Source organism: Flavobacterium sp. RSSB_23 (genome assembly GCF_051547145.1).
In the GTDB taxonomy this organism is placed as follows: Bacteria; Bacteroidota; Bacteroidia; order Flavobacteriales; family Flavobacteriaceae; genus Flavobacterium.
Window position 1 is genome coordinate 1 of the sequence record NZ_JBPTTO010000014.1, and the last position, 42,452, is coordinate 42,452.

Here is a 42,452-nt window from a genome sequence, read left to right on the forward strand (position 1 = left end):
TAAAAAAACCGCTTCAAAAAATTGAAGCGGTCTAGTCATTGCTAATAGAATAATTTACTCAACTACTTTTTCAAGTACTTCATAAAACTCTCTTGAACCAGAAGCAGGATTTATGTAACCATAAGATCTATAAATCTTATCTTTACCATTAACATCATCTTTAACAACAATATTTAATGGCCCTGTTACAGAACAAGCATTAGGCATATTCAAAGGAGTCTCCTCACAATTTATAACCCCTAAGCCATTTAATAATTGCGCAACACCTTGATAGACAACCGGTGTTCTAACTACAAGATTGGCATCGATTGTAAAATAATGAGTATTAGTTACACCCGCAAAAGGTCCAGCATAGCCAACATACTTGTATGTTGTAGCATCAACTGATTCTATAATACGTTCGTCACCATTCCAATCACCATTATCCACATTAATTCTCCAATAAGTACTTGCAATTACTTTGTATTTTCCAGCATAGCGTGTACCAACAGCAACTTTGGTCGTAGCGGCATTAACATTTTCTTTCCCTTTATTAGTATGCGCAACATACTTCAATGTCCAAGAATCACCAATATTTAACAAACCATCATTTGAAGAAATAGCAACTCCATCAACTTTCAAATCTTTAATAAGTTCGTTATAACTAAAATCAAAAGTAACATTTTGAACACCCATAGCTGTAGGCACATCAATTGTTTTCATTAAGATTTCGTTAGATGATTTACCAGCTATATTGGTAAACACCTTATAAACATCAATTTTAGTCGTAACATCTTCACTCTGATTCACACTAAAACTAGCTGAGTATTTGAAATCATTACCGTTACCAACAACATATCCAACCAGTTTAGAATTTACATCCACTAAACCACCTGTAACTGCATCACCAGTAAGCACATCACTATCTTCTTCACAAGAAATAATTCCTGCAACCACAATAAGTGACAATAAATATAATTTTATTTTTTTCATGTTTAAAATTTTAAAAATTTGTATTAGTTCATCCACCATAAAGGAGAAGTTAACTTATCACCACCCGTTAATGTTCCAACTGCAGCTTCATAATTCGCTTTATTTAAAGCTACCTCATTTGAATTATAATACAATCTTGTTGGTATTCTAGACTCTTTTGCATCAATTACTGGAGACAATGCAGGATATCCAGTTCTTCTCCACTCTGTCCAAGCTTCAAAACCTTGTCCAAATAATGAAATCCACATTTGCTCTCCAATACTAACCCTTGCTTGTGCTTGATTTGTGAAAACAATATTTGGTTGAGCTATATATGCTGCGCCTTCAGAAGAAATCCCATTGAAATCAAAACTTGCTTGAATTCCCTTGTTGTAATGAGCTAAAGCAGTAGCAACTCCTCCAGATATATAGCCTTCATTAGCCGCCTCTGCTAAGTAAAACTCAACTTGAGAATAAGACAAAATAACACCAGCCAAAGTAGGATTTAAATAAAAAGAACCCAATGCTGAAAAACCATTATAATTAGAAGTATTTTCCTCTCCTGGTTTATTACCTACATATAATCCTGCATTATTTTTAGCAGCTATCACAGCTAAACGAGGATCTGAATATGATTGCAATTTATTCACCAATACTGAACTAACCTTATACTCAGCTCTAGAACCGAAAACAATAGTCTCATAAATAGGATTAGCATCAGGCTGAGCAACTAAATATGTTAAATTTGCACTATCCGCATTTGAACTCATAAGATTACCAGAAGTAACCAAAGCAGCAACTTGTGAAGCCACATTAACCTTCTTAGAAATTCTCATTAATGCTTTAAGTTTTAACGAATTTGCCAATTTTCTCCATTTTGCAATGTTCCCACCATATATTAAATCTGAAGAAGCAGGAACAGCACCCTGTCCCTTAGCTAACAAAGCATCTGCTTTGGTCAACATATCCAGAATCCCAGTATATACAACTTCCTGACTATCATAAGCAGGTTTCAAAACTCCACTTTGAGCAGCTTCTGTAAAAGGAATTGGTCCAAACAAATCAGTTAAAATTTGAAAACCATTAGCCTGCATAATTAATGAAATTCCTTTGATACTTTCATTTCCTTCAGCATCTGCTAAAGTATACATAGATTTTGCGTCAGAAATAACTGAAGCATAAATATTATCCCAAATACCATCTATGGCAGCTCTTCTTGGAATATAACGCTCCTCATCATTGTATTGCACTTTAGACACATGTTGTCCCCAACACATTCCCATATCACCACCTTGTTGCATACCATATATCACATTTTGATTTACTCTAATAATGTTTCCTAACATTAAATGCGCAGGTACTTCTAGTGGATTATTTGGATCTGAATTTACTATTTCGAAATCTTTGTCACAACTTGCACTCAAAAGAGCCAAGGCAGCAACAAATAAAATTGATATTTTTTTCATAATTTTTTAATTATAATAATTAAAATTTAACATTTAAATTGAAACCAACATTACGTGTTGATGGAATCTGACCAAATTCTTGACCTTGCTCTCCATTATCACTACTAAATCCTGTTTCTGGATCAATATGTGGTGCTTTTTTATACAAAATTGCCAAATTAGTTGCAATTACAGAAAATTTGAAATCTTCAATTCCAGTACCTTTCAAGAATTTCTTTGGAAAACTATAGCCTAAAGAAATGTTTCTTAATTTTACGTAAGTAGCATCAAAAATAGCACTTTCTTCGATAGTGTTCCCAAATGAATTTTGATTAAATTCTTTTGCACTTACCACAACATCGTTTTTAACAAAACCACCATTACCATCAGATTTAACTCCGTTTCCAACAACACCTGATTCACGACCAATTAAAGTTTCTTCAAGTGTACCTGCATACCTACCCCAAGCATAAGTCATAGAATGAACATCACCCCCTACTTTTGCATCAATTAAAGCACTTAAATCAAAGTTTTTATATTTAAAACTAAAATTTGCTCCACCAGTCCAATCTGGAGTAATATTACCTAGAACTTTCTTTTCTGTCTCAATAACTGGCAAACCATTCTCATAAATAATATTACCTTTTGTGTCTTTTTCAAATCCTCTACCAACTAATGCACCATAAGGCAACCCTGGACGAGCTTCTAAAGTTACACCCCATTGACCCCCAAGAATATATGTATCTAGACCTCCCAATGATACAACTTCATTTTTATTTTTTGCAAAATTTAAATCTATATCAAAAGTAAAATCATCATTTTTAACTGCTGTTACTCCTAATTGTAGCTCTATACCTTTATTTGTCATCTCAGCCACATTATCCCATACACTAGTAAAACCTGTAGATGCAGAAACTTGAATTGGAATTAACAAATCAGAACTTGTTTTAGTATAATACGTTGCACCAAATCTTAGTCTATTATTAAAAGCAGTTAAATCAATACCACCCTCAATACCAACAACAGATTCTGGCTTAAGATTGGGATTAAACTGAGTAGCAGGTGTAGATGCCTGATTACCCCAACCATTATTATTTAAGTCATAAGTAGCATTCAAATTATATGCTGATAAAGCACCTGTTCCACCAACTTTTGACCATCCCCCTCTTACTTTTACATAATTTAAAGTAGATTCTTGTATTCCTAGTATTTCAGACAGAACTACAGAGGCTGATACCGCTGGATAGAAAAATGAATTATTTTCTTTTGGCAATACACTCGCCCAGTCATTTCTTCCAGAGAAATCGACAAACACAAAATCTTTATAAGAAACTTGACCGTATCCTAACACAGATCCGATTCTAACTTCATTATAATCATTACCATAAATAGGAGTAGAACCCGTTTTATTGTTAGATAAATTATACAAATTAGGTAATTCCAATGCAGCAATACTTCCAAAAGTTTGAGTTCTAGTTCTCTTCATTTTATTTCCAGCAACGTTAAATGAAAGATTAAAATCTTCACCAATCTGCTTTTTGTAACTCAATGTGGCTTCAGCATTTACTTCTGAATAACGCAACGTATTTTCATTATATGAACCATCACCAGCGCTATTTGTTCCTTTTGCCTGTCTTCCAGTTGTTCTTTGAGAGTAGTGATCTAACATAACTTTACCTGTAGCTGTCAAATCTTTTGTAATCTCATAGGTAGCAAAAGTAGACCCTGTTAATCTATCTCTATCATAAGTATTTATGTTAGTATCAAGTACCCAATACGGATTGTTTTGAAAATTATTATTCCAGTTTAATGGTGTACCAGCTGCAGCAGTTCCTGCAGGAGCTAAAGGTAAATTTCTCCAATCTTTTAAATCTCTAAAATTAACACTTCTTGCAGACCATATAAATTGTTGAGCAGCATTTTCATTATTATAACCTGCTGTTGGCAAGTTATTACTCTTATCATTAAAGAAAATCCCTGAAACACCTGCTGTTAATTTTTCACCAATTTTAATATTACCATTTAAACTAACATTAAACTTTTTAAAATCAGTATTATACAAAATACCTTTTTGATCTGTATTTCCTACAGACATTCTAAAACTTGATTCATCAGTACCTGCTGAAAAAGATATTGTATTAGAATTAGTATATCCAGTCTCATAAAAATCTTTTACATTATTTTTGTGAGAAACCCAAGGAGTCGCAGCCCCGCCATTCTTAAAAGAATCCCATTGTACAAAGCTTAAACCTTTATCTAAAGCTGGCCCCCAACTCTCATCTACACCATCATTAGTTCCTCCTCCAGCACCGTCAACAAACTCAAAAAAATCAGAAGTAGAACCTTGACCATATTTATTTTGAAAATTAGGAATAACTAATGCATTAGAAAATGTAAAGTTTGAATTAAAACTAACAGAACTTACACCTTTACCTTTTTTTCCAGATTTTGTTGTAATAATAATTACACCATTACTTGCTCTCAGACCATATAATGCAGCAGCATTTGGGCCTTTAAGAACAGTCATGCTCTCAATATCATCAGGATTAATACTAGCTGCACCGTTAGGTAAATCCCTTCCTCCTCCTGAACCAGCATTACCAGAAGATGAATTATCAAATGGCACACCATCAACAACAAACAAGGCTTGATTATTACCTGTAATTGATGAGTTACCCCTCAATACTATTCTAGATGAAGCTCCTACCGCACCTGAACTGTTAGTAACCTGAACTCCAGCAATTTTACCACTCATTGCATTAACCAAGTTACCCTCTCTAGCCTCTGTCAATTCGGCCCCTTTAATTGATTGAGCCGCATATCCAACAGCTTTTTCTTTTCGCTTTACTCCAAGAGCTCCAACTACAACTTCATTCAATGCTACACTACCATCTTTTAAAACTGCATTAAGTTCACTGGATGCCGTAACTTTTAATGTAACTTCATTCATTCCAACAAAAGAAAAAGTGATATTATCTCCAACACTAGCTTTAATTGAATATTTACCATCGAAATTAGTTTGAGTATTACTTTTACTTCCTTTAATCTGGACATTAACCCCTGGTATAGGGATGCCTGCATTATCAGTAACAGTACCTGAAACAGTCTTCTCTTGTGAGAAGACAAATTGCATTGACAAAGCCAATAGCAAAGAAAAAATCCATTTGAATTTTGATCTCATATTATATGTTTTGAATTAGTATTAACGCAAACATCTTAATATTTTACTAAAGAAACAAATTTATAGCAATATATTTTAACAATTTATTTACAATAAACACAACATAACAACATCTTTTAAAATGTTAAATTATTAACACAAATAAGATTTTTTAAACTATAAAAACTAAATAAACACAAAAAAACACGAAAAAACAACAAATTTAATTATAAATAGCATTTTTTTAACAATACAATACGACTACATTTTCATCCAAACTTTAACATTTAAAAAAACATAGTTAAACAAAACTAAAAAAAAACAGAAGCATATACAACGTAAAAAAACATCCATCAAATACAAATTATCCTTTAAAAACCACTCCTTTTTAGGGTGGTTTTTTTTATATCTTTGCGCTATGGAAAAAGAACATCAAATATTTGGGATAAGAGCCATCATTGAAGCGATTCAAGCAGGGGCAACAGTGGATAAAGTATATATTCAAAAGGAAGCTAGTGGCGAATTAATGAAAGATTTAATGAAGGTAATGAAAAGAGAAAACATTAATTTCTCTTATGTTCCTGTTGAGAAACTAAACCGACTCACACCTAATAATCACCAAGGTGCGGTAGCTACTATCTCTCCTATCTCCTTTTTTGATTTAGAATCTTTAATTGAAACAGTTCTTGAAAATGGTAAAAATCCATTATTCTTAGTATTGGATGGAATATCTGATGCTAGAAATTTTGGTGCTATTATTAGAACCGCTGAATGTACTGGCGTGAATGGAATAATCGTTCAAAAATCAGGTTCGGCGCCTGTAAATGGAGATACGGTAAAAACTTCTGCAGGGGCTGTTTTTAATATTCCGATTTGTAAAGTAGACCATATAAAAGATGCTATTTTCTTACTGCAAGCGAGTGGCATTACCACAGTAGCAGCTACTGAAAAAACAGAACAAAGTTTGTATGATGTAACACTTTCTGGCCCTACTGCTATTGTAATGGGAGCCGAAGACCGAGGTATTAATCCATCGGTTTTAAAAATCATTGACGAGAAAGCAAAATTGCCTATGTTTGGAACTATTGGTTCTCTAAACGTATCAGTTGCTTGTGGTGCTTTCCTATATGAAGCGGTGAGACAGCGTAGCTAGATTGTAGAAGTCAAATTTTAGAATACAGTTCGTGGTAGAAAATCACGAGTTGCTCAATATTAAAGGAATCAAGACTCTTGTTTTGGTTCCTTTTTTTGTGTGGGAACACAATCGTAATGAATAGGTAAATTGGAAGTAAAATACGCCATAATGGGGTCAACTTCCTCCTCTAACTCAGGTTTTGGCGGATTTACAAAATTGCCATTTTCGTCAAAACGTTGCATAAATTTATCTTGCGATGGGTCATAATCTGGGCGTTCCCATTCGTATTTATAGATTTTTTGATACTCTTCGGCTTTGAAAAAGATGGACAATAAAAACCCAGTGATAAAACCCGCCAAATGACCTTCCCAAGAAATGGTATTATCTACTTCAGGGAAGACATACCAAATCAAACCACCATAGACCAACACTACAGTTAAAGAGAGTGCTACTAAACGATAATATTGGGTTTGAATTCCTTTGAAGAAGATAAAACTCACTAAAACATAAATGAGTCCACTAGCACCAATATGATAATTAGGGCGACCAATAACCCAAGTAATAACACCAGACAAAACTATTCCGAAACAAAGAACAGCTAGCGTTTGCTTAGGATAAAAATAAGACAGGGCAGTCAACAAAACGAGTAATGGCAGGGAATTATTATACAGATGCAATAAATCGGAATGGATGAAAGGACTAAAAAGTACACCTTGTAAACCCGAGAAAGTACGTGGATAAATCCCATTTTTGTCAAAATCGAAATGGAAACGAACTTCGAGCCAGTAGACCAACCATATCGTCAATAAAAAAAGTAGCGGTAATAGGACTACGCGATTACGAAATTGAAAATGGGTTTCTTCCATAGGATAAATGCTATGCTATTGGTCTCTCAAAAATACATCCAAAATAGCGAAAATGCTAAATTGTCATACCTAATGTGTTGTGGTAGGGTTAGCCCAGATGGGAATGGAAAGCCCGGAGTGCCGCGCTCTACTTTTTTCTTGGCAGAAAAGAGCGACCAAAGGAAGCTCCTTTTATGCCTAGAAAAACAGAGCGCGGCGCGAGGACTTGTAATGTACAGCTGGATTGGCTCCTGAAAACTATAAAAAATGTTTATTTTTGTGGTATGGAAGCACCTTTAGCAGAACGCATTCGGCCACAAGCCTTGACGGATTATATTAGTCAAACGCATTTGGTGGGGCCTAACGGCTCGTTGACGCAACAAATTAAGAACGGAATCATCCCCTCACTGCTATTGTGGGGACCGCCGGGTACTGGAAAAACTACGTTGGCGCAGATTATTGCACAGGAATCTAAACGACCTTTTTATGAATTGAGTGCTATCAATTCTGGGGTGAAGGACATTCGGGATGTGATTGAAAAAGCCAAACAAAGTGGCGGATTATTTACAGCCAAAAATCCGATTTTGTTTATTGATGAGATTCATCGGTTTAGTAAATCGCAACAAGATTCACTTTTGGCGGCGGTGGAAAAAGGATGGATTACTTTGATTGGTGCTACGACTGAAAATCCAAGTTTTGAGGTGATTCCCGCTTTGTTATCGCGTTGTCAAGTGTATATTTTGAATGCTTTTACCAAACAAGATTTAGAATCTCTGCTGGAAAGAGCGATGCAAGCGGACGCCATTTTGGCCAGCAAAAAAATTGAGCTAAAAGAAACCGAAGCTTTGCTGCGATTATCTGGAGGCGATGGTAGAAAACTGCTTAATATTTTTGAATTGGTGGTCAATGCCTCGGCCTCGGAACCTATTATTATCACTAATGAACGGGTTTTGGAATTGGTGCAACAAAATACGGTTTTGTATGACAAGACGGGAGAGCAACATTATGACATTGTTTCCGCTTTTATAAAATCGATTCGAGGGAGTGACCCCAATGGAGCGGTATATTGGTTGGCACGAATGATTGAAGGCGGCGAAGATGTTAAATTCATTGCCAGACGGATGTTGATTTTGGCAAGTGAAGACATTGGTAATGCTAATCCGACGGCATTTATTATGGCTAATAATACTTTTCAGGCGGTGGCTACGATAGGCTATCCTGAGAGTCGCATTATTTTGAGTCAGTGTGCGGTATATTTGGCAACTTCCCCAAAAAGTAATGCTTCGTATATGGCCATTGGCACCGCTCAACAAATCGTAAAACAAACGGGAGATTTGCCTGTCCCGTTGCATTTAAGAAACGCTCCAACGAAATTAATGAAGGAGTTAGGCTATGGTGAAGAATACAAATATTCACACGATTACGCGAACAATTTTGCCGAACAAGAATTCCTTCCTGACGCGCTAAGCAACACGCCTATTTATGTTCCCGGTAATAATTCGAGAGAAAATAGTATTCGAGAATTTTTGAAGAATAGATGGAAGGAGAAGTATGGATACTGATAAAGTTAGAAATTAGAAGTTAGAGGTTAGAAGTAAATAAAATAAAAACGAGAATGCTTTGATTAATCAGCATTCTCGTTTTTTTATTTGTTCGGTTGGTATTCTAAACTAACTAAAACTTAATAGCTATTTTTTCAGACAGTAATTGCTCATTTTGATAATACTCAAAATACCACTCGTTGTCTTTTAAAAGTAAAGCTCCTTGAACGCCGTCTCTAACAGCCGTAAAGTAATCGCTTTTTGAGGTTTTGTATAATTTCATAACAACTTTTGGAGTCGTATCTACTAATTGATAGCCATTGGCTGTTGGCTGCGCATAATAAACGGTAGTATTGGCTGCGACATTAGTTGCTACTACAGTGCTAACAGGCGCACTAACATTGGATACAACTGGGACTGGTACAGCAACAGGCTTTGGTGTTGGAACTGCATTTGCATTTGCTGAAACTACAGGTGCTGCTCCCGGCGTATACTTATAATGCATCGCATTCAACGAATTAAAAGCCTCGTTTAAGGCTTCCGTGTATGCCAATTGATAGTCTTTTTCTTTGGTATAACCTGTAGTTGATTTAAAAATTTCTTTCCCGTTACAATCTTTCAATACAAAATACATCTTGGTGGCCAAAAAAGCTTTTACATTAATAACGTCAATATACAACAAACTGCATTTGTCGTAGGGATTAGGCTCTTCTGCATAAAACGCTTCAAAACCGGCTTTAGTCAAATTATACTTCGTTAGTGTAGAGACACGGTATTCATTTTGTTTTTTTTGAAAATCAAATTTCAATGGTACAATAACTGCTCGGAAATCATTGATTGATTGAGCAAATGAAAAACTAGTCAAAAGGGCGAAAAAGAATAAAAAACGTACTTTCATTATCATTATTTTTAAAGTAAAAAAACAGAGGAAAAAACCTTTTTCCAATTGGTTTAAAGTTACAAGAAATTTTGTAACTCTAATAAATGTTTCACTTGTTTGATTTCGGGGTCTACAGGAACCTGATTTGGATTGAAAAATATTGCTGATAAACCCGCATTTATGGCCCCTTTTACATCTGCATCGAGACAATCGCCAATCATTACACTCTGCTCCTTTTTGGTATTGGCCACTTCGAGTGCGTGCTCAAAAATAATGGGATTCGGCTTCTTAACCCCTGCCATTTCTGAATTGGTGATGGTTTTAAAATAAATTTCTAAATTAGAATTTCTAACTTTTTTATCTTGAACAGCAGCAAAACCGTTTGTAATGATGTGCAAAGTGTATTTCTTATGCAAGTATTCTAAAATATCAATAGTCCCTTCGAATAGAAAGTTATTTTCAGGCAACAAATCAATATAGTCAATTGCCATTTGATGAATTGCTGCGTCAGAAATAGCATATCCTAAGGCATCAAATGACAATTTCAAACGGTCATAACGCAATTGATTATGCGAAATTTGGTCATTTTGATATAATTTCCAACAAGCTTGATTAATTGGAATATATTTTTCTATAAATAAAGTTGTATCTACATCAGGATGATTTTTTTTGAAAATAGCATCAAAAGCCATCTCAGAATTTTTGTCAAAATCCCAAAGCGTGTGATCTAAATCAAAAAAGACATCGGTTATATTTTTTAAAAGCATACTATTATTTGAATATTCGTTTATCAAAAGGAAAATCAATCTGATCTGTAATTTGAATGTGTTTGAAATCCTGATGAAACGGATTAATTAAGAAATTAAAATCTCCTTTGACCACTGCTGAAGGTACTTTGAGTATCGCAAAATCATTTTGTTGAATAAAACGGTCTCCAATTACAGCTGTATGAAAAGAGGAAGGAAACACATTCCAATCCGATTGCAAATCAGCCATTTTGACTTCGCTAATTTCGATAGTGTCAGGAATAGCAATGGTTAGCATTACAAAATCACTTGGTAAAGTAGCTAATGACAAATGTACAACAACTTCCGCCATAGCAAGTGCTCTACTTTCTGCTGTGTAAATGATTTCTGTGCCTTTAGAATTCCATCTGGCACCACAAATTGAAGCGCCTTTACCTGACAACTCTATGGGATATTTCTTTCGGGCTAGTCGGAAAACTTCCATTACACAAAAATACCTTGATCGATTTTTACCATCTCTTGCAAGACCATTTCTTTACCGTAAGAATCTCGCAACAACTCAATTGGTTTTAGATTACCTAAAGCATATGAAGGAAGTGTTAGCCAGCTGTAAAACTGTTCCTCTGAATCAAAAATGGTCCTTCCAACACTAGTAACTTCTGCCAATTCTAATATTTTTTCGGATTGTAAGGGTTTAAAAACAAAACTATCCTTAGCACGACTACGCTGCAAAGATTTTGTAGATATTCCTAAGAAAAGAGCCCAATCTTCTTCATTAAAAGGTGTTTGTTCTTGAATCAATTTGAAAAAATCATAAGGAATCCCTTCGCGAATGGCGTGGACAATTAGCATTTTATTCTTTAAGAAATCGGCATACGTTAATTTTTTATTCAACACTTTGTAGCCACTACTTTGCTCCAATTTTGAAACAAACGAACGCACCATTGAATTGATAGCCGTTTGAGAATTTAATTTAATCGCTTCCATAAAAAAGACATTTGTCTGCAAATATAAGACAAATGTCCTTACTGATTGCAATTAATTATAATATTCCTTCATCAGCAAAGCTAAAATAACCGTGCTCAGTCACAATTATATGGTCTAAAACAGGAATATCCAACTGTAGACCTGCATTTTTAATTTTTTTAGTTACTTGAATATCGGCTCCACTGGCTTGCAGTTTACCTGACGGATGATTATGTGCCAAAACAATTGCAACTGCATTTTGCTCCAAAGCAATTTTAAATACCAAACGCACATCTACAATAGTACCAGTAATCCCGCCTTTGCTAAGTTGTGCTTTAAAAATAATCTTATTCGAATTATTAAGATAAACGACCCAAAATTCTTCGTGAGCTAACTCTCCTATTATTGGATACATTTCTTGATACATCACCTTACTCGAAGTTACTTTTACCAATTCGAGAGGATTTTCTTCTTTTCTTCGTCTTCCCAATTCTAAAGCGGCTGCAATTGTAATGGCTTTGGCTTCGCCTATCCCTTTAAACTCCATTAACTGAGCCAAAGATTGTTTCCCTAATGAAGATAAATTATTACTGACACTAGCCAAAATACGCTTACTCAGCGCCACTGCCGATTCACTTCTACTTCCAGAACCTATTAAAATGGCGACCAATTCGGCATCACTTAAAGCACTTTTGCCTTTGAGCATCATTTTTTCACGAGGTTTGTCATCTTCGGACCAATGTGTAATAGGAAAATTAGTTGCTTCCAAATGGTAAATAATTAAAATTGAACACTATACTAGTTTTGATAAAACATCGTTTTATAATAAAAGTAAAAAAATGAAAGCAATTTATTTAATTTTCCTACTAAATTATTTTTTCGCTACTACTACAAATCCAGCTTTTACATCAAATACAAAACCCTTTTCCCTACAACTTTCGGAAGCTGCGCTAGCAATTATAAATCCAAATGTAAAATATGACCCCACTTATTGCTCTATAAAATATCCAAATGGGGATGTTCCTAAAAACAAAGGCGTTTTTGTACCGATGTAGTAATAAGAGCCTATAGAAAACTCAATATTGATTTACAAAAAGAAGTACACGAGGATATGAAGGCAAATTTTTCAAAATATCCCAATCTCAAAAAATGGGGAATGAAGAAAACCGACACCAACATTGACCACAGAAGAGTTCCAAATTTGGAAGTTTTCTTTGAAAGAAAAGGCAAAAAACTATTAGTGTCAGATAACGCTCAGGATTACAAAACTGGAGATATTGTCACTTGGATAATTAACGGAAAACTTCCTCACATAGGAATTGTAACTCATAAGAAAACAAGTGATGGTTTACGTCCTTTGATTGTTCATAATGTAGGATACGGACAAGTCCTAGAAGATTGCTTATTCAAATACAAGATAGTAGGACACTTTCAATACCAGAAATAAAAAAAGGTGCCAAAAACTGACACCTTATTAATATTTCATGTATTCGACTCTACAACATTAAATTTTTAACTTCATCAAAATTCAAACCGCCGTAATTTCCAGAGCTCATTAGCAATAGTGCAGAATTCTCTAAATTTTGATTAAATAAAAAAGTCTTGAATTCGGCTGGATTAGTATAAATGATTAAGTCTTCTCTATTGAAAGCTTTGGCAATTTGCTCATACGTCACTTCCTCGAGTTGTTTAATTTTTACGGCATCTGGAGAATAGAATACCACGGCAACATCAGCATATTCAAGTGCTCCTTCATATTCTTTCAAGAATTCGGCATTCAAACTACTGTAAGTGTGTAATTCCAAACAAGCTACCAAAGTACGTTCAGGATATTGTTCTTTTACGGCTTTTGTAGTTGCAGCCACTTTACTTGGCGAATGCGCAAAATCTTTGTAAGCCACTTTCCCTTTACCTTCGGCAATTTTTTCCAATCGTTTTGAAGCTCCTTTAAAGCTAGCAATCGCTTCATAAAAATCCGCTTCATCTACACCCATATTTTGACAAATCCATTTGGCTCCAGCGAGATTGTTCAAATTATGTGCTCCAAAAACTTCAATTGGCATAGGACCTTCTGGTGTTTCTAAAAGTGTGACTCCATCTTTTACTTCGTAGTTTGGAGTAGTGTACGCCATTTTACGAATCGGATTTGTAGCTGCTTCGGCTACTCTTTTCACTTCTGAATCTTCAGCATTATAAACTAAAATACCGCCATTGGTGATTTTGTCAATAAAAATCTCGAATTGATTCACGTAATTTTCATAGGTCGGAAAAACATTGATATGGTCCCAAGCAATCCCAGAAATCAAAGCAATGTTCGGTTGGTACAAATGAAATTTTGGTCTTCTATCAATTGGTGAAGACAAATACTCATCCCCTTCCAAAACCATAAAATCATTTTCTTCTGTAAGATGCACCATAGTATCAAAGCCTTCCAATTGGGCGCCTACCATATAATCAACTTCTATGTTATGATAGTGCATCACGTGCAAAATCATAGAGGTAATAGTAGTTTTTCCGTGTGAACCTCCTATTACGACACGGGTTTTATTTTTGGATTGCTCGTATAAAAACTCAGGATAAGAATAAATTTTCAAACCTAATTCTTGAGCTTTTAATAATTCTGGATTATCGGCTTTTGCGTGCATTCCTAGAATTACCGCTTCAATATCAGCAGTGATTTTTTCGGGAAACCAACCCAACTCAGCAGGCAAAATTCCCTTTTTCTCCAAGCGAGATTTTGAAGGTTCGAAAATAGCATCGTCGCTACCTGTTACTTGATATCCTTTGTTGTGAAGAGCCAAGGCCAAATTGTGCATTGCACTTCCGCCAATAGCTATAAAATGAGTTTTCATAGTAAATTCTAGATTTATAGGTTCCAAATTCCAAATGAAATTTGATTAATTTTTTTCAAATTGCACTTTCAGTTCTTGCGCTTTCTTGGGGTTGTTTAATTTTTTCAAATATAATTGATATAATTTTTGAAAAGTAATTTTTGAATTGCCAATTTCGTGCGCTTTTTTGTATTGAATTTCAGCAGCCGAATAGCGGTCGAAATACTCCTCAATATGCCCACGTGACAAATAACCGTCAACAGGAGAAATTTTCAATAACTCATTAGAATACTGTATTGCTTTCGACTGACTACCACCAACTATTCCGGGCAATTGTAAATTAAGTTCAATAAGTGCCCATCTCGCATCAATGTGTTTAGGCTCGAGGGTTATGGCTTTTTCAAAAGAAGAACGAATGTCACCAATCATTCCCAAAGCCTTGAATTTATTCACCTCTTTGGCTTTCATACCCATAACTCCACCACATTTGTAATGATAATCGGCTTCATTGGGTTTTACTTTTTTCAACTTATTGTAGTAACCTAGCGCTTTATCCCATTGTTTTTGTTTTCCTGCGATATCGCCAAGATATTCTATCGCTTTCAAATCATTTGGATTTGTTTTCAAAACTGATTCAAACAAAGATGCTGCTTGTGTATACTTTCCGGCTTCAAATAACTTTTCGGCTGTTTCGAAATTAGATTGTGAAACCATAAAAAGAGGAAATAGAATAAAAAACAGTACTGATTTTTTCATTCTTCAAAAATAAGAAAATGCAGTAAGTTTCGTTTCACTTTAAATAAAAAATAGTAATTTGTACGAAATACTTTTAGTAATCTCCCAACCTTTTCAATCAAAAAACACTCTCTATATAAAAACACACTCATGAAAAACATATGTTATCTACTTTTATTTCTCTCAAGTACACTATTTGCACAAGATTATGATAAAAACTGGCAAAAAGTAATTCAATTTGAGAATCAAGGAAAATTGAAATCTGCAAATGCTATTGTCAACAAAATACATAAAAAAGCAATTTCTGAGAAAAACGAAGTACAAATCATTAAATGCTTTTTTTACGAATCCAAATATTTACAAGTAGTAGACGAAAATGCTCAAACAAAAATTATTCTCAATTTAAAAAAAGAAATCAATCAAGCTTCTACACCATCTAAAGCTATTTTGAATTGGATTTATGCTAAATGCTTAAAGACATACAAAAATCAAAATGGTTATTTGATTTACAATAGAACTAATACGGTTAGTCTAGATGATGATTTTCTTACTTGGACCAGTAAAGACTTCGAAAAAGAAATTGCTTCTTCAATAACAAAAACTTTAGCAGACGAAACTATTTTAAAAAAAATAACTTTAAAAAAGTATGAAGAACTATTTGATTTTGGGACATCAAAAGAACTCAATAATGAAACTCTCTTTGAATACCTACTAAATGAGAACATTGAATTTTACAAAAATGAAATTGGCAATTGGGTAAATCCAGATAATAAACTTACTCAGTTTGAAAAACAACTACTAGGAAAATCAGCTGATTTTGTTCTACTGAATTTTGAAACTCTAAAAGATGAAAAGTTAAAAAAATTATTGCATTTATTTCAAAAACAAGAACTTAACAACCCAAACATCAAAAACCAATTGGATAGGTTGCAATTTTGCAATACTACTTTATTAGATTCAAATGAGCTCTATTTGAAATCATTGAATGAGTTACAAAAGGAAACCAAGGATATTATTTTGATTCAAAAAATTCAATTAGAAAAAGCAATTGAACTTAACAAACATGCATCTAAAGAAATACATTCAAATTATAAGATACAAGCCATTTCAGTACTTGATAGCATTATAAAAGTTAACAACCGTTCTAATGCTTATAAATTAGCTTTACAAAAAAAACAAGAAATCAGTGAAAAATCACTAACTGTTCAACTCCAAAAATACAACTACAATGATGAAAACAGGAGAGCCTATATTAATTACAAAAATTTAAATCGCCTTTCGGTCTCTTTTTATAAAATTGACCAAAAAACGTTGCGAAATTATAAAGATCTTCCATACGGCAATGAGAGTTTAATCGCTGAGATAAAAGAAAAGAAGCCAATTATAAGTCAAAACTATGAATTAGAAAACAAGAATAATTACTTTGAATACACAACAGAAATTCTTTTACCCCAATTAAAAATAGGGCAATACTTAGTTTGCTTTGAAAGCGATGGATATAACGAGAATGGTAAGGCCAGCGCTTATGAAACAATTACTATCTCAAATATTGCTGTTCTAGCCTCTCAAAGAAACAACGCAGAATACTATCAAGTTTTAGATAGAAAAACGGGAATGCCATTGGAAGAGGTTACCATAAAATTGCTAAATCAAACCCTAAAAACAGATAAAAAAGGAATAGCTTTTTATACCAAAGAAAAAAACAATTACGATCATGAGTCGATAACATTCTCAACCAATAACGATACCCTTTTCATTCAAAAAAGATATATGTATAACAGTTATGACTACCAACAAATCGAAGATAAAAAACCTATCGGAAAAGTTGAATTTTACTTAGACAGAGCTATTTATCGTCCTGGTCAAACGGTATATTATAAAGGGATAGCATTCCAAAAAAGCAAAAATGAATCCCAAGTTGTACCCAACACGACATTTCATATACTTCTAAAAGATGCTAATTACAACACTTTCAAAGAGTTTGATGCTACTACTAATGAATTTGGTTCTTTTTTTGGAGAATTTGAACTACCAAAAACAGGACTAACAGGAAATTTTAGTATTGCTGCAGATGAACCAACTACTTATGAGAAAGATTTACTTTATATTAAAACAACTGAAGAGCACCCGTTTTGGGATAAGGTTGATTTTATAAATTCAACTCTTTCATTTACAGTAGAAGAATATAAACGTCCAAAATTCGAAGTCACTTTTGAACCTTTAAAGCAAGTATATCAAGTTAATCAAAATATAACTGTGACAGGAAAAGCAAAAGCTGTTGCTGGAAGTGCCATTTCAGACGCAAAAGTGCAATACGAAGTTACAAATAAACTCTACATTACAGGAAATGATTACTATTACAATCCAAATGGTAAATCCGAAAAAGTTATAATGGGCGAGACAAAAACTGATGCTTCGGGAAATTTCAAAATTAATTTTATTGCGAAACCTTATGGGGATTTTGCAAAAAAAAGATTAGATATAAATGAGTATCATATTTCAGCTACTGTGACTGACATTAATGGCGAAACACATAAGAGCAATACAACCGTTAGGGTTGGTTATCACTCACTAATGCTTTCAGCTACTGTCCCTCATCGTATTGAAACCAAAGACAAGAACGAAATTAAGTTAAACAGCACCAATCTTAACTTGGAATTTCAAGCTACCAAAGGAGAAGTTAAGCTCTATTTTATAAGTCCATTTTCTAAAAAACTCAAAGATAGAGTGTTCCAACAACCTGAAATCACTACTATTTCGGATGTAGATTTTGAAAAATTATTTCCTTATGAAGCAAATGAAAAACCAATAACAAAACCTACGGAAATAGTAGTCTTCTCCAAAAAAATTGACACTGAAAAAGATAAAAATTTGGTTTTAGATTTCATTTCAAATTATAAATCAGGAAATTACAAAGTAGTATTTTCAGCCATAGACAAATTTAATAATCCAATAGAAACGAGTGCAACTTTTCAAATCGTTCAAAGTAAAGACAAATTTGATCCTAGTAAATTATTCACTGCAAAGCAAATCAATGCAGACCCGAAAAGAGATGGCTTTGTTGAAGTAAGACTATCCTCGATTATTCCAGAACTTTTAATTAACACGACAGGGAATTATCAAAGCTATCTTTATTTTGAAGACACTTTTCATTTAGAAAATAATGAAACTATAATAAAGATTCCGCTAAAAAAGGAATTTGAAAAAGGAGTCACTTTAGGCTTTGAAAGTATTTTCGAAAACCAAACTTTTAGCGAACAATTAGAAATTAAGTTAGCAGAAATAAAACCAACATTAGATTTTTCTGTAGAAAGCTTTAGAAACAAAATTCAACCTGGAAGTAACGAAAATTGGTCTTTTCAATTAAAATCTACAAATACTAGCAAAGAATCCGAAATTTTAGCGGCTATGTACGATAGTTCGCTAGACCAATTCACAAAAAAAGATTGGTCAAGTTTAAATTTTAAAGATTACTATTATAATGCTATAAATCGTAAAACATTTTTAGGATTTGATACAACCTACAGTAGCCTCCAAAATCTAAATCCTTTTTTCAATCGCATTCAACTAGATGAAGAATCTACACATTTAATGTGGTTTGGGTTTGACTTTAATGATTCTTACACACCACAACAAATAGATTTATATCGAAAACAACTAAACAAAAAAAGTAAAAAACCGCTGAATGCTATACTAATTTCAGGAATTGTAACAGATGGAAAATTTCCTTTACCAGGAGTAAATATTTTCATTAAAGGCATAGAAAGAGGTACACAAACGGATTTTGATGGGTACTACCAAATTGAAGCTAGCATTGGGGAAGAACTTACTTTCTCTTATTTGGGATTCGAGACCAAAAAAACAACTATCAACAGTAAAGTTGTCAATATACAATTAGATTTATCCAGTGGAACTTTAAAAGAAGTTGTAGTCACCGGCTACGGAGTACAAAAAAGCAAAGCGGCTACAGGTGCAGTAGCAATAGTTGTTGAAGAGGACAACACAGTTTACAATACTGCTGGAATAGAAGAAAGATTACAGGGAAAAGTATCAGGAATTCTAATTAGAGGAGCTGCTTCTTTAACAGGAAATCAAATTACTCCACTAATTATCATCGATGGTGAAAATACTTCTGAAGAAACGTTTAAAAATTTAAATCCATCAGACATTATTTCCATAGATGTTTTAAAAAATGAAAAAGCTACGGCACTATACGGAAGCCAAGGCAAAAATGGAGTTATCGTCGTAATAACAAAAAAATCTCTTGAAGCCTTAACACAAGTAAAAGCTAGAAAAAATCTATCAGAGACCGCATTCTTTTTCCCCAATCTAAGAACAGACGACAAAGGCAAAGTGAGTGTCAATTTTACTTCCCCAGAAGCTTTGACCGCTTGGAAACTTCGTTTATTGGCGCACAACAAAGAAGCCGTTTCAGGATATTTAGAAAAAAGTGTGATTACCCAAAAAGAACTGATGGTTATACCTAATTTTCCTCGCTTCTTTAGAGAAAAAGATTCGATTGTCATTACTGCGAAAGTGAGCAATATGACTAATGAAACCAAAAATGGTATAGCCCTTTTACAGCTTTTTGATGCCACTACGATGCAACCTATTGATGCGAAAACAGCAAACACAAAAACGGTTAAAAGTTTCAAGATTGCTGCTTTTGGGAACAGCCTTGTGAGTTGGAAAATCTATATTCCTGAAGGGATGCAAGGTGTTCAATATAAAATCTTGGCCAAAGCAGGTAATTTCTCAGATGGAGAAGAAAATATCCTCCCTGTTTTGAGCAATTCAATGCTGGTAACCGAAAGCATCCCTATTTGGGTAAGAGAAAATTCAAAAAAAGAATACAGTTTTGAAAACCTAAAAAACAATACTTCGACTACTTTACGAAACCATCAATTTGTTTTAGAATATACCTCAAACCCTACTTGGCTAGCCATGCAATCCTTGCCGTATTTGATGGAATATGAACACGAATGTGCCGAACAAACTTTTGCACGTTTTTATTCTAATGCTTTGGCTTCAGCAATCATTTCTAGTAATCCCAAAATTGCGACTCTTTTTGAAACTTGGAGAAAAAACGGAAAGTTAAATTCAAAACTTGAAGAAAACGAAGAACTCAAATCGATGATTTTGGCCGAAACACCTTGGTTGAATGATGCTCAAAACGAAGAAGAAAAAAAGAAGCATCTCGCCTTGCTTTTCGATTTAGAAAAAATGAAGACCTCGCAAGAAACGACATTCAATAAACTAAAACAAAAACAGACCTCTTCAGGAGGATTTGCTTGGTTTGACGGTGGCAATGAAAGCGAATACATTACCCGACATATTTTGGCTGGCTTAGGACATTTATCGAAATTGACTAAAGAAAAGAGCAAGCCAGATAGAATCAACCAAATTGCTACAACTGGCATTCCTTTCTTGGATAGAAAATTTTTAGAACAACACAAAATTAGAACTCAAGATTTAAAAACAACCGATAAATTGATATGGCTTAATCCATATTCTGATTTGCATTATCTCTATACCCGCAGTTTTTATTTAAAAGATTATCCCCTTTCAGATACTTTAACAAAAACCACAAAAAGGTATCTTGAAACCGCCAAAACAGATTGGTTGGGTTACTCATTATACGAAAAAGGAGTAGCCGCCTTGGCTTTACACCGATTTGGAGAAAAAGAATCCGCTAAAAAAATTCTAGAAAATCTAAAAGAAACCGCTTCAAATAATGAAGATTGGGGAATGTATTGGATTGCTAACAAAGCAGGCTGGCATTGGTACCAAGCTCCTATAGAAACTCAGGCGCTATTGATTGAAGCCTTCACAGAAGTTTTAGACGATACAAAATCGGTGGATGCTATGAAAGTTTGGTTACTGAAAAATAAACAAACCAAAAACTGGCCCACAACAAAATCCACAACCGAAGCCATTTACGCCTTATTACTACAAGGAAACGATTGGTTAAGTGTTAAAGACAATACAATCTTAAAAATTGGAGAGGAAAAAATCCTTACCAAAAAATTATCCGAAAACGAAAAAGAAGCTGAAACTGGATATATCAAACTCAATTGGAAAGCCGATGAAATCAAGAAAGAAATGGCCAACATTACTATACAAAACAAATCAAAAGTTCCTGGATTTGGAGGTGTGTATTGGCAATACTTTGAGGATTTAGATAAAATTAAAACCAATTCAGGAACGGTTTTATCTATAGCTAAAGAATTGTATTTGAAGAAAAATAGTCTTTCAGGAGATGAATTACAAAAAGTTACGACTAAAAATAGTTTGAAAATCGGCGATTTAGTAACCATCAGATTAATCATATCTTCAAAAGAAGATATGGAATTTGTGCATTTAAAAGATATGCGCGCTGCTTGTTTTGAACCTGTAAATGTACTTTCGGAATACCAATACAAAGGCGGACTAGGTTATTATATGAGTACAAAAGACGCTGCTACCCACTTCTTTTTCGACTATATTAACAAAGGTACTTATGTCTTAGAATACGATATTCGAGTAAATAATCAAGGTGACTTCTCTAACGGAATCACCACTATTGAAAGTATGTATGCCCCAGAATTCAACAATCACACGAAAGGGATTCGAATAAACACTAAAGAATAACTAAACTACTTCATAACAGAAAGGTCTCAAAATGAGACCTTTTTTTATACACAAATAATACTAAAATCACATTCCCCTAACACTACTACCCTATTTTCGTAAAAACTTTATATGAAATCGATAATAACCAAAAGTTTGCCTAAGCAAACACCAAAGAGAAACAAATCGACCCGAGTGAAGCGAATTGGCGAAGCATACCATATGTGTCCATTAAAAATATAATCCACACATATGAAAAGTAAACGAAAAATTCCTCTAGTCGTAATTAGTGATGTGCATTTGGGCACGTATGGTTGCCAAGCCAAAGAATTACTACAATACCTCAAATCCATTCAACCGCAAATCTTAATTCTCAATGGTGACATTATCGATATGTGGAATTTCAGCAAAAGTTACTTTCCTGTGGCGCATATGAATGTTTTGAGACAAATCATAAAACTCTCCAATTTAGGCACAAGAGTCATTTACATCACCGGAAATCATGATGAAGCCCTTCGTAAATATTCAGATTTTGTTTTAGGAAATTTTGAGTTGGTCGACAAATTGATTTTAGAAATAGACGGTAAAAAAACGTGGTTCTTTCACGGCGATGTGTTTGATTCTTCCACCAGAGGCTATGCCAAAATCCTTGCTAAATTGGGTGGCAAAGGCTATGATTTACTGATTTTAATCAACAGTTGTATCAATTGGTTTCGCGAATTGTTCGGCAAAGAAAAAAGAAGCTACTCCAAAACCATCAAAGACAGTGTAAAAAAAGCAGTCGCTTTTATCAGCAATTTCGAAACCACTGCGGCCGAAATCGCCATAGAAAAAGGCTACAGTTACGTGGTTTGCGGGCATATCCATAAACCTCAAATGAAAACCATCGAAAACGAACACGGACAAGTCACTTATCTCAATAGTGGTGATTGGGTCGAGAATCTAACCGCTTTGGAATACAAAAAAGGAAAATGGAGCATCTACCAATACCTTAAAGAACATTACAAAGATGCCGACACTTCCGAAGAAAAAACAAAGAACGACATCGTGGTCAAAATCTTATCCTAATCCGTAAAATGAAAATATTCTACGCCATTCAAGCCACAGGAAACGGACACATTAGCAGAGCCATTCAACTCTACCCTTATCTGCAAAAGTATGGCGAAGTTGACTTTCTCTTAAGCGGCACTTATGCTTCCTTAAATCCAAGCATTCCGATTAAATACAGAAGCAACGGATTGAGCCTTCACTACAGTCAATGCGGCGGACTAGATTATTGGAATATTGCCAAAAAAGTAAAGCCTAACCAAATCTACAAAGACGCTCGCTCGCTACCATTAGACCAATACGATGTCATCATCAATGATTTTGATTCCATCACTTCATTGGCTTGTAAATTACAAAAAAAACATTCGGTATCTTTTGGTCATCAAGCCAGTTTCACCTCAAAACTAACCCCTCGACCCGAAAGAAAAGATGTAATCGGTGAATTAATTTTCAGACATTATGCGCCCGCTCCTCAAAATATTGGATTGCATTTTGAACGCTACGATGATTTCATTTTACCTCCCATCATCAAAGACGAAATCTTACACGCCGACCCAAAAAATGGCGGACACATTACCGTTTATCTTCCTTCTTTTCAAAAAGAGTGTCTAGAAAAAGCCTTCAATAAACTACCCAACGAGCACTTTCATTGGTTTTTGAGCGATGTCAAAACAAAGCATAGAGTCAAAAACATCACTTATTATCCTGTAGACCAAGCGCTGTTCAACAAAAGTGTAATCAAATGCCAAGGTATCATCACTGGTGGCGGATTTGAAACGCCTTCTGAGGCATTGTACCTTCGCAAAAAAATCCTTTCCATTCCCATTCGAAAACATTACGAGCAAGAATGTAACGCCGCCGCCCTGAAAAAAATGGGCATTCCCGTTATTTACGAAGTCGGTCAAGATTTCGATTTGATTATAGAAAATTGGCTCACCTTGCCTATGAATTACCCCAAAATCGAGGCCAATGTCATTCCACACACTTTAGACTTCTTGTTTGACACCTATCCCCAAAAACAAAACCGCCTCGAAACTAATCAAGACGGTCTTATCTATTAAAGTTTTTAGGAGCAGAAAAAATAGGCACTCTGGTTGTCATCGTCCCGCTATCCGCTACAATCTCTAGACTCGTTTGGTCACGAGTCTAGAGGATTTTCACTGCTATCGGGGCTAGAGAGCCACAACATTCTTTCTTGCCTTCAATTTTATTTTGAACTATTTAACGATAGTCATTTCATCAATAATATTTTGAGCTCCAGCATATTTGTCAATAATCCAAAGCACAAAACGAATATCTAAGTTGATGGTTCTTTGCAATTTTTTATCAAAAATAACATCACCTGCCATTGCTTCAATGTTACCATCAAAAGCAACACCAATCAATTCTCCTTTTCCGTTCAATACTGGAGAACCTGAATTTCCACCTGTAATATCGGTATCAGTTAGGAAGTTTACTGGCATGTACCCTGCTTTGTCAGCATACTGACCAAAATCTTTGGCTTTGTTCAACTCTAATAAACGAGCAGGCAAATCAAACTCAGCATCACCCGCTTTGTATTTGTTTACCATTCCTGTCATAGTGGTGTAATTATTAATTTTGGCGTCGTTACGTTTGTCAGCTGGCAAAGCACGAACTTTCCCGTAAGTCAAACGCAAAGTAGAATTCGCATCTGGATACTGAATCGTATTCAATTTTGATTCTCTCAAACCTTCAACCAATTTGCGGAAAGCGATAGCAAAATCATCATCAGCTTTGGCTTGTTCTGGAGATTTCGCTCTGATTTTGGTCATCAAATCATTAGAAATAACATACAAAGGGTCGTTAGTAATAGTTTCAACTTTAGGCTCTTTCAAAAACGCAAGCACAGCATCTTTTGAAGTAAAAATACTAGAAGTTACCGCCTTGTGTACATCATTGGTAAAATCACCATTATTCGCCGCTTTCATTTCAGCCACTTTTGGTGCCAAACCATATTCAGCCGCTTTTGCAGCATACAAATTCAATTGTGCTGTTAATACTTCTTTTTCAAGAGGTGCGTACAAACTTCCGTAAGCACCATCAATTGCTGAAGTTAATCTTGGCAACATTTCGGCTCTCTTTGCTTCGTTTTCTTTAGCATAAGCGATTAAACCATTTCCTAAACTAGCAGGCAAAGTTCCGTAAGTCGCGGTACGCAATAATTGTGTCAAATAGTTATCGTGACGCGCTTTTAAATTGGTTTGAGCGTAATAACTATTGATAGTTGTAATTACATCACCATATTTGGCTTTATTTTCAGCTTTGTTAGCCCAAGCGTTAAATTTAGCTTCTTCTTTTGTTTTGGTTTGAGCCGTTTTAGCTTTAGTCAAAGCATCAATCATTCCTTGACGGTTTTTCCAATAATTGGCAGTCGAAGCATATTTAGAAGCATATTGTAAATTTACGGTAGCATCTTTAGTCATAAACTTTTTCATATTGTCCATTCCTGTTTTGGCACCTTCTACCCAAGCAGGATAAGCATACTTCACGTTTTGCTCAATTCCATTAGCTGGCATCCATCTGTTGGTACGACCAGGATACCCTAATATCATTGCATAATCATTCTCTTGCACACCTTTTAAGCTTATTGGCAAATAATGTTTTGGTTGCAATGGCACATTCTCAGGAGAATATTCTGCTGGATTTCCGTCTTTGTCTGCATACACTCTAAACATAGAAAAATCGGCAGTGTGACGTGGCCATTCCCAGTTGTCTGTGTCTCCACCAAATTTTCCTAAACTCTCTGTTGGAGTTCCTACCAAACGAACGTCTTTGTAATCTTGGTACACAAAATAGTAGTACTCATTTCCTTGAAAAAACGGACGAACAGAAACAGTATATTTTCCGCCTTCATTGTTCTCTTTTTCAATCAAAGCAATCTCTTGTTGAATCGCTTTGTTGCGCTCAGCTTCTGTCATTTTATCATTTACTTTAGACAAAATACGTTTAGAAACATCATCCATACGCACAAAGAAACGAACGAACAACGACTTTGGTTTTAGTTCTTGACTTTTGTCTTTTGCCCAAAAACCATTTTTCAAATAGTTATTTTGTTCTGATGACAATTCTGCAATCGCGTCATAACCACAGTGGTGATTGGTTAAAACTAGACCTTGTTTTGAAACAATTTCGGCAGTACATCCGCCATTGAATTGTACAATCGCATCTTTCAAACTGTGGTGGTTGATACTGTAAATTTCTTCGGCTGTCAATTGCAAGCCCATTTTTTCCATATCTCTATGGTTTAATCTTTCGATAAACATCAAGAACCACATTCCTTCGTCTGCTTTTACAGGAAAAGCCATCAGGCATAAGGTCAAGAATAAGACAATCTTTTTCATATAGGTAAATATTTATTTTAGCATTGCGAATATAAGTCATTTTCGCATTTTAAACGACTATTCGTATTCAAAATCACATTTTACATTCTCTTTCTTAACTTAATTTTATGAATTTTATAAAACAAAAAAAGGTGCTCTTTTTCAAGAACACCTTTTATATTTGATTGAAAAGAAATTATTCGTTCAACATTTTCCATAATTTATCTTTCAATTCGGTCAAACCTTGTTGGGCAACCGATGAAATGAACATATAGGGAACGTCTTTGAACTTAACATCTAATTCGGCTTTTAGTTCTGCTTTTAATTCGTCGTCGAGCATATCAATTTTTGAAATGACCAACAAACGTTCTTTGTCTAACATTTCTGGATTGTATTTGGTCAATTCGTTAACCAAAATATCGTATTCCGCTTTGATGTCTGGCGTATCAACTGGAACCAAGAACAACAGCGTAGAATTTCTTTCGATGTGACGTAAGAAATAATGTCCTAAGCCTTTCCCTTCGGCTGCACCTTCAATAATTCCTGGAATATCAGCAATTACAAACGACTGATAATCACGATACGCTACAATTCCTAAATTAGGTTTCAAAGTCGTAAATGGATAATCAGCAATTTTGGGTTTTGCAGAAGTCAACACCGATAGCAAAGTCGATTTTCCAGCATTTGGGAAACCTACTAAACCAACATCAGCCAAAACTTTCAGCTCTAGAATCACATCCATTTCAACTCCAGGCAAACCAGGTTGTGCATACCTTGGCGTTTGGTTGGTCGAACTACGGAAATGCCAGTTACCTAATCCACCTTTTCCACCGCGGCATAAAACTTGTTTTTCTCCGTCTTCTGTGATTTCAAATAATGTTTCGCCTGTTTCTTTGTCTTTTACAACAGTTCCTAACGGCACCTCGATGAATTTATCTTCTCCATCAGCACCCGTACTTCTATCGCCACCACCATCTCCTCCGTGACCCGCTTTGATGTGACGGGCAAATTTTAGATGAAACAAAGTCCAAAGCCCTTTGTTACCTACTAGATAAATGTGTCCTCCTCGACCTCCATCTCCACCATCTGGTCCACCGTATTGTATAAATTTCTCTCTGTGCAAATGCGTAGACCCTTTTCCACCTTTACCAGATGAAACAAATATTTTTACATAATCTACAAAATTTCCTTCTGTCATTTTTTTTAGTATTCAGTAGTCAGTTATTAGTAATCAGTCGATTACCGATTACTTTAATGACCACTTATTTATATTCTAGCACTCCGTCTTTAATTTTTTCCACATCAACTAAAAACTAAAACGGGATACTGTTCATTATTGTTGTAAGGCTTTCACCATTACCTTGTCTATCTTAACTCCATCCATATCAATGACTTCTAGCTCAAACTTTTGCCAAATCAATTTTTCTCCTTGTTTTGGAATACGAGACAATTCGGTCATTATCAAACCACTCACTGTGGTCACTTCATAATCATTAATTAGTTCATCTAACTCAAAAAAGGTTAAGAAATCGTGTAATGAATAATGTCCATCGACCAACCAAGAACCATCTTCTCTTTCTATTAGTTGAAAATCATCTTTGTAAAACTCGGCGGCATCACCTACCAAAGCTTCTAAAATATCATTTAAGGTAATCACTCCCTGAAAATCGCCATACTCATCGGATACAAAAGCGTAATGAATACCTGTTTTTTTGAAATTCTCTAAAGCAGTGTAAGCGGTAGTTTGTTCCATAATAAAAGGCGCTTCGGTCATAATATCCGCCAAATTGAAATTATCATTTTCAAAATTAGAGAATATGTTTTTTAAGTTAACCACACCTACTATGTCGTCAAAATTCTCACCATAAACTGGGTAAATGGAATGCAATTCTTTCAACATTAACTGCCTTACTTGTTCTTTGTTGGCATTAAATGGCAAGAAAACTACAGACTTACGGTGCGTCATTAAAGAATTGACTTTTCGGTCACCAATGTGGAAAACGCGCTCCACTATATCTTGTTCTATTTCTTGTACTTCTCCTCCTTCAGTACCTTCTTTAATAATGGCTTTGATTTCTTCCTCCGTTACTTTGCCATCTGCTGTAGGTTTGATTTGCAAAAGGTCTAAAATAGCATCTGTAGAAGATGTAAGCAACCATATAAAAGGAGCCGTGATTATCGAAATAAATTTCATTGGCATCGCTACAGTCTTTGCAATAGACTCTGGGTGGTTGAGACCAATTCGTTTGGGCAACAACTCCCCTAATACTAAAGAGAAAAAAGTAAGAACGACCACCACAATTCCTACTGCAATGGAGTGGGCATAGGGTTGAAAAACTTGATAGCTTTGTATAAAAAGCTCAACGTCTTTGGTGATTTTATCTCCAGAATAAATACCTGTCAAAATACCAATTAAGGTGATTCCTATTTGTACGGTTGACAAAAACTTATTAGGAGAGTTGGCTAAATCTAATGCAGTTTTTGCACTTTTATTTCCTTTTTTTGCTGCTGTTTCTAATCTATTTTTCCTTGCTGAAATCAATGCGATTTCTGACATAGAGAAAACGCCATTTAAGAGTATTAGAAAAAAGATAATCAGTATTTCCAATTTTATGTTTGTTAGTTAAACTTCTTTTTAGCCCAGATGGAAGAGAAAAGCCCGGACTCTTGTGGTTTAGTTTTTGTTAGTAGCGCTAAGCGACTAAAAGAAGCTTGGGCGATGCTTTACAAAAACAAACCACAAGAGGAGGACTTGTAACGTACAGCTGGAAATGCTCCTACAAATTATCGATAACTTGTGTAAGTCTTTCGGTAATTTCTTGAATACTTCCTATACCATCTACAGCGTGAAATTTGTTTTGCGCCTTGTAATAATCCATCAAAGGAGCAGTTTTTTCATTGTATTCTTGGTAACGGTTTCTGATTTTTTCTTCGTCTTGGTCGTCTACTCTACCGCTCGTTTTTCCTCTTTCAAGCAAACGTGCCACTAGTACTTCGTCATCAGCTTCTAGCGCAACAGTAGCGGTTACTTGGCTACCGATAGTTGGCAAAAATGCATCTAATGCTTCGGCTTGAGAAATGGTTCTTGGGTAGCCATCGAACAAAATTCCTTTGGCATCCAAATTTTTGTTTACCTCGTCAATTAGCATTTTAGTGGTCAATTCATCTGGCACTAAATCTCCTGCGTCCATAAAAACACGAGCTTGTTTTCCTAGCTCGGTATCATTTTTTAAATTGTATCGAAATACATCTCCTGTTGAAATGTGAACTAATTGGTATTTTTCTTTTAGGAATTCTGCTTGAGTTCCTTTTCCTGCACCTGGTTTCCCAAATAAAACAATGTTAATCATTTTTGTAATTTTAAAAGTGGCAACCTTATGGTTAAAGATTACCTTTAAATTAGTTATAGTTACTTTTAGTTATTCGCTTAGCTGATATACTTCGGATAGGTTTCTTCCCAATCCATCATAATCTAGGCCGTAGCCAACGATGAATTTGTTTGGAATTCGGATACCGATGTAGTCTATTTTTATATCTTGCTTGTAGGCTTCCGGCTTAAAGAAAAGCGTAGCAATTTTGAAATGCTTTACATTTTGACTTTTGAACAATTCTTTTAGCTCCACCAAAGTATTTCCGGTGTCTACAATATCTTCAAGAATCACAACTGACCTACCTGAAAGGTCTTGATTCAAACCTATTAATTGTTTTACATTCTCTGTTGAAGAAGTTCCTTCATAAGAAGCCATCTTAATAAAGGTGATTTCACAAGGTTTTTTGTATTTTTTCATCAAATCTGAAACCACCATAAATGACCCATTCAAAACTCCAACAAAAACAGGAGTTTCATCGGCAAAATCGTCTTGAATTTGAGCGGCTAATTTGGTAATAGCAAAATCAATTTCGTTAGCTGAAATAAACGGAACAAATTGTTTATCGTGAAGTTGTATCATTATTTTTAGGTTTAAAATAATGCGCAAAGATACAGAATTCGGATTTGACATTTAACAATTGATTTTAAATTTGTATTTTTAAATTAAAACCATCCAAAATGAGCACTGAACTGTTGTCCCATCTAGATTATGTAAGTGGTTATCGAGACAAAAGAGTGCTGGCGGCACAATTTGTTTTGAATCATCCCGCTCATTTTGAGGCATTACTACACCTTTGCTTTGCTACAGAAGATGAAAAGTCATACAAAGCCTGTTGGGTTTTGGAACAAGTAGCTTATAGTCAACTAGAATGGTGGCAACCGCATTTGGATTTCTTTTGTTCGCATTTAAACCAACTCAACAATGAAAGTGCAATTCGTCCTGTTGCCAAAGTATTGCAGTTATTGGTTGAAAATCATTTCAAAATGAAGACCATACAACTCAACCCAAAACATCTTGAACTAATAACGGAATGCTGCTTTGATTGGTTGATTTCAGATACAAAAGTAGCTGCCAAATGCTACAGTATTCGCACGTTATTTGTCCTAGGAAAATCGAATGATTGGATTTATCCTGAATTACAAATCATAATCGAAAAAGACTACCCCTCTCAATCCGCAGCCTACAAGGCCGTTTCTAGGGAGATTTTAAAGAAAATAAAGTAGCGTTTTTCTATTTTCAAAAATAAACGAAATAAAAATTATCCGTACATTTGCAAAAACTATACGTATATGAACACCAAACTCACATTATCGTTAGAAAAAGATGTCATAGAAAAAGCTAAAATCTATGCTAAAGGGACTGGTAGAAGTCTATCAGAAATGGTAGAAAACTACTTTAAAAGTTTGGTTTCTACTCCAAATAATTCCCAAGAAAACAAAGACGACGAGATAGACCCAAGTTTAAAGAAATTAGTTGGCATTATTGAATTACCTTCAGATTTTGATGTAAAGAAAGCTAGAGACGAGCATTACAAAGAGAAATACGGTATATGAGAAATATTTTTATCGACATCAATATATTAGTTGATATTTTTGCTAATAGAGAACCATTTGTTCATAAATCGTTATCAATCTATAATCTGGCTATTAAAAGAAAAATAAAATTATATTCCTCATCAAATACCATAACAACATTACATTATATCTTAAAAAAATCAATTTCTGAGGAAAAAACAAGATTGGCATTAGAACACGTTATTGAACACGTATTGATTATTCCGGTGGATATCAATATCATCAAAAAAAGCTTAAAATCAAATCACAAAGATTTCGAAGACGCCATTCAAATCACTTCAGCACAATCTATTAACACCATAGAATGCATTGTAACAAGAGATTTAAAAGACTATAAAAATGCAGAAATCAATGTGCTTTCTCCTGATGAATTTTTAAACACACTATAAAACAAATGAATTATTTTTCTTCTGATTTTAAACTAGGCATATTAGGTGGCGGACAATTAGGCAAAATGCTGTTGTTTGACACTCGAAAATTCGACATACAAACCTATGTACTAGACCCTAGCGACGAAGCACCTTGCAAAATCGCTTGTAACCAATTCTTCAAAGGCGATTTGATGGATTTTGATACCGTATACAACTTTGGAAAACAAGTCGATGTGCTGACTTTCGAAATCGAATTGGTAAATCTAGAAGCCTTAGAAAAACTAGAAAACGAAGGCAAAAAAGTATACCCTTCACCTAAAACCTTGCGTTTGATTCAGAACAAAGGCGTTCAAAAAGATTTTTACACAAAACATAATATTCCCACCGCTCCCTATACTCGATTTGAAAATCTTGATGCTTTACAATTGGCTGTAACATCGAGCGAAGTCGAGTTGCCTTTTGTATGGAAATGTACTGAATTTGGTTACGACGGAAACGGTGTAAAAGTGGTTCGAAAAGCTTCGGATTTGGATTTGTTACCCAATGTAGAATGCATTGCCGAAACGATGATTCCGTTCAAAAACGAATTGGCTGTTATCGTTTGCCGCAATCCATCGGGTGAAATCAAAACCTATCCTGTGGTCGAAATGGAATTTCATCCCGAAGCCAATCAGGTAGAATATGTAATTTGTCCTGCCAGAATCGATGAAAAAGTAGCCGAAAAAGCTAGAGCTATTGCGCTAAATGTTTCGCAACAATTCAACCACGTAGGTCTTTTGGCGGTTGAAATGTTTCAAACCGAAGACGACGATATCCTAGTGAATGAAGTGGCTCCTCGTCCGCACAATTCAGGTCATTACAGCATTGAGGCGAGTTATACTTCGCAATTCGAAAACCATTTGCGTGCCATTTTGGATTTACCTTTAGGCAATACCGATAGTAAAGTGGCTGGAATTATGGTCAATTTGGTAGGTGCCGAAGGGCATTCAGGAGATGTGGTTTACGAAAACATCGAAACGATTTTAGGTTGGAACGGTGTTACGCCTCACATATACGGTAAAAAACAAACCCGTCCTTTTAGAAAAATGGGACACGTGACCATTGCGAATGAAAATATGGCCGAAGCAAGAAGAATTGCTGAGGAAGTAAAGAATACAATAAGAGTGATTACATAAATGGATATAATAGATTTTATTATTCAATTATTAAATATTACTGATTCAGAAAATCTTCTAAAAAAAAATTGGAATATTCTATCAGACAAAAACGAGTATTTAGGTAAAAGAATAAAATCTTTTATTTCTGTTGTTTTACTAATTACTACTTATCTATTTCTAATAACATTTACAATCTATATAATTTATCACTTATTTTTTAAATAAAAAACAATGAGCAAAGTAGCAGTAATAATGGGCAGTATATCAGATATGCCTGTAATGCAAGACGCCATCGATATCCTAAACGGATTTGATATAGCAGTAGAAGTCGATATTGTTTCGGCACATAGAACACCAGAAAAATTGTTTGATTTTAGCCAAAACGCTCACAAACGTGGTATTTCTGTGATTATTGCAGGTGCAGGTGGAGCCGCGCATTTGCCAGGAATGGTGGCTTCGATGTCGCCGCTTCCAGTGATTGGTGTTCCTGTAAAATCAAGCAATTCTATTGATGGTTGGGATTCGGTATTGTCGATTTTACAAATGCCAGGTGGCGTACCTGTTGCCACTGTGGCCTTAAACGGTGCAAAAAACGCTGGAATATTGGCTGCTCAAATCATCGGTAGTGCTGATAAATGCGTTTTAGATAAAATTATCCTTTACAAAGAAGGATTGAAAGACGCTGTAAACAAAGCAGCTGAAGGGTTGAAAAAATAAATAACTGACGAACAAATCGGCTATTTTAAATTATTAATCAATAAAAGTACGGACAGGTCGCGACCTGTCCCTTCGATATATGGAAATTTTAACCTCTACCTTCAACACGAAATACAATACCGCACCCTTTTCTCAGATAAAATTGGAGGATTATAAACCTGCATTTATTGAGAATATCGCTGCGGCAAAAGCGGAAATTGATGCCATCATCAACAATCCAGCAGCTCCAACCTTCGAAAACACTATCGAGGCCTTGGATTTTTCAGGAAATGCTTTGGACCGTTTATCCTCTATTTTCTTTAATTTGAATTCGGCAGAAACTTGCGATGAGATGCAAAAAATCGCCCAAGAAGTTTCGCCTATGTTGACCGAATTCAGCAATGATATTACCTTAAACGAAGCCTTATTCCAAAGAATAAAATCGGTTTACGAGCAAAAAGACACCTTAAATTTATCGCCCGAACAAGCAACATTGTTAGACAAGAAATTCAAAAGTTTTTCTCGAAATGGTGCCTTGCTTTCGGAAGAAGACAAACTAAAATTACGCGAAATTGATACGGAATTGGCTAAACTCAAACTGACTTTTAGTGAAAATGTTTTAGCCGAAACCAACAACTACCAATTGCATTTAACCAATGAAGCCGATTTAAAAGGTTTACCAGAAGGTGCTATTGAAGCAGCTAGTGCATTGGCCAAAAGCAAGGATATGGAGGGTTGGATTTTTACTTTGGATTTCCCAAGTTACATTCCGTTTGTGACCTATGCCGACAATCGTGAATTACGTGCAGCAATCGCCATCGCTGCTGGTAAAAAAGCCTTTCAAAATAACGAATTCGACAATCAAGCCATTGCCTTAAAAATTGCTAAGTTACGCTTCGAAAGAGCTAATTTATTGGGATATGAAACGCATTCTCATTTTGTCTTGGAAGAAAGAATGGCGCAACATCCCGACAAAGTCAAATCGTTTTTGAATGATTTGTTGACCAAAGCCAAACCAGCTGCCGAAAAAGAATTTGCTGAATTATCAGCTTTCGCTAAAGATTTAGATGGCATTGAGCAATTAGAAAAATGGGATGGCGCTTATTATGCCGAAAAATTGAAGCAAAAATTATTCAATTTGGACGATGAAAAGCTGAAGCCTTATTTTCAATTAGAAAACGTTTTGAACGGAGCGTTTACAATTGCCAATAAATTATTTGGATTAACCTTCACAGAAATTTTCGACATCGACAAATACCACGAAGAAGTAACCACCTATGAAGTGAAAGATGAGTTTGGAGAACTTGTGGCTATTTTCTACGCCGATTTTTTCCCAAGAAAAGGCAAAAGAAACGGTGCTTGGATGACTTCTTTCAAATCGCAATACATCAAAGACGGTGTCAACGAAAGACCACACATTTCTAATGTTTGTAATTTCACCAAACCAACCGCTACCAGACCGTCATTATTAACTTTTAATGAAGTAACGACTTTATTCCACGAATTTGGTCACGGATTACACGGTATGTTGGCCAACACTATTTATCCAAGTTTATCAGGAACCTCAGTGTATTGGGATTTTGTGGAATTACCAAGTCAGGTGATGGAAAACTGGTGCTACGAACCTGAAGCTTTGGCTTTATTTGCTAAACATTATGAAACTGGCGAAATAATTCCACAAGAATATGTAGATAAAATAAAAGAAAGCGCTAGTTTCCAAGAAGGGATGGCTACACTACGTCAATTGAGTTTTGGTATTTTAGATATGGCCTTTCATAGTAACAATCCAAACGCAATTACTGACATTAAAGCGTTTGAAAAAACAGCTTTTGAAGGCACTTCCTTATATCCAGATGTAGCAGAAAATTGTATGTCAGTTTCTTTCTCCCATATTTTCGCAGGCGGTTATTCGTCTGGATATTATAGCTACAAATGGGCAGAAGTGCTCGATGCTGATGCGTTTGCTTACTTTCAAGAAAAAGGCATTTTCAATAAAGAAGTGGCAACAAAATTCAAAGACAACGTACTTTCGAAAGGCGGCACCGAATTACCAATGGAACTTTACAAACGCTTTAGAGGTCAAGAGCCAAAGGCAGATGCGCTTTTGAAAAGAGCGGGGTTGTTATAAAAGATTACAGATATTAGAATTTAGAATTCAAAGAAAATTCCGAAGTATTGCTACTTCGGAATTTTTTATTTAAAATAAACTTTCATTTATTTTTGAAAGTTTAAAAACTTTTACATACATTTGAACTATGGAATTCAAAGAAGCAAAAAATAAGTTCGTACAAACTTGGGGGGCATTAGGTTCGCAATGGGGCATTAACAAAACAATGGCACAAATTCACGCTTTGTTGATGGTTTCAAGCGAGGCTGTTTCGATGGAAGAAGTAATGGAAGAATTACAAATTTCACGAGGCAATGCCAGTATGAATTTACGAGCTTTGATGGATTGGGGAATTGTATATAAAGAATACAAGGCTGGTGAAAGAAGAGAATTTTTTACAGCCGAAAAAGATTTAGACGAGTTAGCAGTCAAAATTGCTAGAGAAAGAAGCAAGCGTGAAATTAAACCAGCACTTAAAATTTTAAAAGAAGTATCATCCATTCAGTCCAATAACACGGCAGAAGAAATACAGTTTATCGAGCAAACTACAAAACTCTATGATTTTGTTTTGAAAGCCGATAATGTATTAGATAAAATCACTGAATACAAAGACAATTGGCTAACCAAATTAGTGGTTAAGTTTATGAAATAAAACTAAAAAAATTTAATACAAACTTTCATTTTTTTCTGAAAGTTTAAAACAAAATAAAATTATGAACCTCAACATCATTGGGTATTTTATTTACCTCATTATAACAGCTTTTATAATTCTGATTGTTGGCAAAATCTGCTATAAAAACGGAAACATTTATGTCGCTGAATTACTTCCAAACCATACTACTTTATGTCAAAAAATAAATCAAATACTACTACTAGCCTATTCTCTTTTGAACATTGGTTACTGTGCAATGACTTTAATTTCGTGGGAAAAAATATTTTCAACAAACCAACTCATTGAAGTTATTGCTATAAAAACTGCAGCAATTGCATTTATTCTTTCAGCGCTGCACTATATAAACATTATAGCGATTACCAGATACATTAAAAATTAATCAAATAACAATTAAATTCAAACATTATGGAAACGACAAAAATCCTTATTGGTTACAGCATCTATTTACCTATTGCAATATTCTTGACCTACTACGTTTCAAAAACTCTTTTTAAAAATGGAAAAATCTATATGCTAGATATTTTTAGAGGCAGAGAGGAAATTGCAAATGCAACAAACAAACTTTTTGAAACAGGTTTTTATCTACTTAATCTTGGATTCGCTTTGATGATACTAACCATTAGCGAGTACAAAAATGATTATCAAACTCTAATTGAAGCCTTAAGTTATAAAATTGGAGGATTCTCAATCTATCTGGGACTAATGTTGTTTTTGAATTTATATTTTTTCTTTAGAGGAAAAAGAAAAGCTAAAGAAGCACTACAATAGTAAAACTCAATATAAGTGATAAAAATATGAAAGCAATAAAAAACTTAAACATCATTGCATTAAGTATCCCATTGTTTATCTCTTTATTCGCACTATTCGAAAATGGACTCTTTGTATTGGCATTGTTATCAACTATGATTACTGGTGCAATTCAAGTACTACTAGCTATAAAGTATTGGCAAGAAAATCCAAAAAATGTTTTAATTAAAATTTACTTTTTAGGTGTTACTCTATTCTTTTTACTGTTGTACTTCTACGTTACAAATTGGATTTGGTGTTTGCCTCCCTTATTATGTATTTATTTATCACTCTTAATTCACACCAATGAAATCAAATAAACTAATCATAGCAGCAGGTACAGGATTTTTAGGACAGGTTTTGACCAACCATTTTAGAGATAAATTTGAAGAAATTATCATCTTGACAAGAGGAGAATCAAAATTCAAGGATACAATAAAATATGTAAATTGGAATGCAAAAACTTTTTCTGGCTGGGAGAAAGAACTAGAAAACGCCACTGTCTTAATTAACCTAACAGGTAAATCAGTAGATTGTCGCTATACAAAACAAAATAAAAAAGAAATTTTGTTGTCTAGAATTGAAAGCACAAAAATTCTAAACAAAGCTGTTATTCGATGTGTAAATCCACCTAAACATTGGCTAAATTCTTCTACTGCTACTATCTATCGTTTTTCACTCGACAAAGAAATGGATGAAAAGAATGGAGAAATTGGAAATGACTTCTCTATGAATGTGGCGCAGTGTTGGGAAAAAGCATTCTTCAAAACCGAAACGCCTAATACTTTAAAAACGGCTTTGCGAACATCAATAGTTCTGGGTAAAAATGGAGGCGCTTTTATTCCTTTAAAGACTTTAGCTAAGTTTGGTTTAGGTGGAAAACAAGGAAAAGGAAACCAATTTATCAGCTGGATTCACGAAGACGATTTTGCAAGAGCAATAGATTTTATTATCGAAAAAGAAATTACTGGTGTAATAAATGTTGTATCGTCCAAGCCAATCACAAACAAAGATTTTATGACAATTCTAAGGAAATCTGTAGGCGTCCCGTTTGGTATCTCCATAAGTGAGCTGCTATTAAGAATAGGCTCAATAATCATAAAAACGGAAAGTGAACTAGTTTTAAAAAGTCGAAATGTAATTCCGAAACGATTACTAGAAAATGGTTTTCAATTTAAATTCGACACTTTAGAAAAAGCTTTAAAAAATCTAGCATAAAATGACATCTATAACTCTAATCACGATTATAAATGCTCCGAAACAAGTTGTTTTCGATGCGTGCAGAAATATAGATTTACATCAAGAATCAACTAGTAAATCGAAGGAATTGGCAATTGCTGGTGTTACATCTGGTTTAATCAATTTAAATGAAACGGTAACTTGGAGAGGCCAACATTTCGGTTTGTATCTCACACATAAAAGTAGAATTACCGAAATGAACTTGTATTCGAACTTTAGGGATGAAATGGTTGAGGGAAGATTCAAATCTTTTCAACACAATCATTTTTTTGAAGAAGTAAATGGCTGCACAACAATGAAAGATGAAATTCAATACGAAGTACCATTAACTATATTGGGAAAAATATTTGATAGTTTAATTTTGAAAAAACATTTAACCAAATTCATAACAGAAAGAAATCAATTCATAAAAAATTTAGTTGAAAACAATTCAAAAACATCGTTTGATATGGAGAAAGATTCATATTAGAAAAACCGAAAAAGGCATTTTCAATAAAGAAGTGGCAGCAAAATTCAAAGACAACGTACTTTCGAAAGGCGGCACCGAATTGCTAATGGAACTCTACAAACGTTTTAGAGGGCAGGAACCAAAGGCGGATGCGCTTTTGAAAAGAGCGGGGTTGTTGTAAAAGATTGCAGATATTAGAATTTAGAATTCAAAGAAAATTCCGAAGTAGCAATGCTTCGGAATTTTTTATTTCAAAAACTCCCTAAAATTATCTAAAGTAATAATCTCAAAACTTCCTTTGTAGTTGTCCGAAAAAGTTTTGGGTAATTTCACTTTTTTGGCTTTCCATTTGAATTCATAGGCATTCACATCATCAGCAACCGTTTCGACATAATCGATTTCTTGTTGCTGTGTGGTTCGCCAGAAATATGGCTTTGCTATACTGTTTTGATAACTCAATACTTTCATACGTTCTGAAATAAGGAAATTTTCCCAAAGTGCCCCTTTATCTTGTCGGAATTCCAAAAAATTAAAATTTCCTATCAGCATATTCCGAACACCATTGTCGTAGAAATAGATTTTTCGATTGGCTTTTATTTCATTTCGAACATTACGGCTGAAACTATTGAATTTAAAAATCACAAAACTCTTTTCGAGCAAATCGATATAACTGCTTACCGTATTTTTATCAACACCAACTAACTGGGCAAGTTCATTATAACTCACTTCACTCCCAATTTGAAGCGCCAAAGCTTGAAGAATTTTCTCTAATACCTCGGATTTTCGAATGCCTGTCAAAGCCAAAATATCTTTGTACAAATAACTTGAAACCAAGTTCTTTAGAATTTCATATTCGTTTCCAAAATTATTAATTACGTCAGGATACATACCATATAACAATCGGAGTTCGAGTTGTTGTTTTGCTTTCATATAGCCCACATTATTCTCAAATTCGGCCCAAGAAACTGGAAACATTTGAAACTCAAATTTCCTACCTGTAAGCGGTTCTTGGGTCAAATTATGAATATCCAACACTGAAGAACCACTCACTATAACTTGGACATCCTTGATTTGATCTACAATGATTTTTAGTTTCAAACCAATATTCGGAATGCGTTGTACTTCATCGATAAAAACATATTTGTAGTCGCCAATTATACTTTTTAGCGTTTCGGTATTGGCATTTGCCAAAGTATCCATTATTACCGAGTCGTCTCCGTCCAAAAACAAATACGAAACACCTTTTAGCAACTCATTAATTAAGGTAGTTTTTCCCACTTGCCTTGGACCAACCAGAACAATAGCTTTTCCTTTATTGAGTCGATTTCTTATTCTCTCTATTAAACTCCTAGTTATCATCATATTAATTTTAATCAAATGTAATAAAATAGTTTAATATTCACCAATTATTATGTTTTTAAGATATTGTATTCACCAATTATTATATTATTAAGGGAACATATTCACCAATTATTATATTTTTGAAATAAATAATTGCAACATCAACCCAAAAATCAGCAAAACAAAATAAAACTCCAGAATAATTGAAAAGCACAAATTAAGAATCAAAACAAAGTGACAATAGAAATTTCGGTTTTTTTATTTTCTAAAATATTTCTTATTTTTTTGTAACAATTAATAAGTGTTTCCGTATAATTAGAGATTTTATACCATAACGATATTCTAAAATAACACACAGCTGTTGTAACTTCAAAAAGGGATTTCAATTTTCTTATATAATTTGAATTCAGAAACTAAAAAAAGAAATTACAGTATTTTTCTATAGTCATTATCTATAAAATTCAAACATAGTAATAATCAAAAAAATATTTCATAATGACTGCAATTCTAGATTTTTGGTGGGTATTTTTACTAGTTTTATCCATCGTTCTTTACAAATTTGTTTTAAGAGTTTTCTTTGGAATGGTTATCGTTCCCGAAGACAAAATTGGATTAGTAACCAAAAAATTCGTGCTCTTTGGTGCGGACAAATCGTTACCTGACGGAAGAATTATAGCCACGAAAGGCGAAGCAGGGTTTCAAGCTCAAACACTGGCTCCAGGTTTGTATTGGGGAATGTGGATTTGGCAATTTTCAGTAGATATGACCCCATTTACTATTATCCCTGAAGGAAAAATTGGATTGGTTTTGAGTAAAGATGGTAAAGAAATCCCAACGGGACGCATCCTTGCAAGAAAAGTAGACAGTGACAACTTTCAAGACGCCACAGCTTTCTTAACTAACGGTGGACAAAAAGGAAGGCAATCCGCTTTTATAACCACTGGATCTTATCGTATCAATACCTTTTTGTTCGAAATTGTAATCGCCGAACAAATAAAGATTTTTGAAAATATGGTTGGAATTGTAACCGCCCTAGATGGTGATCCAATTCCGCAAGGACAAATTGCAGGTAAATATGTAGATGGCCACAATAACTTTCAAGATTTTGACTATTTCCTAGAGCAAGGTGGAAATCGTGGCTTGCAACCTCAAGTAATGTTGGCAGGTTCTTACTATATCAATACTTGGGCAATTCAAATAGAACAAAACCCAATGACAGATGTCCCTATCGGTTATGTTGGAGTAGTGATTTCCTATATCGGTGAAGACGGAAAAGATGTTACAGGAGACACCTTCAAGCACGGTAATATTGTATCAAAAGGACAACGTGGTGTTTGGATGGAACCGTTTGGCCCAGGTAAATATGCATTGAATAAATACACAACAAAACTTGAGCCTGTTCCAACAACAAACCTAGTCTTAAACTGGGCAAATGCAAGAAGTGAATCCCACGACCTTGATAAGAATCTATCAACAATTACTGTTCGTTCAAAAGATGGTTTCCCTTTTAATTTGGATGTAGCACAAATTATTCACGTTCCCGCTAACGAAGCTCCAAAAGTTATTGCTCGTTTTGGTAGTATGACCAACTTAGTGTCTCAAGTTTTGGAACCAACTATAGGTAACTATTTTAGAAACTCAGCGCAAGACAGCGATGTAATTTCATTCTTAAGTACTCGTAAAGAGCGTCAAGAATCAGCTAAAAACCATATCAAAGCAGTATTGGACGAATACAACGTAAATGCAGTTGATACTTTAATTGGTGATATCGTTCCTCCAGATTCTTTAATGAAAACGTTGACCGATAGAAAAATTGCGGAGGAGGAACAAAAAACCTATCAAACCCAAAGAATGGCGCAAGAACAACGTCAAGGTGTAGAAAAAGAAACTGCTATTGCAGATATGCAAAAAGAAATCGTAAAAGCATCTCAAAGTGTTGAAATTGCTCAAAGAACGGCTGATGCGACTGTTAAAAAAGCAGAAGGAGATGCTACAAGTTTGAAACTTAACGTAAATGCAGAGGCAGAGGCTACTAAAATGCGTGCCAATGCAGAAGCCGAAGCTACTAAAGCAAGAGCTGGAGCACAAGCTGAAGCTACTAGATTAAATGCAAGCGCAGAAGCTGAAAAAATTTCTAAAACAGGTTTAGCTGAAGCTGAAAAAATCAAGGCTATTGGTCAATCTACAGCCGAAGCTTATCAATTACAGGTTTCAGCTATGGGCGGTGATAACTTTACTAAATATAAAATTACCGAAGAGATTGGAAAAGGAAATATCAAAGTAATTCCTGATGTTTTAATTTCAGGAACAAATGGTTCTGAAGGTGGAATCAGCGGATTACTAGGTATGAAACTAATGGAAATGATGGATGCCAAAACCGACAAACCAGCTCCTAAAAAATAATTTTTTTTGATTCCAGTAAATAAGCCGTCTCAAATGAGACGGCTTATTTTTTTT

At 34.6% G+C, this 42,452-nt stretch carries 35 protein-coding genes and 2 pseudogenes; 20 read left to right on the forward strand and 17 right to left on the reverse strand.

The window, feature by feature from the left end; genetic code table 11:
* Nucleotides 1-54: 54 nt before the first annotated feature.
* Genes ACSVH9_RS14910 through ACSVH9_RS14920 form a run of 3 tightly spaced genes read right to left on the reverse strand, consistent with a single transcriptional unit; the run spans nt 55 to nt 5,577 of the window.
* Complete coding sequence (locus ACSVH9_RS14910; RefSeq protein ID WP_438064401.1) at nt 55-948, reverse strand: hypothetical protein; 894 nt, start codon at nt 946-948, stop codon at nt 55-57.
* 47 nt (nt 949-995) lie between these two features.
* Nucleotides 996-2,417: a SusD/RagB family nutrient-binding outer membrane lipoprotein gene (locus ACSVH9_RS14915; protein ID WP_438064402.1), complete on the reverse strand. Its 1,422-nt coding sequence runs from the start codon at nt 2,415-2,417 to the stop codon at nt 996-998.
* A gap of 19 nt (nt 2,418-2,436) precedes the next feature.
* Nucleotides 2,437-5,577, reverse strand: a complete 3,141-nt coding sequence (locus tag ACSVH9_RS14920; protein ID WP_438064403.1) for a SusC/RagA family TonB-linked outer membrane protein — start codon at nt 5,575-5,577, stop codon at nt 2,437-2,439.
* Between the two features lie 397 nt (nt 5,578-5,974).
* On the opposite strand from ACSVH9_RS14920, the gene rlmB reads away from it, so the two are divergent.
* Nucleotides 5,975-6,709 carry a 23S rRNA (guanosine(2251)-2'-O)-methyltransferase RlmB gene (gene rlmB / locus ACSVH9_RS14925; RefSeq protein WP_159687123.1) on the forward strand — a complete coding sequence of 245 codons (735 nt, stop codon included), beginning with the start codon at nt 5,975-5,977 and terminating at the stop codon, nt 6,707-6,709.
* Between the two features lie 68 nt (nt 6,710-6,777).
* On the opposite strand, the gene ACSVH9_RS14930 is transcribed toward rlmB, so the two are convergent.
* Complete coding sequence (locus tag ACSVH9_RS14930; protein ID WP_438064404.1) at nt 6,778-7,557, reverse strand: rhomboid family intramembrane serine protease; 780 nt, start codon at nt 7,555-7,557, stop codon at nt 6,778-6,780.
* Between the two features lie 263 nt (nt 7,558-7,820).
* On the opposite strand from ACSVH9_RS14930, the gene ACSVH9_RS14935 reads away from it, so the two are divergent.
* Nucleotides 7,821-9,098 (forward strand): replication-associated recombination protein A, encoded by a 1,278-nt coding sequence (locus tag ACSVH9_RS14935; protein WP_438064405.1) that lies wholly within the window; start codon nt 7,821-7,823, stop codon nt 9,096-9,098.
* Between the two features lie 112 nt (nt 9,099-9,210).
* Here ACSVH9_RS14935 and ACSVH9_RS14940 read toward each other — a convergent pair whose 3' ends face one another.
* From ACSVH9_RS14940 to radC, 5 genes are read right to left on the reverse strand one after another with little or no spacing between them, the layout of a single operon-like run.
* Nucleotides 9,211-9,975: a hypothetical protein gene (locus ACSVH9_RS14940; RefSeq protein WP_438064406.1), complete on the reverse strand. Its 765-nt coding sequence runs from the start codon at nt 9,973-9,975 to the stop codon at nt 9,211-9,213.
* A 59-nt stretch (nt 9,976-10,034) separates the two neighbouring features.
* Nucleotides 10,035-10,724 carry a YjjG family noncanonical pyrimidine nucleotidase gene (locus tag ACSVH9_RS14945; RefSeq protein ID WP_438064407.1) on the reverse strand — a complete coding sequence of 230 codons (690 nt, stop codon included), beginning with the start codon at nt 10,722-10,724 and terminating at the stop codon, nt 10,035-10,037.
* 4 nt (nt 10,725-10,728) lie between these two features.
* Nucleotides 10,729-11,187 (reverse strand): RES family NAD+ phosphorylase, encoded by a 459-nt coding sequence (locus tag ACSVH9_RS14950; RefSeq protein WP_438064408.1) that lies wholly within the window; start codon nt 11,185-11,187, stop codon nt 10,729-10,731.
* Nucleotides 11,187-11,690, reverse strand: coding sequence for a type II RES/Xre toxin-antitoxin system antitoxin (gene parS, locus ACSVH9_RS14955; RefSeq protein WP_438064409.1), 504 nt, complete (start codon nt 11,688-11,690; stop codon nt 11,187-11,189). The genes ACSVH9_RS14950 and parS overlap by 1 nt, the downstream gene beginning before the upstream one ends.
* A 55-nt stretch (nt 11,691-11,745) precedes the next feature.
* A complete protein-coding gene (radC, locus tag ACSVH9_RS14960) occupies nt 11,746-12,438 on the reverse strand; it encodes a RadC family protein (protein WP_438064410.1) in 693 nt (230 codons plus the stop codon).
* Nucleotides 12,439-12,508: 70 nt separating this feature from the next.
* Here radC and ACSVH9_RS14965 point away from each other — a divergent pair.
* Nucleotides 12,509-13,116 (forward strand): annotated as a pseudogene (locus ACSVH9_RS14965) (DUF1287 domain-containing protein).
* A 49-nt stretch (nt 13,117-13,165) separates the two neighbouring features.
* Here ACSVH9_RS14965 and ACSVH9_RS14970 read toward each other — a convergent pair.
* Both ACSVH9_RS14970 and ACSVH9_RS14975 read right to left on the reverse strand, forming a co-directional pair.
* The gene (locus ACSVH9_RS14970; protein WP_438064411.1) at nt 13,166-14,521 is read right to left on the reverse strand and encodes a UDP-N-acetylmuramate--L-alanine ligase; all 1,356 of its coding nucleotides are present in this window, start codon (nt 14,519-14,521) and stop codon (nt 13,166-13,168) included.
* 45 nt (nt 14,522-14,566) lie between these two features.
* Nucleotides 14,567-15,256: a tetratricopeptide repeat protein gene (locus ACSVH9_RS14975; protein WP_438064412.1), complete on the reverse strand. Its 690-nt coding sequence runs from the start codon at nt 15,254-15,256 to the stop codon at nt 14,567-14,569.
* 129 nt (nt 15,257-15,385) lie between these two features.
* Between ACSVH9_RS14975 and ACSVH9_RS14980 the strand changes: the two genes are divergently transcribed.
* The 3 genes from ACSVH9_RS14980 to ACSVH9_RS14990 all read left to right on the forward strand — a co-directional run bounded on the left by ACSVH9_RS14980 (nt 15,386) and on the right by ACSVH9_RS14990 (nt 23,952).
* Nucleotides 15,386-21,865: an alpha-2-macroglobulin family protein gene (locus ACSVH9_RS14980; RefSeq protein WP_438064413.1), complete on the forward strand. Its 6,480-nt coding sequence runs from the start codon at nt 15,386-15,388 to the stop codon at nt 21,863-21,865.
* A gap of 231 nt (nt 21,866-22,096) precedes the next feature.
* Nucleotides 22,097-22,912, forward strand: a complete 816-nt coding sequence (locus ACSVH9_RS14985) for a UDP-2,3-diacylglucosamine diphosphatase (protein ID WP_438064414.1) — start codon at nt 22,097-22,099, stop codon at nt 22,910-22,912.
* An 8-nt stretch (nt 22,913-22,920) separates the two neighbouring features.
* Nucleotides 22,921-23,952, forward strand: coding sequence for a glycosyltransferase family protein (locus ACSVH9_RS14990; protein WP_438064415.1), 1,032 nt, complete (start codon nt 22,921-22,923; stop codon nt 23,950-23,952).
* Between the two features lie 156 nt (nt 23,953-24,108).
* On the opposite strand, the gene ACSVH9_RS14995 is transcribed toward ACSVH9_RS14990, so the two are convergent.
* The 5 genes from ACSVH9_RS14995 to hpt all read right to left on the reverse strand — a co-directional run bounded on the left by ACSVH9_RS14995 (nt 24,109) and on the right by hpt (nt 30,182).
* Nucleotides 24,109-26,253 carry a S46 family peptidase gene (locus ACSVH9_RS14995; RefSeq protein ID WP_438064416.1) on the reverse strand — a complete coding sequence of 715 codons (2,145 nt, stop codon included), beginning with the start codon at nt 26,251-26,253 and terminating at the stop codon, nt 24,109-24,111.
* A gap of 175 nt (nt 26,254-26,428) precedes the next feature.
* Nucleotides 26,429-27,430, reverse strand: coding sequence for a GTPase ObgE (gene obgE / locus ACSVH9_RS15000; protein ID WP_298294614.1), 1,002 nt, complete (start codon nt 27,428-27,430; stop codon nt 26,429-26,431).
* A gap of 135 nt (nt 27,431-27,565) precedes the next feature.
* On the reverse strand, nt 27,566-28,789 hold the full coding sequence (locus ACSVH9_RS15005; protein WP_438064417.1) for a hemolysin family protein: 1,224 nt from the start codon (nt 28,787-28,789) through the stop codon (nt 27,566-27,568).
* Between the two features lie 220 nt (nt 28,790-29,009).
* Entirely contained in the window at nt 29,010-29,582 is a 573-nt protein-coding gene (locus tag ACSVH9_RS15010; protein WP_300976777.1) for an adenylate kinase, read from the reverse strand.
* Nucleotides 29,583-29,651: 69 nt separating this feature from the next.
* Nucleotides 29,652-30,182: a hypoxanthine phosphoribosyltransferase gene (hpt, locus tag ACSVH9_RS15015; RefSeq protein ID WP_236552304.1), complete on the reverse strand. Its 531-nt coding sequence runs from the start codon at nt 30,180-30,182 to the stop codon at nt 29,652-29,654.
* A gap of 98 nt (nt 30,183-30,280) precedes the next feature.
* Between hpt and ACSVH9_RS15020 the strand changes: the two genes are divergently transcribed.
* The 13 genes and pseudogenes from ACSVH9_RS15020 to ACSVH9_RS15080 all read left to right on the forward strand — a co-directional run.
* Nucleotides 30,281-30,826, forward strand: a complete 546-nt coding sequence (locus tag ACSVH9_RS15020; RefSeq protein WP_438064418.1) for a hypothetical protein — start codon at nt 30,281-30,283, stop codon at nt 30,824-30,826.
* Between the two features lie 66 nt (nt 30,827-30,892).
* On the forward strand, nt 30,893-31,156 hold the full coding sequence (locus ACSVH9_RS15025; RefSeq protein ID WP_298294624.1) for a DUF6364 family protein: 264 nt from the start codon (nt 30,893-30,895) through the stop codon (nt 31,154-31,156).
* Nucleotides 31,153-31,566, forward strand: coding sequence for a type II toxin-antitoxin system VapC family toxin (locus ACSVH9_RS15030; RefSeq protein WP_298294626.1), 414 nt, complete (start codon nt 31,153-31,155; stop codon nt 31,564-31,566). Before ACSVH9_RS15025 ends, ACSVH9_RS15030 begins: the two co-directional genes overlap by 4 nt.
* Before the next feature lie 5 nt (nt 31,567-31,571).
* The gene (locus tag ACSVH9_RS15035) at nt 31,572-32,723 is read left to right on the forward strand and encodes a 5-(carboxyamino)imidazole ribonucleotide synthase (protein ID WP_438064419.1); all 1,152 of its coding nucleotides are present in this window, start codon (nt 31,572-31,574) and stop codon (nt 32,721-32,723) included.
* A gap of 213 nt (nt 32,724-32,936) precedes the next feature.
* Complete coding sequence (gene purE, locus ACSVH9_RS15040) at nt 32,937-33,422, forward strand: 5-(carboxyamino)imidazole ribonucleotide mutase (RefSeq protein WP_078211159.1); 486 nt, start codon at nt 32,937-32,939, stop codon at nt 33,420-33,422.
* Between the two features lie 79 nt (nt 33,423-33,501).
* The gene (locus ACSVH9_RS15045) at nt 33,502-35,529 is read left to right on the forward strand and encodes a M3 family metallopeptidase (protein ID WP_438064420.1); all 2,028 of its coding nucleotides are present in this window, start codon (nt 33,502-33,504) and stop codon (nt 35,527-35,529) included.
* 127 nt (nt 35,530-35,656) lie between these two features.
* Nucleotides 35,657-36,160, forward strand: coding sequence for a GbsR/MarR family transcriptional regulator (locus ACSVH9_RS15050; protein ID WP_159687186.1), 504 nt, complete (start codon nt 35,657-35,659; stop codon nt 36,158-36,160).
* A gap of 61 nt (nt 36,161-36,221) precedes the next feature.
* Nucleotides 36,222-36,560 carry a hypothetical protein gene (locus ACSVH9_RS15055; protein WP_438064421.1) on the forward strand — a complete coding sequence of 113 codons (339 nt, stop codon included), beginning with the start codon at nt 36,222-36,224 and terminating at the stop codon, nt 36,558-36,560.
* A gap of 26 nt (nt 36,561-36,586) precedes the next feature.
* Complete coding sequence (locus tag ACSVH9_RS15060; RefSeq protein ID WP_300979311.1) at nt 36,587-36,949, forward strand: hypothetical protein; 363 nt, start codon at nt 36,587-36,589, stop codon at nt 36,947-36,949.
* A gap of 26 nt (nt 36,950-36,975) precedes the next feature.
* Nucleotides 36,976-37,287, forward strand: a complete 312-nt coding sequence (locus ACSVH9_RS15065) for a hypothetical protein (RefSeq protein WP_438064422.1) — start codon at nt 36,976-36,978, stop codon at nt 37,285-37,287.
* Nucleotides 37,274-38,185 (forward strand): TIGR01777 family oxidoreductase, encoded by a 912-nt coding sequence (locus ACSVH9_RS15070; protein WP_438064423.1) that lies wholly within the window; start codon nt 37,274-37,276, stop codon nt 38,183-38,185. The genes ACSVH9_RS15065 and ACSVH9_RS15070 overlap by 14 nt, the downstream gene beginning before the upstream one ends.
* Nucleotide 38,186: 1 nt before the next feature.
* The gene (locus tag ACSVH9_RS15075; RefSeq protein ID WP_438064424.1) at nt 38,187-38,675 is read left to right on the forward strand and encodes an SRPBCC family protein; all 489 of its coding nucleotides are present in this window, start codon (nt 38,187-38,189) and stop codon (nt 38,673-38,675) included.
* A 7-nt stretch (nt 38,676-38,682) separates the two neighbouring features.
* Nucleotides 38,683-38,835, forward strand: a pseudogene (locus ACSVH9_RS15080) (M3 family metallopeptidase); the annotation flags it as partial.
* A gap of 65 nt (nt 38,836-38,900) precedes the next feature.
* On the opposite strand, the gene ACSVH9_RS15085 reads toward ACSVH9_RS15080, so the two are convergent.
* Complete coding sequence (locus ACSVH9_RS15085) at nt 38,901-40,016, reverse strand: ATP-binding protein (protein WP_438064425.1); 1,116 nt, start codon at nt 40,014-40,016, stop codon at nt 38,901-38,903.
* 474 nt (nt 40,017-40,490) lie between these two features.
* On the opposite strand from ACSVH9_RS15085, the gene ACSVH9_RS15090 reads away from it, so the two are divergent.
* On the forward strand, nt 40,491-42,398 hold the full coding sequence (locus tag ACSVH9_RS15090; RefSeq protein ID WP_064716216.1) for an SPFH domain-containing protein: 1,908 nt from the start codon (nt 40,491-40,493) through the stop codon (nt 42,396-42,398).
* Nucleotides 42,399-42,452: the final 54 nt, after the last annotated feature.

Excerpts from the sequence above, each read along its gene's own strand:
- ACSVH9_RS14920 (WP_438064403.1), bottom strand. The coding sequence starts at position 5,577 with ATGAGATCAAAATTCAAATGGATTTTTTCTTTGCTATTGGCTTTGTCA.
- obgE (WP_298294614.1), bottom strand. The coding sequence starts at position 27,430 with ATGACAGAAGGAAATTTTGTAGATTATGTAAAAATATTTGTTTCATCT.
- ACSVH9_RS15020 (WP_438064418.1), top strand. The coding sequence starts at position 30,281 with ATGAGCACTGAACTGTTGTCCCATCTAGATTATGTAAGTGGTTATCGA.
- ACSVH9_RS14935 (WP_438064405.1), top strand. The coding sequence starts at position 7,821 with ATGGAAGCACCTTTAGCAGAACGCATTCGGCCACAAGCCTTGACGGAT.
- ACSVH9_RS15075 (WP_438064424.1), top strand. The coding sequence starts at position 38,187 with ATGACATCTATAACTCTAATCACGATTATAAATGCTCCGAAACAAGTT.
- ACSVH9_RS15025 (WP_298294624.1), top strand. The coding sequence starts at position 30,893 with ATGAACACCAAACTCACATTATCGTTAGAAAAAGATGTCATAGAAAAA.
- rlmB (WP_159687123.1), top strand. The coding sequence starts at position 5,975 with ATGGAAAAAGAACATCAAATATTTGGGATAAGAGCCATCATTGAAGCG.
- ACSVH9_RS14950 (WP_438064408.1), bottom strand. The coding sequence starts at position 11,187 with ATGGAAGTTTTCCGACTAGCCCGAAAGAAATATCCCATAGAGTTGTCA.
- ACSVH9_RS15085 (WP_438064425.1), bottom strand. The coding sequence starts at position 40,016 with ATGATGATAACTAGGAGTTTAATAGAGAGAATAAGAAATCGACTCAAT.
- ACSVH9_RS15035 (WP_438064419.1), top strand. The coding sequence starts at position 31,572 with ATGAATTATTTTTCTTCTGATTTTAAACTAGGCATATTAGGTGGCGGA.
- ACSVH9_RS14915 (WP_438064402.1), bottom strand. The coding sequence starts at position 2,417 with ATGAAAAAAATATCAATTTTATTTGTTGCTGCCTTGGCTCTTTTGAGT.
- ACSVH9_RS15060 (WP_300979311.1), top strand. The coding sequence starts at position 36,587 with ATGGAAACGACAAAAATCCTTATTGGTTACAGCATCTATTTACCTATT.
- ACSVH9_RS15030 (WP_298294626.1), top strand. The coding sequence starts at position 31,153 with ATGAGAAATATTTTTATCGACATCAATATATTAGTTGATATTTTTGCT.
- ACSVH9_RS15050 (WP_159687186.1), top strand. The coding sequence starts at position 35,657 with ATGGAATTCAAAGAAGCAAAAAATAAGTTCGTACAAACTTGGGGGGCA.
- ACSVH9_RS14945 (WP_438064407.1), bottom strand. The coding sequence starts at position 10,724 with ATGCTTTTAAAAAATATAACCGATGTCTTTTTTGATTTAGATCACACG.
- ACSVH9_RS15005 (WP_438064417.1), bottom strand. The coding sequence starts at position 28,789 with ATGTCAGAAATCGCATTGATTTCAGCAAGGAAAAATAGATTAGAAACA.
- ACSVH9_RS14980 (WP_438064413.1), top strand. The coding sequence starts at position 15,386 with ATGAAAAACATATGTTATCTACTTTTATTTCTCTCAAGTACACTATTT.
- ACSVH9_RS15055 (WP_438064421.1), top strand. The coding sequence starts at position 36,222 with ATGAACCTCAACATCATTGGGTATTTTATTTACCTCATTATAACAGCT.
- parS (WP_438064409.1), bottom strand. The coding sequence starts at position 11,690 with ATGGAAGCGATTAAATTAAATTCTCAAACGGCTATCAATTCAATGGTG.
- ACSVH9_RS14970 (WP_438064411.1), bottom strand. The coding sequence starts at position 14,521 with ATGAAAACTCATTTTATAGCTATTGGCGGAAGTGCAATGCACAATTTG.
- purE (WP_078211159.1), top strand. The coding sequence starts at position 32,937 with ATGAGCAAAGTAGCAGTAATAATGGGCAGTATATCAGATATGCCTGTA.
- ACSVH9_RS15090 (WP_064716216.1), top strand. The coding sequence starts at position 40,491 with ATGACTGCAATTCTAGATTTTTGGTGGGTATTTTTACTAGTTTTATCC.
- ACSVH9_RS14995 (WP_438064416.1), bottom strand. The coding sequence starts at position 26,253 with ATGAAAAAGATTGTCTTATTCTTGACCTTATGCCTGATGGCTTTTCCT.
- ACSVH9_RS15070 (WP_438064423.1), top strand. The coding sequence starts at position 37,274 with ATGAAATCAAATAAACTAATCATAGCAGCAGGTACAGGATTTTTAGGA.
- ACSVH9_RS14940 (WP_438064406.1), bottom strand. The coding sequence starts at position 9,975 with ATGAAAGTACGTTTTTTATTCTTTTTCGCCCTTTTGACTAGTTTTTCA.
- ACSVH9_RS15010 (WP_300976777.1), bottom strand. The coding sequence starts at position 29,582 with ATGATTAACATTGTTTTATTTGGGAAACCAGGTGCAGGAAAAGGAACT.
- ACSVH9_RS14990 (WP_438064415.1), top strand. The coding sequence starts at position 22,921 with ATGAAAATATTCTACGCCATTCAAGCCACAGGAAACGGACACATTAGC.
- hpt (WP_236552304.1), bottom strand. The coding sequence starts at position 30,182 with ATGATACAACTTCACGATAAACAATTTGTTCCGTTTATTTCAGCTAAC.
- ACSVH9_RS14930 (WP_438064404.1), bottom strand. The coding sequence starts at position 7,557 with ATGGAAGAAACCCATTTTCAATTTCGTAATCGCGTAGTCCTATTACCG.
- ACSVH9_RS15065 (WP_438064422.1), top strand. The coding sequence starts at position 36,976 with ATGAAAGCAATAAAAAACTTAAACATCATTGCATTAAGTATCCCATTG.
- ACSVH9_RS14985 (WP_438064414.1), top strand. The coding sequence starts at position 22,097 with ATGAAAAGTAAACGAAAAATTCCTCTAGTCGTAATTAGTGATGTGCAT.
- ACSVH9_RS15045 (WP_438064420.1), top strand. The coding sequence starts at position 33,502 with ATGGAAATTTTAACCTCTACCTTCAACACGAAATACAATACCGCACCC.
- ACSVH9_RS14975 (WP_438064412.1), bottom strand. The coding sequence starts at position 15,256 with ATGAAAAAATCAGTACTGTTTTTTATTCTATTTCCTCTTTTTATGGTT.